This window comes from Streptomyces sp. NPDC046727, assembly GCF_040645635.1.
In the GTDB taxonomy this organism is placed as follows: domain Bacteria; phylum Actinomycetota; class Actinomycetes; order Streptomycetales; family Streptomycetaceae; genus Streptomyces.
Window position 1 is genome coordinate 1 of the sequence record NZ_JBEYYR010000014.1, and the last position, 56,733, is coordinate 56,733.

Annotated in this window: 48 protein-coding genes and 8 pseudogenes (1 of these 56 only partly in view); 26 read left to right on the forward strand and 30 right to left on the reverse strand. The window is 69.3% G+C overall.

What is annotated here, in order from left to right; genetic code table 11:
- Positions 1–388: 388 nt before the first annotated feature.
- From ABZ937_RS19085 to ABZ937_RS19100, 4 genes are all read right to left on the reverse strand, one after another.
- Positions 389–1,225: a GNAT family N-acetyltransferase gene (locus ABZ937_RS19085; protein WP_361693232.1), complete on the reverse strand. Its 837-nt coding sequence runs from the start codon at positions 1,223–1,225 to the stop codon at positions 389–391.
- A gap of 79 nt (positions 1,226–1,304) precedes the next feature.
- Entirely contained in the window at positions 1,305–2,336 is a 1,032-nt protein-coding gene (locus ABZ937_RS19090) for an NUDIX domain-containing protein (RefSeq protein WP_361693527.1), read from the reverse strand.
- Positions 2,337–2,500: 164 nt separating this feature from the next.
- Positions 2,501–4,405, reverse strand: coding sequence for a methyltransferase, FxLD system (gene fxlM / locus ABZ937_RS19095; protein WP_361693234.1), 1,905 nt, complete (start codon positions 4,403–4,405; stop codon positions 2,501–2,503).
- Positions 4,406–4,424: 19 nt separating this feature from the next.
- Positions 4,425–6,383: an ABC transporter ATP-binding protein gene (locus ABZ937_RS19100; protein ID WP_361693529.1), complete on the reverse strand. Its 1,959-nt coding sequence runs from the start codon at positions 6,381–6,383 to the stop codon at positions 4,425–4,427.
- A gap of 685 nt (positions 6,384–7,068) precedes the next feature.
- Here ABZ937_RS19100 and ABZ937_RS19105 point away from each other — a divergent pair.
- A pseudogene (locus tag ABZ937_RS19105) lies at positions 7,069–7,293 on the forward strand (IS5/IS1182 family transposase); the annotation flags it as partial.
- 342 nt (positions 7,294–7,635) lie between these two features.
- Here the strand turns inward: ABZ937_RS19105 and ABZ937_RS19110 are convergent.
- Complete coding sequence (locus ABZ937_RS19110; protein WP_361693236.1) at positions 7,636–7,938, reverse strand: hypothetical protein; 303 nt, start codon at positions 7,936–7,938, stop codon at positions 7,636–7,638.
- A gap of 90 nt (positions 7,939–8,028) precedes the next feature.
- Here ABZ937_RS19110 and ABZ937_RS19115 point away from each other — a divergent pair, with 90 nt between their 5' ends.
- Complete coding sequence (locus ABZ937_RS19115) at positions 8,029–11,163, forward strand: hypothetical protein (protein WP_361693238.1); 3,135 nt, start codon at positions 8,029–8,031, stop codon at positions 11,161–11,163.
- 687 nt (positions 11,164–11,850) lie between these two features.
- Here the strand turns inward: ABZ937_RS19115 and ABZ937_RS19120 are convergent.
- The 6 genes from ABZ937_RS19120 to ABZ937_RS19145 form a co-directional block, all read right to left on the reverse strand.
- Positions 11,851–12,555 carry a hypothetical protein gene (locus tag ABZ937_RS19120; protein ID WP_361693240.1) on the reverse strand — a complete coding sequence of 235 codons (705 nt, stop codon included), beginning with the start codon at positions 12,553–12,555 and terminating at the stop codon, positions 11,851–11,853.
- Between the two features lie 71 nt (positions 12,556–12,626).
- Entirely contained in the window at positions 12,627–12,974 is a 348-nt protein-coding gene (locus ABZ937_RS19125; protein WP_361693242.1) for a DoxX family protein, read from the reverse strand.
- Entirely contained in the window at positions 12,971–14,992 is a 2,022-nt protein-coding gene (locus tag ABZ937_RS19130; protein WP_361693244.1) for an acetoacetate--CoA ligase, read from the reverse strand. Before ABZ937_RS19130 ends, ABZ937_RS19125 begins: the two co-directional genes overlap by 4 nt.
- The gene (locus tag ABZ937_RS19135; RefSeq protein WP_361693246.1) at positions 14,989–16,611 is read right to left on the reverse strand and encodes a bifunctional 3-(3-hydroxy-phenyl)propionate/3-hydroxycinnamic acid hydroxylase; all 1,623 of its coding nucleotides are present in this window, start codon (positions 16,609–16,611) and stop codon (positions 14,989–14,991) included. Before ABZ937_RS19135 ends, ABZ937_RS19130 begins: the two co-directional genes overlap by 4 nt.
- On the reverse strand, positions 16,608–17,546 hold the full coding sequence (locus ABZ937_RS19140; protein WP_361693248.1) for a fumarylacetoacetate hydrolase family protein: 939 nt from the start codon (positions 17,544–17,546) through the stop codon (positions 16,608–16,610). The genes ABZ937_RS19135 and ABZ937_RS19140 overlap by 4 nt, the downstream gene beginning before the upstream one ends.
- On the reverse strand, positions 17,543–18,691 hold the full coding sequence (locus tag ABZ937_RS19145) for a VOC family protein (RefSeq protein ID WP_361693250.1): 1,149 nt from the start codon (positions 18,689–18,691) through the stop codon (positions 17,543–17,545). Before ABZ937_RS19145 ends, ABZ937_RS19140 begins: the two co-directional genes overlap by 4 nt.
- Positions 18,692–18,829: 138 nt before the next feature.
- Between ABZ937_RS19145 and ABZ937_RS19150 the strand changes: the two genes are divergently transcribed.
- Complete coding sequence (locus tag ABZ937_RS19150) at positions 18,830–19,465, forward strand: TetR/AcrR family transcriptional regulator (RefSeq protein WP_361693252.1); 636 nt, start codon at positions 18,830–18,832, stop codon at positions 19,463–19,465.
- Here the strand turns inward: ABZ937_RS19150 and ABZ937_RS19155 are convergent.
- From ABZ937_RS19155 to ABZ937_RS19165, 3 genes are all read right to left on the reverse strand, one after another.
- On the reverse strand, positions 19,434–20,084 hold the full coding sequence (locus ABZ937_RS19155; protein ID WP_361693254.1) for a TetR/AcrR family transcriptional regulator: 651 nt from the start codon (positions 20,082–20,084) through the stop codon (positions 19,434–19,436). The genes ABZ937_RS19150 and ABZ937_RS19155 overlap by 32 nt on opposite strands.
- Positions 20,085–20,192: 108 nt before the next feature.
- Positions 20,193–21,239 carry a zinc-binding dehydrogenase gene (locus ABZ937_RS19160; protein WP_361693256.1) on the reverse strand — a complete coding sequence of 349 codons (1,047 nt, stop codon included), beginning with the start codon at positions 21,237–21,239 and terminating at the stop codon, positions 20,193–20,195.
- A 159-nt stretch (positions 21,240–21,398) separates the two neighbouring features.
- Positions 21,399–24,620: a cytochrome P450 gene (locus tag ABZ937_RS19165; RefSeq protein WP_361693258.1), complete on the reverse strand. Its 3,222-nt coding sequence runs from the start codon at positions 24,618–24,620 to the stop codon at positions 21,399–21,401.
- Positions 24,621–24,861: 241 nt separating this feature from the next.
- Here ABZ937_RS19165 and ABZ937_RS19170 point away from each other — a divergent pair, with 241 nt between their 5' ends.
- The 3 genes from ABZ937_RS19170 (at position 24,862) to ABZ937_RS19180 (ending at position 26,410) form a co-directional block, all read left to right on the forward strand.
- Positions 24,862–25,518, forward strand: coding sequence for a TetR family transcriptional regulator (locus tag ABZ937_RS19170; protein WP_361693260.1), 657 nt, complete (start codon positions 24,862–24,864; stop codon positions 25,516–25,518).
- A 351-nt stretch (positions 25,519–25,869) separates the two neighbouring features.
- Positions 25,870–26,097 (forward strand): hypothetical protein, encoded by a 228-nt coding sequence (locus tag ABZ937_RS19175; RefSeq protein ID WP_361693262.1) that lies wholly within the window; start codon positions 25,870–25,872, stop codon positions 26,095–26,097.
- A gap of 94 nt (positions 26,098–26,191) precedes the next feature.
- A complete protein-coding gene (locus ABZ937_RS19180; RefSeq protein ID WP_361693531.1) occupies positions 26,192–26,410 on the forward strand; it encodes a SpoIIE family protein phosphatase in 219 nt (72 codons plus the stop codon).
- A 233-nt stretch (positions 26,411–26,643) separates the two neighbouring features.
- Here the strand turns inward: ABZ937_RS19180 and ABZ937_RS19185 are convergent, their stop codons facing one another.
- The 3 genes from ABZ937_RS19185 to ABZ937_RS19195 form a co-directional block, all read right to left on the reverse strand.
- Positions 26,644–26,973, reverse strand: coding sequence for an NIPSNAP family protein (locus ABZ937_RS19185; RefSeq protein ID WP_361693264.1), 330 nt, complete (start codon positions 26,971–26,973; stop codon positions 26,644–26,646).
- Positions 26,974–27,014: 41 nt separating this feature from the next.
- Positions 27,015–27,416, reverse strand: a complete 402-nt coding sequence (locus ABZ937_RS19190) for an SsgA family sporulation/cell division regulator (protein ID WP_361693533.1) — start codon at positions 27,414–27,416, stop codon at positions 27,015–27,017.
- A gap of 273 nt (positions 27,417–27,689) precedes the next feature.
- On the reverse strand, positions 27,690–28,103 hold the full coding sequence (locus tag ABZ937_RS19195; RefSeq protein ID WP_361693266.1) for a hypothetical protein: 414 nt from the start codon (positions 28,101–28,103) through the stop codon (positions 27,690–27,692).
- 165 nt (positions 28,104–28,268) lie between these two features.
- Between ABZ937_RS19195 and ABZ937_RS19200 the strand changes: the two genes are divergently transcribed.
- The 9 genes and pseudogenes from ABZ937_RS19200 to ABZ937_RS19240 all read left to right on the forward strand — a co-directional run bounded on the left by ABZ937_RS19200 (position 28,269) and on the right by ABZ937_RS19240 (position 38,630).
- Entirely contained in the window at positions 28,269–28,466 is a 198-nt protein-coding gene (locus ABZ937_RS19200; protein ID WP_361693268.1) for a hypothetical protein, read from the forward strand.
- Positions 28,467–28,763: 297 nt separating this feature from the next.
- Positions 28,764–28,982 carry a ferredoxin gene (locus tag ABZ937_RS19205; protein WP_361693270.1) on the forward strand — a complete coding sequence of 73 codons (219 nt, stop codon included), beginning with the start codon at positions 28,764–28,766 and terminating at the stop codon, positions 28,980–28,982.
- Positions 28,979–30,382, forward strand: coding sequence for an FAD-dependent oxidoreductase (locus ABZ937_RS19210; RefSeq protein ID WP_361693272.1), 1,404 nt, complete (start codon positions 28,979–28,981; stop codon positions 30,380–30,382). The genes ABZ937_RS19205 and ABZ937_RS19210 overlap by 4 nt, the downstream gene beginning before the upstream one ends.
- Positions 30,383–30,441: 59 nt before the next feature.
- A complete protein-coding gene (locus tag ABZ937_RS19215) occupies positions 30,442–31,710 on the forward strand; it encodes a cytochrome P450 (protein ID WP_361693274.1) in 1,269 nt (422 codons plus the stop codon).
- Positions 31,711–31,724: 14 nt separating this feature from the next.
- Positions 31,725–31,892, forward strand: a pseudogene (locus tag ABZ937_RS19220) (alcohol dehydrogenase catalytic domain-containing protein); the annotation flags it as partial.
- A gap of 97 nt (positions 31,893–31,989) precedes the next feature.
- Positions 31,990–32,667: an HdeD family acid-resistance protein gene (locus tag ABZ937_RS19225; protein WP_361693276.1), complete on the forward strand. Its 678-nt coding sequence runs from the start codon at positions 31,990–31,992 to the stop codon at positions 32,665–32,667.
- A 284-nt stretch (positions 32,668–32,951) separates the two neighbouring features.
- A pseudogene (locus ABZ937_RS19230) lies at positions 32,952–33,212 on the forward strand (transposase); the annotation flags it as partial.
- 457 nt (positions 33,213–33,669) lie between these two features.
- A complete protein-coding gene (locus tag ABZ937_RS19235) occupies positions 33,670–36,129 on the forward strand; it encodes a SpoIIE family protein phosphatase (RefSeq protein ID WP_361693278.1) in 2,460 nt (819 codons plus the stop codon).
- A 68-nt stretch (positions 36,130–36,197) separates the two neighbouring features.
- The gene (locus tag ABZ937_RS19240; protein ID WP_361693280.1) at positions 36,198–38,630 is read left to right on the forward strand and encodes a SpoIIE family protein phosphatase; all 2,433 of its coding nucleotides are present in this window, start codon (positions 36,198–36,200) and stop codon (positions 38,628–38,630) included.
- 163 nt (positions 38,631–38,793) lie between these two features.
- On the opposite strand, the gene ABZ937_RS19245 is transcribed toward ABZ937_RS19240, so the two are convergent.
- A complete protein-coding gene (locus tag ABZ937_RS19245) occupies positions 38,794–40,137 on the reverse strand; it encodes an endonuclease domain-containing protein (protein ID WP_361693282.1) in 1,344 nt (447 codons plus the stop codon).
- 114 nt (positions 40,138–40,251) lie between these two features.
- Here ABZ937_RS19245 and ABZ937_RS19250 point away from each other — a divergent pair, with 114 nt between their 5' ends.
- Together ABZ937_RS19250 and ABZ937_RS19255 are read left to right on the forward strand one after the other, a co-directional pair.
- Positions 40,252–40,611 carry a hypothetical protein gene (locus ABZ937_RS19250; RefSeq protein WP_361693284.1) on the forward strand — a complete coding sequence of 120 codons (360 nt, stop codon included), beginning with the start codon at positions 40,252–40,254 and terminating at the stop codon, positions 40,609–40,611.
- Positions 40,604–40,867, forward strand: coding sequence for a three-helix bundle dimerization domain-containing protein (locus ABZ937_RS19255; RefSeq protein ID WP_361693286.1), 264 nt, complete (start codon positions 40,604–40,606; stop codon positions 40,865–40,867). Before ABZ937_RS19250 ends, ABZ937_RS19255 begins: the two co-directional genes overlap by 8 nt.
- A gap of 196 nt (positions 40,868–41,063) precedes the next feature.
- Here ABZ937_RS19255 and ABZ937_RS19260 read toward each other — a convergent pair whose 3' ends face one another.
- A complete protein-coding gene (locus ABZ937_RS19260) occupies positions 41,064–42,056 on the reverse strand; it encodes a 4,5-dihydroxyphthalate decarboxylase (RefSeq protein WP_361693288.1) in 993 nt (330 codons plus the stop codon).
- Positions 42,057–42,181: 125 nt separating this feature from the next.
- Between ABZ937_RS19260 and ABZ937_RS19265 the strand changes: the two genes are divergently transcribed.
- On the forward strand, positions 42,182–42,799 hold the full coding sequence (locus ABZ937_RS19265) for a helix-turn-helix domain-containing protein (RefSeq protein WP_361693290.1): 618 nt from the start codon (positions 42,182–42,184) through the stop codon (positions 42,797–42,799).
- A 240-nt stretch (positions 42,800–43,039) separates the two neighbouring features.
- Here ABZ937_RS19265 and ABZ937_RS19270 read toward each other — a convergent pair.
- Together ABZ937_RS19270 and ABZ937_RS19275 are read right to left on the reverse strand one after the other, a co-directional pair.
- A pseudogene (locus tag ABZ937_RS19270) lies at positions 43,040–43,518 on the reverse strand (enoyl-CoA hydratase-related protein); the annotation flags it as partial.
- A gap of 36 nt (positions 43,519–43,554) precedes the next feature.
- Positions 43,555–43,875: a hypothetical protein gene (locus ABZ937_RS19275; RefSeq protein ID WP_361693292.1), complete on the reverse strand. Its 321-nt coding sequence runs from the start codon at positions 43,873–43,875 to the stop codon at positions 43,555–43,557.
- A gap of 40 nt (positions 43,876–43,915) precedes the next feature.
- Here ABZ937_RS19275 and ABZ937_RS19280 point away from each other — a divergent pair, with 40 nt between their 5' ends.
- Complete coding sequence (locus ABZ937_RS19280; protein WP_361693294.1) at positions 43,916–44,845, forward strand: NAD(P)H-binding protein; 930 nt, start codon at positions 43,916–43,918, stop codon at positions 44,843–44,845.
- A gap of 73 nt (positions 44,846–44,918) precedes the next feature.
- Here ABZ937_RS19280 and ABZ937_RS19285 read toward each other — a convergent pair whose 3' ends face one another.
- Positions 44,919–46,004: a zinc-dependent alcohol dehydrogenase family protein gene (locus ABZ937_RS19285; RefSeq protein ID WP_361693296.1), complete on the reverse strand. Its 1,086-nt coding sequence runs from the start codon at positions 46,002–46,004 to the stop codon at positions 44,919–44,921.
- A gap of 311 nt (positions 46,005–46,315) precedes the next feature.
- Between ABZ937_RS19285 and ABZ937_RS19290 the strand changes: the two are divergent.
- Both ABZ937_RS19290 and ABZ937_RS19295 read left to right on the forward strand, forming a co-directional pair.
- Positions 46,316–46,574 (forward strand): annotated as a pseudogene (locus ABZ937_RS19290) (hypothetical protein); the annotation flags it as partial.
- A gap of 6 nt (positions 46,575–46,580) precedes the next feature.
- Positions 46,581–46,810: pseudogene (locus ABZ937_RS19295) on the forward strand (GTP-binding protein); the annotation flags it as partial.
- A gap of 81 nt (positions 46,811–46,891) precedes the next feature.
- Here the strand turns inward: ABZ937_RS19295 and infA are convergent.
- From infA to ABZ937_RS19320, 5 genes and pseudogenes are all read right to left on the reverse strand, one after another.
- Entirely contained in the window at positions 46,892–47,116 is a 225-nt protein-coding gene (gene infA, locus ABZ937_RS19300; protein ID WP_161297572.1) for a translation initiation factor IF-1, read from the reverse strand.
- A 73-nt stretch (positions 47,117–47,189) separates the two neighbouring features.
- Positions 47,190–47,987 carry a GNAT family N-acetyltransferase gene (locus ABZ937_RS19305; protein ID WP_361693298.1) on the reverse strand — a complete coding sequence of 266 codons (798 nt, stop codon included), beginning with the start codon at positions 47,985–47,987 and terminating at the stop codon, positions 47,190–47,192.
- Positions 47,988–48,236: 249 nt separating this feature from the next.
- Positions 48,237–49,418, reverse strand: coding sequence for a GTP-binding protein (locus tag ABZ937_RS19310; RefSeq protein WP_361693300.1), 1,182 nt, complete (start codon positions 49,416–49,418; stop codon positions 48,237–48,239).
- A gap of 6 nt (positions 49,419–49,424) precedes the next feature.
- The gene (gene rpmF, locus ABZ937_RS19315; protein ID WP_361693302.1) at positions 49,425–49,595 is read right to left on the reverse strand and encodes a 50S ribosomal protein L32; all 171 of its coding nucleotides are present in this window, start codon (positions 49,593–49,595) and stop codon (positions 49,425–49,427) included.
- A gap of 68 nt (positions 49,596–49,663) precedes the next feature.
- Positions 49,664–49,936: pseudogene (locus ABZ937_RS19320) on the reverse strand (metal ABC transporter permease); the annotation flags it as partial.
- 13 nt (positions 49,937–49,949) lie between these two features.
- On the opposite strand from ABZ937_RS19320, the pseudogene ABZ937_RS19325 reads away from it, so the two are divergent.
- Together ABZ937_RS19325 and ABZ937_RS19330 are read left to right on the forward strand one after the other, a co-directional pair.
- Positions 49,950–50,288: pseudogene (locus tag ABZ937_RS19325) on the forward strand (hypothetical protein); the annotation flags it as partial.
- Between the two features lie 386 nt (positions 50,289–50,674).
- The gene (locus tag ABZ937_RS19330) at positions 50,675–52,249 is read left to right on the forward strand and encodes a S8 family peptidase (protein WP_361693304.1); all 1,575 of its coding nucleotides are present in this window, start codon (positions 50,675–50,677) and stop codon (positions 52,247–52,249) included.
- On the opposite strand, the gene ABZ937_RS19335 is transcribed toward ABZ937_RS19330, so the two are convergent.
- Positions 52,191–52,763, reverse strand: coding sequence for an Lrp/AsnC family transcriptional regulator (locus tag ABZ937_RS19335; protein WP_361693306.1), 573 nt, complete (start codon positions 52,761–52,763; stop codon positions 52,191–52,193). The genes ABZ937_RS19330 and ABZ937_RS19335 overlap by 59 nt on opposite strands.
- Before the next feature lie 169 nt (positions 52,764–52,932).
- On the opposite strand from ABZ937_RS19335, the gene ABZ937_RS19340 reads away from it, so the two are divergent.
- Positions 52,933–53,094: a hypothetical protein gene (locus ABZ937_RS19340; protein WP_361693308.1), complete on the forward strand. Its 162-nt coding sequence runs from the start codon at positions 52,933–52,935 to the stop codon at positions 53,092–53,094.
- On the forward strand, positions 53,081–53,737 hold the full coding sequence (locus tag ABZ937_RS19345; protein WP_361693310.1) for a hypothetical protein: 657 nt from the start codon (positions 53,081–53,083) through the stop codon (positions 53,735–53,737). The genes ABZ937_RS19340 and ABZ937_RS19345 overlap by 14 nt, the downstream gene beginning before the upstream one ends.
- Before the next feature lie 258 nt (positions 53,738–53,995).
- Here the strand turns inward: ABZ937_RS19345 and ABZ937_RS19350 are convergent, their stop codons facing one another.
- Positions 53,996–54,316 (reverse strand): helix-turn-helix domain-containing protein, encoded by a 321-nt coding sequence (locus ABZ937_RS19350; protein ID WP_361693312.1) that lies wholly within the window; start codon positions 54,314–54,316, stop codon positions 53,996–53,998.
- 10 nt (positions 54,317–54,326) lie between these two features.
- On the opposite strand from ABZ937_RS19350, the gene ABZ937_RS19355 reads away from it, so the two are divergent.
- Positions 54,327–55,148, forward strand: a complete 822-nt coding sequence (locus ABZ937_RS19355) for an NAD(P)H-binding protein (protein WP_361693314.1) — start codon at positions 54,327–54,329, stop codon at positions 55,146–55,148.
- A gap of 280 nt (positions 55,149–55,428) precedes the next feature.
- On the opposite strand, the gene ABZ937_RS19360 is transcribed toward ABZ937_RS19355, so the two are convergent.
- A protein-coding gene (locus tag ABZ937_RS19360; protein ID WP_361693316.1) for an alpha-L-fucosidase crosses the window boundary here: on the reverse strand, positions 55,429–56,733 show its 3' portion. The gene runs 927 nt beyond the window's last position; only the last 1,305 of its 2,232 coding nucleotides appear in the window; the start codon falls outside the window, past its right edge — the gene reads right to left on this strand; its stop codon occupies positions 55,429–55,431.

A 56,733-nucleotide genomic window follows, 5' to 3' on the forward strand; every position in this document is an offset into this window, starting at 1 on the left:
CCACCAGCTTCGGCCCCGGCTCGGGCAGCAACGGCTCGATGAGCGACCACAGTTCGTCCGACACGATCCACGGCCGCGACTGACGCTTCCCCACGCCCCGACCAACGAGCAGACAAGCCGATGGTTACTTGATCAACAACTTCTGTTAGGACCTCTAAGAGCTGCCCGCCGACTGCATCAGCGGCCCCCATGCCATCTGCCCCCCACACACCGAGCTGGACTTCCTCGCGCGCTACACCGAGTCCTGAACCACTGCGCTGTCTCTGCATGCATGCAGACCCCGGCTGACGGCGTCCAGCCGGGGCCCATGCGTCTCTGGCCGCATGTGTCACTGCCGGGAGAGGCGGTTGATCGTGTCGAGGGGCGGGAGCACGTTGGCGGGGCTGCGTCAGCGAGGCAGCTCGTCGCCGGAATCCTGTGACGGAAGGAACTTCACGGCTTTTCGGGCCAGGACGGCAGTGAAGTATTCACGTGCGTCGGGACGCAGTCGGGCCAGGGCGACCATGCCGGTGATGACAGCGTCGGCCACCTCGTCCTGTACGTCTGTCCACGTGTGGCTGTGCCCTTTTCGCGGATTGGTGCCCCGGGCTCCGATGACGGCCTGCGCAGCCTCGCCTACCTCTTCGGCGAGCTTGAGCACTTGCAGCGTCCATTGCTCCTCTGGTGCGAGTCCGTTCTCGGCATCGAGGCGGCTGAACGTGTCGGCCAGACGCTGGATCGTGTCCCAGTCGTCGGTGAGAGCGCCGCGCCTGTGCTGACCGCGGGATTGCGGAGGTAGTGCGGTTCTGCGCATGAGTGCTGGATCGCTGACGAATCCGAGCCCCTCGTACAGAGACCTGGATTCGCCACTGGCGTGCAGTTCGAAAAGGGTGATCTCTTCCTGCTCCAGGTCGTTGAGGAGCGCGGTGAGGGCGGCCTTGGCGTAGCCACGGCGTCGGTACCCGGGCTGGGTGGCCACGGCTTGGATGCGTGCGGCCAGTCCGTGGGGGTACCGGGGTGCGGGCAGTACGGGGCTGACGAGAGCCAGGGCGCAGGTGACGAGTCCTCCCTCAGGTGCGTCGACGACGTAGGCCCGGGCATCGCCATGAGCCTGCAGCCGTTCGGCCAGTTGGTCTCGGCAAAGGGCTAGCCAGTCCGGGGCGAGCGGTTGGGAGAGGATCAGCTCGGATCGCAGGCGGGTGATGCCTTCGGCATCGGCGGGCGTGGCACGGCGTGGATGGGTCACGGGATCGGTCCTGTTGATTCAGCGATGGGTGAGGCGGTAGGGGGTTCACCGGGCGGGTCCTGCCCAGTCAGGGCTGGTATCACGCGCAGGCGGTCGTGTGCGGGTCGGTGATGGGCGAGAAGCGGGCGGGGGCGTGGTCGATCGGGAGATCCGGGCGCCAGGCTGTGAGGATCTGCGCACTGCACTCGAACAGGTCCGGCGGCAGGGCATCCAGCGGCCACCAGCGCCAGTCTCCGACACTCTCGCCAGGCTGGTCGGCCGGCTCGCCCTGCCAGTGGGTGACGAGCGCGCCGAAGGTGATGCGGACGACGTCGCCAACCTGGTCGAGGAACATGCCGAGAAGACGGACGTCGGCCGGCTCGGTGCACAGACCGGTCTCCTCGGCGAGTTCGCGCACGACTGTCTCTTGCAGTGACTCGCCCGGCTCCACGGTCCCGCCGGGCAGCTCCCGTGTGCCCAGCCGGTGTCGGCCAAGGAGGAGGCCCTGGGGTCCGAGCAGTACGGCCCCGACGCCGACGGCCGCGTGGGCGACGGGTGGCTTCGCGGTGCGGGGACGGGCGGTGATCCGGGCCGGCCGGTGGACCTGGAACAGTCGGTAGGAGGCGTGGTTGTTCTTCTCCGGCGCGTCGAGGACGGTGATGCCCTGCACGCGGAACCCGTAGTGCACGAGCAGGTCTTCCCACAACTCGGGTGTGAGCACCCACATGTGCACGGTGAGATCGTCGCCGCCGGCCAGGCGCAGGATCTCTGGGCGTGGGGTGACGGTCGAGGTGGGGCCGTCGCCATCGGAGTTGGTGTGCAGCACGGTGAAGCACAGCCGTCCGCCCGGTTTGACGGCGGTGGCCAGGGCGGGCAGGAGCCGGTGCGGGTCGAGGAAGTGGAAGGTGCTGAGGGAGTAGATCACGTCGTACGGGGCTGTCGTGCCCAGGTACTCGACAGCGTCGGCGTGCACCAGCCGCAGGTCCGGTACATCGGGGTAGCGGGCACGCGCTCGCTCGATCTGGCTGAGGGAAGCATCGACGCCGTCCACCTGCGCTCCGTAGGTGCGGGCCAGGTGGGCGGCGTGCCGACCAGTGCCGCAGCCGATGTCCAGGACCCGCAGGCCCCCGATGTCCCCGAGGAGGGCGTCCCCCCGGCCCGTTTACTGCAGGGCCCCAGCAGATCTGATCCACTTCCGGCAGGGGAGTAGCGCGCTCCAGATGGTGCTTTCCATACGTGTCCCAGGCGAGGCGGGTCTGATGCTCGTTGTCCAACACGTCGACCTCCGTGCTCAGTTCAGGGGCGGAGTGCATAGCAGCGCAGCACGTCGAGATCGGCGGTGCGTACTACGGACCAGCCCGCGGTGAGGATTTCGGCCTCGGCGGGTGTGATCCCGAGGTGCCTGTATGGATCGTTCTCCTCGCGGCGGCCGGCGAGTTCGGTGACGACCCAGAAGGTCCCGCCGGGCGCCAGGACCTGTCGGACGCGGTCGAGGAAGGTCGCCTTGTCGTCGATCCACCGATAAACCAGGCGGCAGGTGACGACCGCATACGCGGCATCCGGTAGGGCGCTGAGGTCATCGGAGACGAAGTCCATCAGGTACCAGACCGGCCCGTCGCCCTGCTGAGTGTTGCGGGCTGCGGCGATGGCGCTGGGCGCGAAATCGATGCCGATGGTGCGGTAACCGAGCTGGTGAAGGTGGTGGGCGAGAGAACCCTCGCCGGTGCCGATGTCGAGAGCCGGTCGTCCGCGGCCCGGTCCGACGTGGTCGGCCAGCAGCGCGGCCTCGGTGCTGGTGACCTCACGATACCGGCGTCCGCCGGCCCAGAGCGGCTCCCAGTAGTCGGCGGTGGCCGGCGCGGTCGCCCCTCGGCTGCTTTGCGAGCGGGCAAGACAGCAGGGATTTTGGTCCTGGGTATTGGCAAGGGCTGCAGGCGCTGTTTCGCCGGGAACGATGGGCCAGTCGATCTTGATTCGAGTGTGCTTCTTATGGAACACGTGCGGGCCGTCGGTGCCAGCGCTTGTCGGTCTGGTGGCCTTCTTGGGTTGGACCGTGATGTGCGGGCAGGGCGCGGCGCGGTGGTTGCGCTGCCACTGCCGGACGCTCTCGGCCATCTCTGTGGCCGCCAAGTGACCGGCTGGTCCGTAGCCATGGATGACGAACTCGTAGAGAGCCTCGCCGCTTTCGCCGTCTCCGATCCGCTCGTGTGCCAGACGGGCGAGTGACGTCCCACGCACGATGGCCGCGCCGGGCCAGTGCGGGGGTGGGGGGCTGATGAGGCCGGTGTGGCGGTCCGGGTCGACGGACAGGCGGCAGAAGCCGGGGAGCGCGCCGGCCAGAAACAGGGTGAGGGAGTCGAAGGGTTCCTCACCCCCGACGGTGACGTGAGTGCGGACCGTGGAGGGCGCCATGTCGAAGGCTGGAGCCAGCTGGTCGACGGGCGTTGGCGATCCGTCCTCGAAGGCAAGGCGGATGCCGCAGCCTGGGATGGTGCGTAGATCCGGTGCCCATGCGCCGGCGCCCTGCATGGGGACGAAGCCGCACACGGTGAGCGGCTCCTCACTGACGAGCGCACCGTCGCGTTTGGTGAAACCGATGGACCACACGTACTGGTGGAGGCGCAGCGGGGCGACGAGGCGTCCGCCCTCCGCAACCGTGGTGATCCACGGCAGATCCCAGGTGTCGACCGTGACGATCACCGCATCGAAGCCGCCCTCGGGGATGGCCTCGGGGGGTAGATGCTCGGCGTCCGCCGTCAGGACACGGACACGGTCGTATCCGGTGGCGCGGAGGAAGCGGGTGGCGCGGTCGGTGACGTCAGGGTCGATGTCGACGGTGGTGACCTGGCCGGTCCGGCCGACCAGTTCGGCGATCAAAGCGGCGTTGTAACCGCCTGAGCCGACCTCCAGGACATGGTGGCCAGACCGGAGGCGGGCCGATTCGAGCATGACGGCCTGCAGCCACGGTGCGCTGACGGAGCTGCTGATGCGGCCGTCGGGCGTGTGGCGTGTGGGGATGATGTCATCGGCGTACGCGGTCTGCACGGCCACTTCCGGTGCGAAAGCATGGCGGGGAACCCTGCGCAGGGCGGCCTCGACAGTGGCGGTGCGTACGTGGCCGGCCGCGAGGAGCTGATCGACGAGCCGGTGCCGCAGTGCACTGGGATCGTGTTCCTGCGCGGTAGCAGGGGGAGTCGTCACGCTGGGCCTTTCGAGCGGGTCATGCGGGATCTACGACGGTGGGGGAGCCGGGGCGGGGGATGGCGGCGGGGGCGTACTGGGCGGCTTGCGCGTCGAACATCGAGGCGTAGCGCCCTTGGGAGGCCATGAGTTCGTCGTGGCTGCCGTGCTCGACGAGCCGTCCGTGGTGCAGGACGTAGATGCGGTCGGCGTGGCGGACGCCGGACATGCGGTGGGTGACCAGGACGACGGCCCGGTTCGGGGCGGCGAGTCGACGGATGCGGTCGAAGGCGGCGATCTCCGCTTCCGGGTCGAGGGCGGAGGTGGGCTCGTCCACGATGAGCACACCGTCGGCATCCGAGGTGAAGCTGCGCCAGTGGGTCCGGGCGAGCCCGATCTTCTGCCACTCGCCGCCCGACAGTTCGCTCGCGCCGCGGAACATCCGGGCCAGCAGGGTGCGCAGCCCGTCGGGAAGTTTTGCGATGACCGGTCCGGCACCCGCGTAGTCCACGGAAGGTTGCAGGTGCTCGGGGTCGGCCGGCCGGGCGGGACGGCCGATCCGGATGTTCAACGCCGCTGTCACGGGCCAGCGTTGGAAGTCCTGGGTGAGCAGTGAGACGCGGTCGAAGACCTCGGAGCGGTCCAGGGAGGCGATGTCGGCCTCACCCCACAACACCGTCCCGCTCTGCGGCAGCAACAGGCCCGAGACCACCTTCATCAGAGTGCTCTTGCCGGAGCCGTTCTCGCCGACCACGGCGCTGACCGAGCCCATGGGCAGCGTGAGGGAGACCTCGTCCAGGGCGGGGGCTTCCCGGTCCGGGTAGCGGTAGCTCACTTTCTCCAAGACGACCTGCCTCACCCGTGCCGGGACGGGGTCGCCCCCGCTGGGGATGGTGCGCCGTGCCGCCTCGTCCAGGAAGCGAGCGTGGTCGCGGACGTAGAGCGACTCCTCGTGCAGTTGGTTGACGTTCATCACCAGCGCGCCCAGGCTCGCCGAGCCGGACCGGACGGCGATGACGGCGGTCCCGGCCACGGCCAGACTCATGTGCCCGCTCATGATCAGCCAGAACATGGCCGCGTACGTCGCCGCCATGGCGAGTCCGGACAGCGCGGCGGCCACCCATTCGGTGACGGCTTTGCCGGTGGCCAGGCGCTCCTGCTCGGCCTCGGCGCTCTCGGCCATCCGCTCGTAGCGGCTGAGCAGGAACGGGCCGACGGCGTGGATGCGCACCTCTTGGGCGGCGGTGCGCTCGGTGAGCAGGTTGCCGATGAGGCGGCTGGCCCGCACATGCTCGACCCAGCTCATCACCGACACGTACCGTTCCTGCGCCACCCGCATCGCGCCCCAGCCGCGCGGCGCCGCGATCAGGATCAGCATCGGCAGGAGGACCGGGTGGAGGATGGTGAGCACACCGGCCGTGGAGATCAGGGAGATGGTCCCGTTCAGCGCGGCGACGCAGGCGCTGATCATGCGGCGGGCGGATCCGGCGCCGTACTGGGCGACATCGATCAACCGCCGGAACTCCGGGTCCTCGATGGCCTCCAGTTCGACCGACGCGGCGGCGGCGAGGTACTGGGTCGTGGCGATCCGCTCGACCAGCGGCTCCAGCCGGCCCGCCCGCGAGGTGGACCATCCGGCCAGGCCGGAGTTGACCACGGCTGCTCCGGCGGCGGCGAGCAGCCCGGGCAGAATTGCGTGCAGCCGCTGCCCGGGGGTGCCGGAGCCGAGCAGCGCGTGCATGACGGCGTTGACCGCGAGCAGCCCGATGGCTGCGGCGAGACCCTGTCCGATCTCGCTGATCGCGACCGTGAGCAGCGCGCGGCGGTCTGCCTGCCACGCCATCCGCAAGGTCGCCCCGACCAGCCTGGGCATGGAGCGCAGAGCCGACGTCATCGTCAAGTCCAGCCGGGCCCGCTCGTGTTCCGACCAGCCCAAGTCGTAGCGCAAAGGACCGCCGAAGAGCTCCTCCTCGGCGTCGGAGACCTCCGGCTCCGCCATCCGCACCCGTCCGAAGAACCTCTTCACAGCGCGCCTCCTGACCCGGGCCGGCTCAGCGCCTGGAAAGCCGGCGTGGGCAGCCACCGCGTCATGGTGAGCGTGATCCGCACAGAGGCCCCGCGGCTGGACTCGTCTCGGTACGAGCACTCTTCACTCCGGGCCACGTTATGGGGGGTCGCAAGTGCTGGTGTTCTAGCCGAAGTCACAAGGTCCCCCTTGATGGTTGTGTGGCTGCTCCTGCGGCTCAACGAGCCGGTCGCAATTTCGAACACATGTGTTTCGGTCGTGTTGGTAACCCTGGGATTTAGCGCGCGCCGGAGCTTGCGGGTTGCATCGACCCTTGCGGTACAAGGGCCGGGGGCTGGAGCGGCAGTGGCCAAAACGCTGAGTGTGCCGCTGTTCCGGCGCCCGGAGACGGGCGCGATCGAGTTGGACCGTGTGAGCAGAGCGCCGGACCGCGGGGAGCGGCGGTCGACCGCGGTCACCAGGGGAAGCGGGCGATCGCAGGCCCGGTGTGAATCCGCAACAAGGTGGTGGCCCTCAAGAGGTCCTCGGGAGTGTCGACCGCCAACCCATCGTCCGCGACGCCGAGCATCCGTACGCGGTGGCCATGTTCGATGAAGCGCAGCATCTCCACGCCTTCGGTACGTTCCAGCGACCCTTGCAGCCCGATAACCAGCGGCTCCGCCGCAAGCGCCGGGGACGAGCCGGTGGCCGGCCACCGGCCTTCGACAAGGTCCAGTACCGCCGTGGCAACGCGGTCGAGCGGTGCGTGAACAAGTGGAAGCAATTTCGCTCGGTGGCCACCCGGTATGACAAGCGCGACTACATCTTCAACGGCACCCTGACCGTCACCGCGACCGTCATCCGACTCCGCGACACCGTCCAAGAGCCATCAGAAACGGCCTAGTCATCACCGTCGACTTCCGGTGCTGGTTCCGTGCTGACTTCCGTGGCCAGAATTGCAGAAAACCGCAGGTCCTAGCCCCGATCGAATGAGTGCTGTTCACGGTGGGGATGACGGCCGTGTCACCCGACGGGGCGTGCGCCCATAAATCTTGTGTCGTCCTGTGGTGGCGGAAACCATGGGATTTACACGTCGGATCGCGCCTGACTTCACATGATGTCAATTGTGGGCGCCCGTACCGTGCTGGTTTGTCGACGACGCATGGCATGAGGTCGCTCAGGGCGGTGTCGTGCAGTCGGTGGGGATCGCGGCTGGGCGCTTTCACACCTCGTCCGACTCCGTGGCTCAGGCATCGTCGGGTTCCAGCTCGTAGTCCTGCCCGGAAGGCGCCGGTGGCCTCGCATCCACGGTCTGCGCCCGCGTCAGCGGTGTGCGACGCATCTGTGCGGCTTCTCGTGCTCGAAGCCTTCCGGCCTCCACGCGGTGCCGGAGCAGGAGAGCAAGGACGTCGCGAGCCGCCCGGCGGCGCGCGGAGCCGGGCGCAAGCATCGCGACCAGGGCGCTCAGGACGACGGTCGCGCTGTAGAGCAGGGCCGCCGCTTCGATGGCCGGCCCGGCGTGATGCAGCAATGTGAGGAGATGAGTCATGGAGGTACCCCCCTCGGGATAGGTTGGGCTGCCATGGCACCTTCGCAGCCTCATGCCCCGTCACGCGATGTGCGACCGCCGTGGAATGGGGTGGATTCGCAGCTCACAGCCGGTGGGGACGGCGTAGCGGGATCGTCTGGTGCACCGGACGACCACGGGACGGCCCAAGAAGATCCGGCTGCGTTCTTCGGGAGGAAGCTCAGGGCTCTGATAAAGGCCAGGAGGCTCTCGCTCGCCCAGATCGCCGACGGAGCCCCGGAGGAACTCGCGCTGTCGAAACAGAAGCTGAGTCGGTGGCAGCGCGGCGAGAACGTTCCGGACTGGAGATCCCTGCGCAGGCTTCTGTCGTCGGTGCTGCTGCCAGATGGTGGATTCGACCGCAGCACGGAACGGACCTGGTATGCCTGGCACGATGCCGCTTACCGTTACCGGCAGGACAACCGGGGCGGACGGCGGATGGCGGCTCCGACCGAGAAGGCGCCGAGGACGGCCGCAGGAGCCTGCGGCGTCCGATTCGATGACGGTGAGCTGGAAGCCCACTGGAGTCCCAGGGCGCGTGGCGTGGAACAGGGCCGGGCCGGTTGGTGCTTCACCGGCCGCACGTTCGCCCTGCGGCAGCTCGTCGCCTGGCTGGATGCCGAGGCTCCCGACGGGCAGGTGCACGTCGTCACGGGTGGCCCAGGGTCGGGCAAGTCCGCCGTACTGGCGCGGATCGTCACGCTGGCACACCCCACGACGCGTGCGCTGACCCCACTGGATGACGCACCCGACGGTACGGTTCCGAAGATCGGCTGTGTGAGCCTGGCGATCCTGGCGCGCGGACGGTCACTCACTGACGTGCTGGCCCGCATCGCTGCGGTGACAGGGGCTGAACTGGCTGCCACGCTGCCCGACCGGCAGCTGGACCTCCTCGTGAGGCACCTGCAATCCCAGCCCTCGCCCCTGACTGTGGTCGTGGATGCGCTGGACGAGGCGGCCGAGCCGGACGCCATCGCGCGTGCCCTGCGGCGGGTCGCCGGTGACGCCGAACAAGCTGGGGTACGCATCCTGGTCGGCACGCGGCCCGGCCACCAGAGAACACTGCTGAGAGCCTGCGGCCACGACGCGCGGGTCATCGACCTCGACAGCGAGCCGTGGCTGCACCGCGACGATCTGGTCGACTACGTGCGCCGGAGGCTCCTGTCCGCGGAGGATCCACACTTGAGGAGCCCGTACCGGAACCGTCCGGAGCTGGCCGAACGGGTGGCGGACGCGGTCGCCGACCGCGCGTTCCCGACCTTCTTGATCGCGCAACTTGTCAGTCGGACACTGACAAGCAGCGACACCGTCTTCGATCCGGACATCGACGACTCGCTGCGCCTGCCAGGGACGGTCGCCGACGCCTTCGACGACTACTTGGTCCGCCTCGGGCCGGATCGGGTCCGGGCGCGGGATCTCCTGATGCCGCTCGCCTACGTTCATGGCAAGGGACTGGCGCGGGACGTGGTGTGGGTGACACTGGCAGGCACCCTTGCCCCAGGCGGTTACACATTGGCCGACGTGGACTGGTTGCTTGCCTCGGCGGCCGACTTCCTCGTCGAGCAGATCGTCGACGACGGCACCGCCTCTTACCGCCTGTACCACCAGGCGCTGGTGGAAGCCCTGCGACTGAGCAGGAGCGAAGACGTGGCCCAACGCCAGATCACCAGGGCCCTGACCGAGCTGGCGCCGATCGTCGGCGCGCGCCGGGACTGGGACAGCGCACCAGCCTACGTACGCCGCTATCTGGCCCTCCACGCCGCGGCCGCCCAACAGCTGGAGCCTCTGCTCAAGGACGCCGCCTTCGTCCTCGCGGCCGAACATGAGGTCCTGACGACGGCACTCGAAGAGTGGACCGATGACGCCGAACCGGAGGAAAGCCGTAGCCGAGCGCAGTTTTTCCGCCTCGTCCCCGACCCGGGAGACGACCGGCTCCGGCGAGCCGCGGAGCTGGAACAGGGCGCGCGCCACCTCGGCCTCGACCACCTCGCCGAGCAGGTGGAGCGCATCGCCCCACACCGACCGTGGACGACATCGTGGGCCCACCTGGGCTGGGGCGACCGTGTCGACGCACACGGCTGCTACCACGGCAACGTCCATGCGGTTGCGATGGTCGAGTCAGACGGGGAGCCGACCCTGGTACTCAGCGGGTGCGGGCGCCTTATCGCACGTCGCCTGTCCGACGGCCAGTTCCTCGCGGAGCTGGGGTCCGGCCGGCCTTACGCCGGCGTGGAGGACTTCGGGGACGACTGGTTCGCGCACCTCGCCTGGGCGTACGGTAACGGCGACGGGGCCCCTGATCCCTTCGATCCGGGCGTGTTGATCTACACGATCGCGAGCGGTCAGGTCGGCGACCAGACCTATCTGGTGACGGGCGCACATGACGGCGCTGTGCGGCTGTGGCACCTGGGGTCGGCCACCACGTGCCCAGCTCACGAAAAGACCCGCACCGCTGCGGTTGCCGCATGGCGTACCGAACGATTCTACGGCCCATTCTGGCTCAAAGGAGCGGGATTCGTGGGCGGCGACCACCCGCTGGTGGTGGCCGCCGAGCTGAACGGTGACGTTCACTTTCTTGATCTGGAGTCCGGATCGCCGGCGCATCCCACCGCAAGGCATCCCGGTGATTGGCTGTGGGCCGTCACCTGCGCGCAGGTGGCCGGGCGCCCCGTGGTGTTGACCGCCGGCACCTTCAGCGGCGACAAGTCCACACGCGGCTGTGTGCAGATGTGGGACCCGGCCACCGGCATGGCCGTGGGGGAGCCGATGCTGCACGACTCCGAGGTGCGGGCTGTCACCGTCACCACCCTGCGCAACCTGACGGTCGCGATCACCCGCACGACCTTCGGTGACCTCAGTATCTGGGACCTCGCCACGCGCCGACTGGTACGGCGAACGAGTACTCATCTCTTCTCGACCCACTCCAACATGGATGTGATGGAGATAGCGGGCCGACAAGTGCTCGTGCTCGGCGCTGAGCCATCCACTCGGACCTGTAAAACCGACTGGTCCACAACAAGCGTCAAAAGAAGCCGAGTTGACCTCGTCGACCTCGTCTCGCTGGAGCATCTCGGTACGATTCGGATCGACGACGAAGTGCTCACCGTACTGGGCATCGGCCGACACCTCGTTGTTGGCTGCATGACAGGAGCAGTGGCCCTGCGGCTGGACGACACGCTGGTGTGGCGAGGGCCTGAAAGACACTGAAGTTCTTGGTCGTCCTTGCCAATCGCGGCCCCCGAGCACACGGGTAGAGCGATCTTGGCGAAGTCGGTCTTGCTCGGCCGGTCGGCGAAGTTCCCTGGCATGGCTCGGCACCGTACGGGCGCAGATATGGCCGCACGCGAGTGCGCATGGGCCCTCGCATTGCCTCGGCAGGGCGGGCGCGATCGCCGGTCCGCCTGGCAGGCCAGGAGGGCGAAGCCACCGTGTCGTGAGGTACCTCGCCTGCTTCAGTGATCGCATGGCGGTGTCCCTCTTCGGGCGGTTGGCTCGTCCCTCTCGGCTCAGGCTTTCGGTGACACTGAGTAAGCATGTGCGTATGCCGTCGGGGGCAATGGAGCGCGCTGCGACGCAGGTCGGCCAGCACCGAAACAGCGTGCCACAAGCCCCGTGCTGGTTCCGTGCTGACTTTGAGGGCCGGAATCATAGAAATCCGCAGGTCCTAGCCGCGGTCGAATGAGTTGTCGTACCACTCGATGGTGGTGCCGATGAGGCTGGCGGCGACGATGCGGGGAAGGCTGGACGGGGCTGGTGGAGCGCCTGCGGGCGACGACATCGGCACCACTTCCTGGCGTTCGACGGGGACGTTTGCGTGTCGCCACACCGTAGGAACGTACAGGTCAGAGGCGTATGTGGAGGGGCGCCATGTCCTCAGGTTGAGCGGACCCGCAGTCAGCGACTCGTACCGGCGTCGTCATCGTCGTTCGAAGAATTCCGCTGTCTCCCGCTGCCTGGAGAGGAGTCGTCCCCTTGCTGTACCAGTAGTTCCACGAGCGCGGCATCCGCTCTTTTCTGGTCTTCCTTCGTCAGCCCGAGCGGTGCGTTGTTGTAAACGGTGTAGCGATCTGGATCGATGATGTTGGCGGCCCTCAAACTGAACGTCAGCAAGGGGCGCCAACCCTTGCGGTGGCCGACCCGCACTTGTAGCTGGGCCTTGTAGTCACGGGGCTCCGGGAGGAATCCGGAAAACGGTGCTTCGAACTCGATGAAGAGTTGTTGCGCTTCTCTGCCGGGCACGACGAATCCGGCGGGCAGCTTCGCCTCCTCGTCCGGACCCGGTTGGAGCCGGGACGGTGAGGACACCCACAGGAGGGGCAGATGAGAGGCGGGCTCATCAGGGAAGGTAAGGGTGATGTCCTGTACGACGATCGGTTTGGGACCGGTGTTGTGCAGGATGAGCGGCAGTCGTAGGCGTGCCGTGGAACCGTGGACGATCGCCGCGAAGGCATGAGGTTCCCACGCCTTCAGGCGTCCCTGTCGGGCGTTGAGCCACCAGAACGACGCGACGGTGAAGAGCAGTGCGCAGGCTGAGACCACACTGGCGCCGGTAAGCGATGAGGACGCGATCTGATCCGCCGCGACCATCAGCGGAACCACAGATTCAGTCTGCCAGCCCCGCCGTGGGCTCGCTAACAGGACGAGTGGAGGCTGACAGTCCCCCGGAACGGTCAGAGGCCGGGAAGGAGTACGAGATACCAGGCGACCAGGGCCGCGCATGTCACCGCGGGGAGGAGTTTCGCCGGCCCGTCGCCCTTGCGTACGTGCGTGGTCACGGCACCGGCGAGCAGCATCAGCAGCCCGATGCCGGCCAGGTCGCCGCACAGCGGAACGACCGGGCCGAGGGCCATGCCGATGGCGCCCGCCAGCTCCAGCGTGCCGATGACCCGGTAGGCCGCGGTGGTGAAGCCGGCGTGGGCGGCCAGCTCGGGCACAGGCCCCAGGGCCAGGATCTTGGCCGCGCCAAGCAGGGCGAAGATCAGCGCGAGGAGACAGGTCAGCGAGGCGGAGAGGATCACGAGGCGCCTTCGGGGGTGTGCGGGCGGCGGGCCTGGCGGCGTTCGGCGCCCAGGCCGGCGAAGTAGGCGATCAGGTCGGGGTTGTCGACCGCGGAGGGGTTGAGGACCTGGTCGGCGCGGGCGCCCTGGAGGAGACGCTTGACGGGGACCTCGAGCTTCTTGCCGGTCTTCGTGTGCGGGATGGCCGGCACGGGGAGGATCTCGTCGGGGACGTGGCGGGGTGAGGCGCCGGTGCGGATCGCGTCGCGGATCTTCTCGCACAGGGACTCGTCCAGACCGACCCCGTCGGCGAGGACCACGAAGAGCGGCATCCAGTAGCCGCCGTCGGGTTCCTCCGCGCCGATGACGAGGGCCTCGGCGATCTCCGGGAGGCGTTCGACGATGTCGTGGATGTCGGCGCTGCCCAGGCGTACGCCGTTGCGGTTGAGGGTGGCGTCGGAACGGCCGTGGACGATCACCGAGCCGTGGGAGGTGAGGGTGATCCAGTCGCCGTGCCGCCACACGCCCGGGTAGGCGGAGAAATAGGCGTCGCGGTAGCGGCTGCCGTCGGGGTCGTTCCAGAAGTACAGCGGCATGGACGGCATCGGGCGGGTGACGACCAGTTCGCCGACCAGGTCGACGACCGGCCGTCCCGCGCCGTCGTACGCCGCGAGCGCCACGCCGAGGTTGGGGGCCGACAGCTCACCCGCCCAGACCGGGGTGGTGGGGGCGCTGCCGGCGAAGGCGGAGACGACGTCGGTGCCGCCGCTGGTGGAGGCCAGCTGGATGCCCGCGCCCACGTGGTCGCGGACCCAGGGGTAGGCGGAGGCGGGCAGGGTGGAGCCGGTGCTGCCGATGGCGCGGACGGCCGACAGGTCGTGCACGGAGGGTTCGATGCCCAGCTTGGCCATGGCCAGCAGGTACTGGGGGCTGGTGCCGAAGACGGTGATCTTGTGGCGGGCCGCCAGCTCCCACAGGACGTCCGGGCGCGCCGCCGGCGCGGGGCTGCCGTCGTAGGTGCAGGTGGTGGCGCCGGTGAGCAGGGTGGAGACGACCAGGTTCCACATCATCCAGTGGGTGGTGGTGTACCACAGCAGGCGGTCACCGATGCCCAGGTCGCAGTGCAGGGCGAGGATCTTGAGGTGTTCGAGCAGGACGCCTCCGTGGCCGTGGACGATGCCTTTGGGCAGGCCGGTGGTGCCGGAGGAGAAGACGATCCACAGCGGGTGGTCGAACGGAACCGGGGCGATGGTGAGGTACTCGACACGGGTGGTCGCGTCCTCCCAGGGAACCGTCAGCACCGAGTGTCCGCCCTCAGGCCACGCGAGGCCCACGTGGTCCACGAGCACCGTGGCCTTCAGCGTCGGCAGGGCGGCGGCCAGCTCGAGCGAGGCGGTACGACGGTCGTGCGTGGTCCCGTTGAAGAGGTAGCCGTCCGCCGTGATGAGCACGGTGGGTTCGAGCTGGGCGAAGCGGTCGGCTGCGGCCTTGGGGGAGTAGTCCTGGCCGCACACCGACCACACCGCGCCCAGGCTGGCCGTGGCGAGGAAGGCGATGACGGCGTGGGGGGTGTTGGGCAGGTAGCCCACCACCCGGTCGCCCGGTCCGACGCCCAGGTCGCGCAGGGTGGCGGCGACCGAGGCGACCTGAGCGCGCAGTTGCCGGCCCGTGATCTCGTAGGCGGCTCCGGTCTCGTCCAGTGCGGTGATCGCGGGGGCGTCCGGGTGCAGGTTGCGCAGCGCGTGGTGCGCGTAGTTGAGGGTGGCGCCGGGGAACCAGCGGGCGCCGGGCATGGTCTCCTCGGTCAGCACCCGCTCGTACGGGGTTGTGGCGTCGATGTCGAAGTACTTCCACACCGCCGCCCAGAATCCTTCCAGGTCGGTGACGGACCAGTGGTGCAGGGCCTGGTAGTCGGTGGGGTCCTGGAGCCCTTCGACGCCCTGGTGTCGGACGGCCCAGCGGGCGAAGTCCGCGATGCGGCTGCCGACGGCCGTCTTCGGGTCGGGCGGCAGGAACGGTTCCGGATGCGGGGTGGTCACGGTGTGGTGCTCCTCGGCAGGGGGACGGGCCGGGCATCGGTGGTACGGCGGGCCGTGTGCAGCAGGGAGGCCCACGCGGTGGGGTCCGGGAAGTGGCCGGCCCCGGCGGGGACGGTGTCCATCACGACGCGGTCGGGGCGTAGCAGGGCGGCGTCGGCTCGGCCGCGGGCCAGCCAGGCCGCCAGCGTGCCGTCGTCGTTCAGGTCGTCGACGTGGATCGTGGGTGCGTCCAGCGCCGTGGCCACGGCCGTCATCTGCGGGGTGGGCGGCACAGCGGTCAGGAGGGCGAAGGAGTCTCCGAGGACGTCGTCCAGGCGCGTTCGCCTGCCGTCGACGGTCACCCAGGGCTGCGGGCAGAAGGTGCCGGTCAGCCCGCGTCCGATGAACCCGGGGCGGCGCCGTACGAGCGGGCCGGCGGTCAGTGCGGGGCTGAGGTCGCGGCTCACCGTCTTGGTTACGCCGGGGACGCGGCATGCCGCGCCGACGACGGCCCGGCGGAGTGCCGCGCCGCGGTCCTGTCCACCCGTCATGGCCCAGCCGATGGCCACCGCGAGCCGGATCACGTAGCGGGCGTGCGGTTTGCGCTCGCGCTCGTAGGTGTCCAACAGCCCGTCGTCCGCGCCCTGTCGGAGAACGCGGGCGAGCTTCCAGGTGAGGTTTCGGGCGTCGCGCAGGCCCGCGCACAGGCCCTGTCCGATGAAGGGCGGGGTGAGGTGGGCCGCATCGCCCAGCAGGAAGACGCGTCCCCGGCGCCAGCGGTCGGCGAGGCGGGCCCGGAAGGTGTACTGCGCCTGCCGGATCACCTCGAAGTCGTCGCTCCAGGCGGCGGCGGACGGGAGGTCCACCCAGGGGGCGACCAGCTCGCGCAGCCGTTCCCGGCCGTCCGGGCCGTCCAGGTCTACGTCGGCGGGCAGCCGGAACTCCCAGCGGTAGCGGTCCTCGCCGAGGCGCATGAAGGTGGCGGGCCGGGTGGGGCAGCAGATCTGGTCGACGCCCTCCCAGGTCCGCACCGGGCGGCTGGTGCGGACGTCGATGACCCGCCAGCTCTCCTCGAAGTGGAGGTCCTCCCATACGGCGCCGATGGCGTCGCGGGTGAGGCTGCCGGCGCCGTCGCAGCCGAGGACCGCATCGGCCCACACGTGCTCGTCCTCGTCGCTGCCTTCGCGGCGGAAGGTGACCAGGACCGGAGCCGTCCCGTCGGTGTCCTGACTGACGGACACGACCTCCACCCCGTCCCACAACTCACACTCCGGGCTGCGCGCCAGGGCGGCGCGCAGCAGGCGCTCGAGGTCGGGCTGGTCGAACATACTGGTCTGGGGGTAGCCATGATGGCCGTGCCGGGATCGTGTGAATTCGGCTATCACGCGGTGCCGGGCGTCCAGCAGCCGCAGCCCGCGCGCCGGCCGGGCCAGGGCGGCGAACTCCTCCTGGACGCCGACGCTGTGCAGGATCCGGCGCACCTCGTCGTCCACGACGACGGCACGCGGCAGGGGGTAGACGTCCCGGTGGCGTTCGAGGAGCAGGCTGGGCACTCCGTGCCGGGCGAGCAGGAGCGCGGCCGTGACTCCCACGGGTCCCGCGCCGACGATGACCACCGGTCTCCGGGCCGTGGCGCTCACCTCGCGTCCGCCACAGCGGTCCGCTGCTCGCCCAGGTCGATGTGCCCGTCGGGGGTGGCGATGGTGGCGGTGACGAGGTCGCCGTCGCGCAGGTATCGGGGGTTCTTGGCCTGACCGTTGAAGAACGCCTTCCACTTCAGCGCGGGCGGCAGCAGCGCGGCGATCTTCTCGACCGGCTTGGGCGGGGCCTTCAGGGCGGTGCCGCCGGGTGTGCCGGTCAACAGCAGGTCGCCCGGGTCGAGGGTCTGGAAGCGGGCGAGCAGGGTGAGCGCCTGCGCCGGTCGTACGATCATGTCGGCCAGGGTGCGGTCCTGGCGCGGTACGCCGTTGACCGACAGCCGCAGCCGCAGGTCGATCAGCCGGGCGAAGTCCTCGGGCTCCAGCAGGGCCAGGTACGGACCCGTCGGTGTGAAGGTCGGGTAGGACTTGCTCTCGTAGAACTGCGTCTTGGTCAGCTGCACGTCGCGGGCGCTGACGTCGTTGGTGAGGACGAGCCCGGCGACATACGAGGGAAGGTCCTGCTCCTCCACAACTGTGCCCACCGGGAGCGTCGCGCCCATGACGAGGCCGAGTTCGACTTCGTAGTCGAGGAAGTTCACGTGTGCCGGGCGGACGATCGTGTCGTGCGGGCCGCTGACCGAGCCGGATGCCTTGCGGAAGAAGGTGGGCGGTATGTCGCCGGTGAAGCCCGAGTCCTTGGCGTGGCTGCGGTAGTTGACCATCTGGGCGACCACCCGGCAGGGGGTGGTGACCGGGGGCAGCGCCACCAGGTCGGCGACGGGTGTGCCGCTCTCGCCGGAGGCGGCGGCATCCCGCACGGCGGCCCGGTCGGCGAGCAGTTCGGCGGTGGTGACGGCCTTGGTCTCGATGCGGACGGCGCGCTCGTTTCGGACGGCCCACCAGCCGTCGGGGGTGCGCAGAACGTTGGTGCTCATGAGCTCATCGCTTTCATCAGGCCCAGCAGGCGTGCGGGGTCGAGTTCGTTGTCGTCGCGCAGGGCCGTCATGACCTCGCGGAGCTTGACGGGGGAGGGGCTGGTGCCGAGGAAGTCGCGGGTGACGGGCGGGCCCCACTGGGCCAGTCCGCTCGCCGACATCGGTGCCCATCCGGGTTCGAGGTCGCAGGAGAACAGGTCGCCGTCGGCGAAGTGCTCCAGCATGAAGCGGTCGGGGTCGCGCCAGTAGTCGAAGAGCTGGCTGCCCTGGATGTGTCGGCCGATGCCCCAGCTGCGCTGGTAGCCGCGCTCGGCCAGGTACTCGCCGCCGGCGGCGATCGCGTCGAGGTCGGTGACCTGGTAGGCGGAGTGGACGTAACCGGTACCGGGCCCCAGGTGCAGGGCGAGGGTGTGGTGGTCCACGGGCGTGCTGCCCTGGTCGCAGCGGATGAACGCCATGGTCGGCCCGCGGTCGCGCTGCCCGTCCAGGAACAGGAAGTCGGACACGATCATCCCGAGGGTGTCCAGGTACCAGTCCAGGGTGCGGGTGAACGACCGCGTCTCCAGCACCACGTGACCGAGGCGCTGGATGCGGGACGGCTCACGGGGCGGGCGCTGGATGGTGTTCGTACGACGGCCTTCGATGCCGGTGTTGAGGATCAGCGGCTGCTGCCCGGGCAGCTCGGGAAGCGGTTCGGCGCAGTGCACCACCCGGACCGGGAGTCCCGAGGGATCGAACAGGGCGACCGACCGGCCGCCGCCGGGGACGTCGATGTCCCGGACGGTGTGGCCGACGGCGGCGGCCAGCCGGTCCACATCGGTCCGTTCGGCCGCGCGGAACGCGGGCCCGAGGAAACGGGAGGCGTGGCCGCGCCGGATGACCATGCAGGGCGAGCCCGCGAACGTGCCGCGCAGCCACAGCTCGTGCTCGGTGCGGGCGGCGATCGCGAAGCCGAAGTCGCGGGCGAACACCTCGGCCCGGTCCAGGTCCGGCTTCTCGAACTCCAGCCAGGCCAGGTCCGCCACTTTGATCACGGGATTCCGGGCCCGTCCGGGGTGTTCACCGCGCAGGGCGCCCTGCTCACTGTGAAGGTCCTGGTGGGGCGTCAGAGGACCGCCGCCCTTGTTAACGGGGATGTGGGACATGGTGTCCTCCAAGCAACACTGCCGTAATGAGGAAATCATCAACTCTGCTGTTTCTCGTCGTCAATAGGCGTAGCCCAAATAATTGAGGATCTCATCAGTAATGGCAGGGTCATCGTTGCGGCGGTTACACTGGGCCGTATGCCGACGTCAGCCCCACCCAAGAACCGCTTCGAGCGACGCCGTGCCGAGACCCGCCAGGCGCTCGTCCGCGCGGCCCGGCAGATCCTCGCGGAAACCGGGGACACGAGCGCGAGCATCCAGGCCATCGCCGAGCGCGCCGATGTCGGCTTCGGGTCCTTCTACAACCACTTCGAGTCGAAGACGGAGCTGTTCGACGCGGCGGTGACGGACGCCCTGGAGGAGTTCGGGCAGGTCATCGACGAGCGCGTGGAAGGCATCGACGACCCGGCCGAGCTGGTCGCGGTCGGCTTCCGGCTCACCGCCCGGATGGCCGACTCCCACCCGGAACTCCTGCGGATCCTGCGCGACCGCGGCCTGGCCCACATCCACGCCGACAGCGGCCTCGCCCCACGCGCCCTGCGCGACCTGGAGATCGGCATCGCCTCAGGCCGCTTCACCTGCGGCAACGCGACCACCGCCCTGTCCGCCCTGGGGGGCACCCTGCTGTCCCTCGTGGCTCTTCGGCTGGACCGCCCGGACCTCGACGGCGACGAGGCCGCCTCCGACCTGGCCGAGATGGTCCTGCGCATGCTCGGCGTCCCCCCGGACGACGCCCATGAGGTCACCCGGCGCCCGCTTCCCGACCCTGCCTGACAACGTCCTGCACCTGGAGCGCAGCCGCCTGTGGTGCCACGCCGACGGCTATGAGGAACGCGGTTGCCGCGGCCTCACCCGTGGGGTCGGCCCATGTGCACGCGGCGTTCTCCTCGGCGAGGGCCAGCATCAGTGCCTCCAGCGCTTGGGCGAGGACAGGTGCGGGAAGGTGGTCCGCGAAGACGCCTTCGCGCTGACCACGTCGTAGGGTCGCGACGGCTTCTGCGCGGGCCGGTGCCAGAGTGGTACGGATCGCGTCCTCTCCCAGATGGCGGCGTCCCAAGGCGATGAGCATGCGGTACTGGTCGCCCACCGGCCATGCCGCCAGCACCATCCGTGTCATCGTTTCCATCGGGTCGGCATCCGTGGTCCGCGCCGCGGCGAACGCCTGCCGGAGCTCGTGGCTCGCTTCCCGCGCCAGGTCGGCGATCAGCGCATGCCGGCTGGGGAAGTGTCCGTAGAGGGTGCGCCGGGCGACGCCGGCCGCCTGAGAGATGCTGTCGAGACTCGCGTCCGGGTCCACCCGCAGTATCCGTCGGGCGGTCGCGAGGATGCGTCGGCGGTTGGAGTGAGCATCCCTGCGCTGCACAGTACGGCCCGGGGTGTCGGTCGTCTGCATGGTTCTTTCTCTCCACGGTTGCCGGAAAGCCGTGGGCGCCGGTGCTCCCTCACGCACCGGCGCCCACTCACCCCTGCCCAGGGTGGCTTGTCGTCCGGCTGACGGGCGTCAGGGGACGAGGACGAGGCGGATCGGGTCGCCGATCTTGTTCTCCAGTCGGTGGATGGCGTCGGCGGCCTCGACGAGCGGGATGTGGTCGGTGATGGAGGGGGCCAGGTCGAGGCGGCCGGCCGCGGTCAGCTGTACCAGCTCGGAGACGGACTCGGGGAAGCCGCCGTAGTGGCCGCGCACCTGCTTCTGCAGGTAGTTGAAGGTCAGGCCCTCGGTGATGGTGAGCGGCTTGGGCGTGATGCCCACCAGGATCAGGGAGCCGCCCAGGCCGAGCACGGAGGCGGCCTGGTCGCGGACGGCGGGGACGCCGGCGCAGTCGAAGGCGAAGTCGAGGCCGCGTCCGCCGGTGGCTGCGCGGACCTGGTCGGCGAAGTCGGGGGCTGCCGGGTCGAGCGCGTGGTCCGCGCCGAAGGCGAGGGCGCGCTCGCGGGCGCTGGGCAGCGGGTCGACGGCGATGATCGGGGCGGCGCCGACCAGGCGGGCGAGGCGTACGTTGTGCGCACCGACTCCGCCCACGCCCCAGACGCCGACGGACTGGGCGGCACGGACGCCCGCGGTGGCGACGACGGCGGCGTAGGGGGTGGAGACCGCGTCGGGGATGATCGCGGCCTGGTCGAAAGGGAGGCTGTCGGGGATGGGGATGAGGGTGTCCTCGCGGGCGATGACGTACTCGGCCCAGCCGCCGTCGTAGTCGATGCCGGCGGTGAGCATCTGGGTGCAGGGGCGGTGGCGCACGCATCCGGCGCACGTGCCGCAGGTCTTGCCGGCCTCCAGGGTGACGCGGGTGCCGACGGCCAGGCCGCGCTTGAGGTCGGAGCCGAGCGTGTGGATCACGCCGGAGACCTCGTGGCCGACGGTGATGGTGTCGGAGGTGGCGAACAGCGGGACGAGGGAGCCGTCGAGGAGGTGGACGTCGGAGAGGCAGACGCCGGCGGCCTTGACCTCGATGAGGACCTCGCCCGGGCCCGGCACGGGGATCGGGACCTCTTCCACGGCGAACTTCTTGCTGTCCAGGTGGAAGCGTCCGGCGAGCATGGTGTCCATGGTGATCTGCTTTCTGTGAGCGGCACGGCCCGGTGGTTCGGGCCATGGGTGCCATGGAGTGTCTGAATGGCTGGTGGGGCCGGGAGACGTGCGGGGAGGCAGGACGCCCGCACGCCTCCCGGCGGCTGGGGGTCGGCGCGCCTTGACGGCGTGCGACGGTCAGGCGAAGACGTCCTGCTGGTAGCGCTCGTCCGCTTCGAGCTGGGCGAGCCACTGCTGGGCGGTCTCGTCGTCGCTGCCGGTCCGCTCGCGGTGGATGGCGGCGAGTGCCTCGCGGACGGCGGGTGCCATACGGCGGCCGTCACCGCAGACGTAGATATACGCGCCGTCCTCGATGGCCTGCCACACCGTGTCGGCGGCGTGGGCGATGGCGTTCTGCACGAACCGGGCCGGGTGGCCGGTCACCGCGGAGAAGGCGGCGTGCACCTGCGCGATGCCGGCCTGCTCCCAGTCCTGCATCTCCTGGCGGTAGAAGTAATCGTGTTCCGGGTGGCGGCAGCCGACGAACACCTGCGACACGCCCACCTGGGAGCCGTTCGCGTGCTGTGTCGCCCGCTCCTCCAGGAAGCCGCGCAGCGGCGCGATGCCGGTGCCGGGGCCGATGAGGATCAGCGGCGTGGCGGGGTCGGCGGGCGGGGCGAACGTCGGGGAGGGCACGCGGACGTAGCCGTACACGACGTCCCCGGGCTCGAGGCCGGCGATGTAGGCGGAGCAGGTGCCGCGGTACTGGCCGTCGCCGGACAGGGCCGGGCCTTCCAGCAGGCCGACGGTCAGGCGCACATGGCGCGGGTTGGCCGACGGGGCGGAGGAGATGGAGTAGAAGCGCGGGCGGATGGGGCCCATCATCTCCAGGAACACCGCGAGCGGCAGTTCGACGGCCGGGAAGCGCTCCAGCAGGCCCAGCACCGAGATGCGCTTGCCGAGGATTTCCTTCTGGTAGCGCTCCTCGGCCTCCTCCGTTTCGGCGGTGTACGCCTGGAGCTGCGGCCGGGTCCACGGGCACTGGGTGTACTCGGCGAGCGTCTGGATCTGGGACCGGGTGGCCACGTCCTGCAGCTCCAGGAACTCGGTGAGCAGGATGCCGGCGGTGACCGGGGTGCCGACCGGCAGATGCGTGCGGCCACCGGCCGGCTGGTCGAGCCGGAGCACCTGGTCGTAGTCGACGCCGAGCCGCCTCAGGGCGCGCTCCACCAGGGCGAGTTCGTTCTTGGCGAAGACGGCCAGGTGGTTGCCGGTGGCGTAGGTGACGCCCTCGGGCAGCTCGAAGGTGATGGACTTCGCGGACGGGCGCGGCGGCTCGATCTGGAAGTCCCACAGGCCGGTCGCGTCGGCCACCAGTTCCTCGTTGGCGACCACGGTGAGCGGGTACGCCTGCTCGGAGACGATGGCGGGGCGCACGTCGGACTCGGTGAGCAGCTGGACCTGGTAACGGGGGCCGCTCGCCTGGGAGGTGTCGGCGGCGTACTCCTCGGCAAGGGTGGCCCACAGGGTGTCCATCCACCGCGTGGCCATGCCGTCGAAGTCACCGGCGGCGTCCGCGATACCGCGCTCGACGACGGGGGTGGCGCCGGCGGCCAGCAGACCTTCCTCGATCCGCTTGGGGAAGGCCTGGTAGGTGGCCACCCACTGGGTGTTGCCGGCGCCCAGCAGCGCGAACCGCACGTCCTTCAGCGAGCCCTCGGGCAGGCCGGCGGCGAGCAGGTCGTCGAAGCGCTGGGCGTTGTCGGGCGCCTTGCCGTTGTAGCTGGCGGCGACGACGGCAAGGAGGCCCTCGGTGGGCAGGTTGTCGCCCAGCTCGTCCAGGCTCACCAGCGTGGTGCCGAAGCCGGAGCGCTCGCCGCGGTCGGCGATGGTGCGGGCCAGGTCCTCGCACGAACCCAGGCTGGAGCCGTACGCCACCGTCAGGTTCACACCCACACCGCTGACCGCGGCCTGGGCCTGGGTGTCGTCCGTCTTCAGGTCCACGGCACCGAAGACGTTCCGCTCGTGCTCCTTGCGGCGGCGCACGACCAGTTCGAAGTCGCCGGGCTTGCGCGTCAGCGCCTCCTTGACGTCCATCTTGTAGTCGGCCGTGTCGGAGAACTTGAACTTCTGCAGCACCAGCGCCAGGACCAGGCGGGCCTCGGTGAGCGCGAACTGCCGGCCGATGCAGGCACGCACGCCGTTGCCGAACGGCTTGTAGGCGTGCGGGTGCTGCTTGGCGCGGTTCTCCGGCAGCCAACGGTCGATGTCGAACTCGTCGGGACGGTCCCATGCCTTGGGGTGGGTGTGCAGCGGTTCTTCGAGGATGTTGACCCGCGTGCCCTTCTTGAGCTGGTAGCGGCCGCCGATGACGGTGTCCTCAAGCGGGGCCTTGCCGATCAAAGGGATGGGGGCCCACAGGCGCAGGGTCTCGTCCAGGATCCGCGGGATGACGTCCATCTGCATGATCGTGTCGTAGCCCGGGACGGTGTCGCCGGGCATCAGCCGGTCCACCTCGGCGTAGGCCTGGGCCAGGATGTGCGGGTTGCGCATCAGCGAGTAGGTGGCGAACGACAGCAGGCCGCTGGTGGTCTCGTGGCCGGCGATCAGGAACGTCAGCACCTGGTCGCGGACGTTGTCGTCGGTCAGCGGCTTGCCGGTCTCCGGGTCGGTGGCCTCAAGCATCAGACCCAGCAGGTCCTCATCACCGCCGCCCTTCCCCTCGCGGCGCTCCTTGATCACGCTCTCGACCAGGTCCTGCATCAGCCGGATGTTCGCGCGGTACTTCCGGTCGTCCGCCTTGCGCAGCTTGGTCATCATCGGCAGCTCCTGCGAGCGCCGCAGCGACTCGATCAGCGCCTCCAGCAGCGCGTTCAGGAACGGGTGCAGCTCCTCCTCGTCGAAGGACTTGAACCGGTAGCCGAACCCCGACAGGGCGATGGTGTCCAGCGTCAGCCGGGTGTAGTCGTCGGTGATCTTGACCGGCTTCCCCTCCCTGGCCTCCCACTTGCCCGCCAGGTTCTGGGCGATCTCCAGCATCTGCCCGAAGTAGCCCCTCATGGCCCGCTGGCTGAAGGCCGGCAGCAGGATCCGGTGCGCCCTGCCCCATTCCTCTTCGTGCTGGTGCGCGGTGAACAGGCCCGCGTGCAAGTAGTCCCGGACATGGGCCAGCGGCGTCTTGTCGATCTGCTTGAAGAACCGCGTCTCGTCGCTGACCTCGGCCACCAGGTCCGGGTCATAGACGAAGACCTGCTCGATACCGGCGATGTCCATGCCGTAGATGCCCTCGGGGAACTGCTTGGACAGTTCGGCGAAGTACCCGAACGGGTTGGTGTCGGGGATCTGCGGCGTGTGGCCGAGCAGCGGGATCCCACGCGGGGACCGGATGGGACGAAGGTCGTTCGCGGAATGCGTGGTCATGGCTTGCTCCTGTGCGTGAAGGGGGGATGGGCAAGGGCGCGCTGGTCGGTGCCGCGCTGCATCACGGAAACATACGCCGTATGGAACTAGTACCGTACGGCGTATGGAAACCCCACGCAAGCCCGGGTCGTGCGGAGGGTGCTGTGATCGAGTTCATTTCCGTACGGCGTATGAAACTGGTACCGTACGTGGTATGGAAAAGAAGGTGAGGCGTCCCCCGCGGGGAACGAGGAAGAGGGACGTGCCTCTGACCGAGGCCGGGATCTATGCCGCCGCCCTGCGGCTCATCGACGAGGACGGCGTCGAGGCGCTCACCATGCGCAAACTCGCCACCGTGCTCGACGCGAATCCGATGTCGCTGTACCACCACGTGCCGAACAAGGAAGCCGTGCTGCGCGGCGTGGCGAGAATGGTCGGCGCCCAGTTCCGCACCGTGACACTGGAGGACGCTCCCTGGCAGGAGCGCATCCGCCTGCTCGCCATGGACTTTCGGACCCTGGCGCACCGTCACCCCGAGCTGATGGCCTACTCGTTCAGCCACCAGCCGGACTTCATCCAACCCGACGACCCGTTCTGGACCGCGCTCACCGCGATCGTGGCCGCTGCCGGGGTGTCCCCGTCGGAGGTCCCGGAGATCGCCGCTCTCATGGTCTCCGTCGTCGTCGGTGTCCTCAGCAGTGAACTCAACGGCTCGCTCCGGCAGTGGGCGAGCCTCAAGCCCCCCGGCCCTGATGTCGGCGACGGCGGGCCCACGGATGCTGGCCCTGGTCTCAGGGAAGCAGGTCCTGAAGGCCCTGATCCGGACCGCATGTTCCGTCTGGTGATGGACACGCTGATCGCGGGCCTGGAAAGCCGGCTCACCGCCGGTCGTGACGGCCAGGACGTCGACCCCCGTTGAGGCCGTGGCCCCGAATCGCTACGGCCTGGGGCTCGTCCGTGGCCGGCGAGCTCAGGTTGCTGCGCGCAGGAGGTCATGGGGCACCCCATCTCCGGAGAAGGCCGCTTCCGTGCGGGGAGGGGGCGGGATGGGCGGGTCAGACCTTACGCAGGTGCCGGAAGAGATCGTTTCCCGCGACGCCGGTCCGACTTTCCTGCGCTCCGGGCTCGGTCGGAGGCGGCCGGCAGGCTCGCTCGTTTCGGGCGGCGCGAGGAGAGCGACGCCGCTGCCGGCCAGTCCGCGAGCCGTGGCGACCCCGACAGCGCATCGCGCGCGGAGCACGCACGGCCAACGACGGCATAAAAAGGGCGTATGGGTGCGCGAGGGATATCGGATGATCGCGTCCTGGAGCAGCGCGCCGGGCGCGGGCTGCTGCTGATCGCGCTCGCACTGATCGTGGTCATCACCGTGACGGACATCGGCATAGGCGCCAGTGTTCATCTGGGCCCGCTGCTGGTCATCGCGCCGACTCCGACCGCCTCCTTCGCCGGTCCCCGGCTGACCGCTCCGGTCGGGCTCCGGCACAGGCAGCCCTGGTGATCATCTCGGTCTTCCACGGCGGGCTGACCACGACCAACCACGTGGCGCGGCTCATCGCCCTGGCCGTGCTGTCGGCTCTGGTGGTCTGCATTACCTGTGTACGGGAGCGACGTGCCCGCCCGAGCTCGTCACCGCCGTCGAAGAGAGCGTCTGCCGGAACCTGGAGGAGGCCGCTGATACCGTGCACGACGCCGGCGAGCACTTCATCACCGCCGTCCTCGTCGACATCCCCGATCAGGGCCCGCAGGCTGAGATGCTCGACTGCGGCCATCCGCCGCCCCGGCTGATCCGTGGAGAGCAGGTGACCATCTGAACTCCCGGCGCCCCGCACCCCCGTTGAGCCTGTGCTTCCTCTGCGTACGCAACGACCGCACCGACCCGGCGCGGTGCGCTGCGGCTGGGCGGGCGCCCGATCTCATGGCCATCGTGATCGCTGTCCGTCGAGCCGTTCACCGCGCCCGAGAGCGCTCTGGCTGCAGTGACCACATCCCGCGCGGCCGCCACTCGGGATACGGACCGGCCGCATCAGTCGTCGCAGGCCGACCGTCAGCGCAAGGGTGACTCCACGGTGGGCGTCAGCAGGGTCTCGTCGAGGCCGACGATCTGGCTGATGTCGAAGCCCTCCATGTCCGCGCGGAATTCAGGACTCGCCAGGTACGCCTCCAGCCGCTCCCGCACGTCGTCGGCGTCCTTGTAGGAAACGAGGGCATAGAGCCGGAAAGTCTCGCTTCCGGGCGCCGCGGGCACCGTCCAGACGCCGTGTGTGGTGATCCGGTGCTTGGCCATACCGGGAATGTGCCGGCCCCAGATCTTCTCGTAGGCGGTGAGCGCGTCGGGGCTGCGCAGGGTGTAGACACGGAGCTGGTACTGGGGCATGGACACTCGTTCCTCTTCTTCAGGGTGTGGACGGTCGGCGGTCAGTCTTGCGAGCGCAGGTGCGCCAGTTCGGCGTCCCAGTCGATGTATCCGGACTCGGTACCCCGTGGCACCAGAGCCTCCGTGTCCTGAAGGAAGGACGTGATGTCCCGGACGGGGACCTCGAGCAAGGCGGTGCCCGCGGAAGACACGAGGGCGATGTACATCCACCGGTCACCACGCCCGACGGCCGACCAGATCCGGACGTCCGCGCAGCCTGCGGAACCCGTCAGGCCATCAGCCAGAAGATCCCGCCCCAGAACCCATTCGACCGGCTCGTCACAGTCGACGAAGAAGACGGCACGGACGACATAGGGATCGGTGGGCTCATACCGCAGACGTACGCACAGGGGCACCGAGTAGTCCCGCGAGGCGACCAGCTGCACGGCGACCCGCCGTTCCACAGTCTTCAAAGACTTCTTCATCGATTTCCGCTCCCGTGCGTGGCTCGGCGGCGCCTCACGCCCGGCCCTGTGGCAAAGAGGCAGCGCGGGCGGAGGCGGTACGGCAGGACGCGGGCGCCGGACGGCACCGGCGTACCGCGCGATGAGTGGCGCGGCACTCACTCAGCCGGTGGTCGAGGACGCCGGCCCCCGACCGCCGGGCGTGTCTGTGCCGTCGGCAGGGATCGGACCGAGGGGAACGGCCCGGTCCCACGGCCTCGGCCGGTACCCCTCTCACCGGTCGTCGCGGCTCAGGTAGTGGTGTTCCCTGCCCCGGCCGTCGTGCTCGAGGCGGTTGTCGTCGTGGCGGTACGACCTGTCCGACTTCCAGCCGCGTCCCTCGCCCTCCCAGCGGTAGAAGTGACCATCGCGGTAGGTGAGACCGTCGCAGTCGTGCCGGGACGAGCCGGTGTGGTGGTGGTCCTGGTGCCAGCCGCGGATCTCGTCACAGGAGTAGCCCTGCTCGAGCAGGTAGCCGACACCGTGGTCCCAGCTGTGGTCAGCGGCCACGCCCCCTCCGGTCGGGCGCTGGACGTGCGTGGACGCAAGGGGCGCGGCCGAAGCGGTGCCCCCGGCACCGAGGACGGCGACCCCGGCGACCGCCACGGAGGAGACAGTGAGGGCGATGCGCTTCGTGAGCTTCTTCATGATCTTTTCCTTCCGGTTGGCGTGATCTGCGCCGACAGCGGTTCAGCCAGGCGATGTGTGGCACCTGACGTGGTCCGAGCGAGCAGTTCCATACGATGTATGGAATCGCCCTTCCATTGTTACCATACGCCGTATGGAAAAGTCGAAGTGACGAAGGTGACCGGGGTGACTGACGCGCACGCGCGAGGAGGTGGTCGCGCCGGCCTGGACGAAGAGGAGATCGCCGCCGAAGGCGCGCATGCTCAGCGCGAGTCCGTCGACCTGGATGAGGGGCAGGCCGAGCGCGCCGGTGACGAGGAGCAGCCTCGCCCAGGGCCCGGCCAGGCGAGGAAAGGTGTCATGAGCAGGGCCATCGACCAGTAGACCATCGCCTCGGCGCTGGTGATGCGGCCTTCGAAGACCTTCCGCAACGGCGGGTTTGCGATCGTCCAAGGGCAGGACGACCATTTTTCTAGGGCGGAACGGCCGGGGCAGACCTTGATGCCGACGCCATCTGACGTGTCCGAGACCTTCGGACGGTGACGGTCCCCGTGAGCGAGCGTCACCGCGAAAGCAGCACCGCGTCGAAGAAGATCGAAAATGCGGCTGCTCAGCCGGTGGCGTCGGCCGGGGGCGACGGGTGAGTTCCAGCTGGGCCGGCAGAACGGAAGGAGTCTGCCCATGCGGATCGTCGTGGACCTGAATCGGTGCCAGGGATACGCACAGTGCGTGTATCTGGCGCACGAGGTCTTCAGGTTGAACGGTCAGGAGGCGCTCACCTATGAGCCGAACCCCGATGACGAGCGGCGCCTGCAGGTCGAGCGAGCGGCTGCGGCGTGCCCGGTGCGGGCGATCGCGATCGACCGCGTGGACGGCGCCGAGGGGAGTGCGGCGTCATGACCCTGCGGGCAACGGTCGCGGAGCTGGTGCGCGAGTTCCGGGCCAGCGGCCGGATCGTCATCGTGGGTGCCTCTCTGGCCGGGCTGCGGGCTGCGGAGACCCTGCGGGAAGAGGGCTTCACCGGTTCTTTGACCATCATCGGGGATGAGCCGTACGAGCCCTACGATCGTCCGCCGCTCTCCAAGCAGGTGCTCAAGGGCTGGGTGCCGGCCGATCACACCAAGCTGCCCCGCATGCGAGAAGTGGATGCGGACTGGCGGCTCGGGGTGGCCGCCACCGGCCTGGACCGGGCCACCAAGCAGGTGCGCCTGGCCGACGGTGAGCAGGTCCCGTACGACCGGTTGCTGATCGCCACGGGTACCCGGGCGCGGCAGTGGCCGAACCCGGAGGAGGCGGCCTTGGACGGCGTCCACACGATTCGCTCGCGCGATGACGCCGCCCAGCTGCAGAAGGCGCTGGCCGAGCCGCCGTCGCGGGTTCTGGTCATCGGCGCCGGGTTCATCGGCTCGGAAGTGGCCTCTGTCTGCCGAGAGCTCGACGTCCCGGTGACCGTCGTCGAGCGGGGTTCGGCGCCGTTGGTCGGTGCGCTGGGCGGGGTGATCGGGGAGATCGCCGCGCAGATGCAGCGTGATCACGGCGTGGACCTGCGCTGTGGGCTGGGCGTGTCGTCATTGGAGGGCGACTCCGGCGGGCACGTGCGGCGTGCGCATCTGTCGGACGGAGCCACCGTCGACGCCGATGTGGTGGTGGCGTCGCTGGGGTCGATCCGCAACGTGGAATGGCTGGAGGGCTCGGGGCTGGCTGCCGGTTTCTGGGGTGTCGGGTGCGATGCCGGTGGTCGTGCCTTCGACATCAACGGTGTGGTCACCGACAGCATCTACGTGGCGGGGGACGTGGCTCGTGCGCCGCATGTGCTGTACGAGTACCAGTTTCTGGCGATGGAGCATTGGGACAACGCTGTTTTCGGCGCCGAGGTTGCGGCGCACAACATGGTGAACCTCGAGCCCAACTATCGGCCGCATCTGCTGCTGCCCGGCTTCTGGTCCGGTCAGTTCGGCGTGAACATCAAGTCCGTCGGGGTGCCGCCTTTCGGTGACGAGATCGTCTTCACCCAGGGGTCCGTCGAGGAGCGCCGTTTCGCCGCCGCCTACGGTCACCGAGGCCGCATCGTCGCCGCCGTCACCTTCGATCACGGCAAGTGGCTGGAGTACTACGGGAAGTTGATCGAGCAGTCAGGTCCGTTCCCGCCTCCGCCGCCGGGCTGGGACCAGCCGCCCGACACGAAGCCCATACCGGCCGAGTTCCCGGACCCACGGGTCCCGACGGCGGTCCCCGACGTCGTCCTGACCGGACACGCCCCAAGCGAGCGGACGGCCGAGTTCCGGCCGCGCCACCACTGACGCGCGTCGGGCCAAGTCTGTAGGCGGACATCATCGACAGGAATAAGGAGGGGAGCCTCGTGGTCGAGGAAACCCCCTGGCAGCAGGCCCTCCGCTACACCAACCGTGCCAACCCGTACCCGTTCTACGAGGAACTGCGCAAGACACCGGTGGCGCGGCAGCCGGACGGAACCTATGTCGTCAGCACCTACCGTGAGATCGTCGCGCTGCTGCATGACCCCCGGGTCAGTTCGGATCCACGGAAGTGTCCCGTCCCGGCCGCGGCCCAGGCGGAAGGCTCGGCGGAGCCGGCGGCCGAGCCGATCAGAGAGGTGCTGACCGAGCCGAACATCATCACCAGCGATCCGCCCGAGCACGATCGGGATCGACGGATGATGATGCCGCACTTCGTCGGGCCGCCCCATGCGCCCCATCTGATCTCCGACCTGGAGCCCGAGATCCGCCGCATCGTCGGCGGCCTCCTGGACGACATGAAGGGCAAGACGCGGATCGATGCCGTCGATGACTTCGCCTACCCCCTGCCGGTGACGGTGATCTGCAATGTCCTGGGCGTGCCGCTGGAGGACGAGCCACGCTTCCACCACTGGATAGAGACCGCCCTGGACGCTTTGGACTTCGGACCCGAGGCCACCTCCGAAGAGATCCGAAGCCGGCAGGCCGGGGGTCAACAGGCCGTGCGAGACTTCGGGCAGTTCGCAGCCGAGCTGCTCGACCGGTACGCCCGGCAGCCCGGCCCGGGCATGCTCTCGGCACTGGTGAACGAGGACGGCCCGGAGGGACGGATGTCCAAGGGCGTGCTCGCGAGCAACGCCCTGCTCCTGATCTTCGCGGGACACGAAACCACGGTCAATCTCATCGCCCACAGCGTCCTCACCCTGCTGCGCCACCCCGACGCGCTCGAGAAGCTGCGGCGCCGGCCCGAGCTGATCGTTCCCGGGGTGGAGGAGTTGTTGCGCTTCGAGTCGTCGGTGCAGTTCTGGCACACCCGCTCCGCCGTGGAAGACATCGACATCGCCGGCACCACGATCCCGAAGGGGGCTCCGATCTTCCTGGCGTACGGCTCGGCGAACCGCGACGCGGAACGGTTTACCGACCCCGACGAACTCGACCTCGAGCGCCCCGACAACCAGCACCTCGGATTCAGTCAGGGCATCCACTTCTGCTTCGGCGCTCCGCTCGCGCGGCTCGAGGTCCAGGTCGCGGTCGGCGAGTTCGTCCGCCGGGTGCAGAACCCCCGGCTCGTCGAGGACCCGCCGCCGTACCGGCACAACCAGATCTTCCGCGGTCCGCGACACGTCCTGGTCGACATCGACGGCATCCGCGACTGAAGCACCCGCACCGCTACCCGGCTTCACGAAATCTGCCCTTCCCGCTCGGCCATGAGAACGCGGGACGGGTGCAACGGCTGGGGGCGGGTGTCACCGGGTTCGCGCCCGGAGACCCTGTGATCGTGTACGGCTCCTGGGGCTGCGGAACGTGCGCCGACTGCAGACAGGGCCGGGAGAACCACGGACCCCGGCTCTCTCCACCGAGCAACATGAGGCTGATCGGGTGACGATGGACATGTACGGACGTGACCACGCTGCGCCCAGAAGGAGGCCGGCGCCATGGCATCTCCCTCCGATTCCCCCAGCCCCGTTGCCCCACGCGGCACCGAACCACAAGAGGGTCGCCTGACCGAAGGCATGGCCGCCCTGGCGAACATGGGCTGGCAGATCCTGCTCACCATGGGCCTCGCCACCATCGCCCTGGGCGTCATCGCCCTGGTCTGGCCGGGCGAGACCCTCCGCGTCGTCGGCGTGCTCTTCGGCGTCTACCTGCTGGCCACCGGTGTCTTCCAGCTCGCCGCCGCCTTCGGCACCCACGTCCCCCGGCATCTCCGCGTGCTGCACTTCGTCACCGGCGCGGCCTCCGTCCTGCTGGGACTGATCTGCTTCCGGGGCCCCCTCGAGTCGCTCTTTCTGCTCGCCCTGTGGATCGGCTTCAGCTGGCTGATGCGAGGCACCCTGGAGACGGTCGCGGCGGCCTCCGATCAGACCATGCCGGCGCGTGGCTGGCACGTGGCCTTCGGCATCATCGGCACCATGGCCGGCATCGTGATGATCGTCATGCCGTTCGCCTCGATCTCGACACTCACCCTGGTAGTGGGCGTCATGGCCATCGTTGTCGGCCTGACCGAGGTGGTCCGCGCTATCAGGACACGCGTCGAGATCGGACATCTGGCCGCCGGCGCGCCCACCGAGCGGCGCCCCCTGTTCCACGCACGTCCGCACGTCCAGCACTGATCGGCGAAGCCGGACCGACCGCAGCGAGCGCCGACTTCGCACACTTGGCGCTGCCGCGGCGGTGATCCCGGCGTTACGCGGCGCGCGCAACGCACCGGCCGGGGCGATCTCGGACATTCGCTGCAGCGGAGTGACCACCACGGTGGCGGTCTCGGCACCGGCAATCAGGCATGGAGGCGGTGGCTGCCGGTGTGATCGCTGGTGCGGGCCGGTGGCGGTCGGGGCAGTCAGCAGTGGTCGCGGTGGCGGCAGCTCTGCCACCACCGGTGGCGTGGGGGCACACCTTCGCCGACCGTGGCTACGACTACGACAAGTACCGTCGGCTCCTCCGCGCTCGCGGCATCACACCGAAGATCGCCTGCAAAGGCACCGCCCACGGATCCGGCCTGGGCAGGACCAGGTGGGTCGTCGAGCGCACCTTCGCCTGGCTCCACCAGTTCAAACGCCTGCGGATCCGCTATGAGATACGAGCCGATCTCCACCTCGGACTGCTCCAACTCGCCTGCAGCATCATCTGCTTGAGGCGACTCCGAACCTCATTCTGAAATGATCAGTAAGTGGATGACTGGTCTGAGCCTCGGGCGAGCTGTTCCTGGCTGCCGCGCCGAATGAGCCCACCAATCGGCGCCCATCCCGCCGACCGGCATCGCCGGGCTCGACCGGTTCACCAACTTCGTCATCCGCTCGGCAGCGGCATGGACCCACCGCCGTACTCGGCAGAACGCCGTGCTCCGCGGACCCCGCCACCTGCCCGTTCACCTGTAAAGCCGCGTGGCGCCATGAGCTGCAACCCACATTTCTGATTGTTCGATCATGTTTGAGGGCCTTGACGTCCAAGCGGTTACATCTGACTATTTAATCAGAACTGGACATATGCTCCACTAGGCCACATGCCGCACCGTGTGCCGCTTACTGGGACATCGCCGTTCGCCGCGGCTGCACACAGGGCCGCCGGGCCACAGTGCCGACGCTCCTACTTCCGCACCGATGGGACGGACCGCGATGACCAACACCGACCACACCCTCCTCGCCGAGCCGGTGAACCTTCCTGAGTCGCCCGATGCCGCGATAGCGATGATCGATGCCGAGGGCATCGTCGTGGGGTGGACTTACGCCGCTCAGCAACTCGTCGGCTATGCGGCCGGGGAGGTGGTGGGCCGGTCCGCCGCGCACGTGCTGCCGCCTCCCGAGGACGCCCGGCGGGCTTCGGCGTTCGCCGAGCAGTGCCGTGCGCGAGGTGGCTGGTCCGGCACCGCGGCGATACGCCACCGCGACGGGCACACACTCAGGATGACGTTGCGGGTCTCGCTGCTGCAGGGGCAGGCCGGCATCCAGTGGCTGGTGTCCGTGACGGACATCGGTTCCCTGCCCTCGGGCGCGACCGGGGGACCGGTGCGGGAATCGCTCCTTGCCCGCGCCCCGATCGGCATCGTCGTTTATGACCCGCAGCTGCGCTGTGTCTGGGTGAACGACGCCATGGAGCGGCACGACGGCGTTCCTCGTCACCGACGCTTCGGACGCGGTCTGAAGGACTCACTGCCCGCCGTCGAGGCCGAAGCACTCGAGGTCGTGATGCGGCAGGTGCTGGAGAGCGGCACGACCACGGTGCACGAGTACCGTGCGTGGCCGCCGGCGGACCGGCCCCGTGAGCACGCGTTCTCCGCCTCGTTCTTTTGTCTCCAGGGTGCGGACGGCACGCCACTGGGCGTGTGCTCCATGATCGTGGACGTCACCGGAAACCGGCGGGCGCGCGAGCGCCTCGCCATCCTCAGCGAGGCCGGCACGCACATCGGGAGCACCCTCGATGTGATGCAGACCGCGCAGGAACTGGCAGAACTCACCGTGCCCTTGCTGGCCGACCACGCCCTTGTCGATCTCGTGGACTCTGTTCCGTTCGGCGTCGAGCCGTCGGCGCGGACCGGCACGACGAGTGGCCGCCCGCCGCTGCTGCGCCGTGCCGGTCTGGCCTCTATCGACCCGAATATCCCGGAATTGCCGTGGGTGCGCGAAGAAGTGGTCCACCCCCACCCGGACTCGTCGTTCGCCGCCGCCATGCGCACGGGCCGGTCGCACCTGGAACCGGTGCTGGACGCCTGTGCCGGCCCCTGGGTCGAGCACGACCCGGTGCGGACGCAGAAGGTACGCGACAGCGGAATCCACTCGCTCATGGTCGTACCCATCCGTGCGCGGCGCTGCGTGCTGGGACTGGCACTGTTCGGCCGCTCCGAGGAACAGACGCCGTTCCAGGAGGACGACCTGCTCCTCGCCGAGGAGCTGGTCACCCGGGCCGCGCTCTGCCTGGACAACGCGCTCCAGTACGCGCGCGAGCGCGCCGCCGCCCTCACCCTGCAACGCGACCTGCTCCCGCACCGGGTGCAGGGCGGTGCTGCTGTCGAGGTCGCCTCGCGCTATGTACCGGCAGACATGGACCACGGCGTGGGGGGCGACTGGTTCGACGTGATCGAGCTGTCCGGCGCCCGGGTGGCACTTGTCGTCGGCGATGTGATGGGCCACGGCATCAATGCCGCGGCGACCATGGGCAGGCTGCGCACGGCCGTGCGCACGCTCGCGGACCTCGACCTGCCCCCGGACGAGTTGCTGGCGCACCTCGACGACACGGTCCGGCGACTGAACGACGAGGACGCCGACGTCTCCGATCCGGTCCCCGCGGTAGTGGGCGCCACCTGTCTGTACGCCGTCTACGACCCGACCACCCGACGCTGCACGCTGGCGCGGGCCGGGCATCCACCACCCCTGATCGTCGACGCACAGGGCAGGGTCACCATCCCCGATCTGCCCGCCGGGGCCCCACTCGGCCTGGGTTTCGGTCTGGTGCCTTTCGAGTCCGTGGAACTGGAACTGCCCGAAGGGACTGTGCTCGCCTTCTACTCCGACGGCCTGGTTGAAACCCGCAGCGAGGACATCGACGTCGGCCTGCAGCGCCTGGGCACCGCCCTGGCGCAACCCGGTGCCTCGCTGGAGGACTTGTGCTCGCGGGCGATGGAGACGTTGCTGGCGCAGGCACCGGCCGATGACGTCACCTTGCTTCTTGCACGGACGCGCGCACTGCAACCCGCCCAGGTCGCCTCGTGGGACCTGTCGAACGAACTCGTCACCGTCCCGACGGCCCGGCACCTGGTGGCCCGTCAGCTCAGGCAATGGGCTCTGGAGGCGCTGGTAACACCCGTGGAGTCGATCGTCAGTGAACTGGTCACCAACGCGATCCGTCACGGTGACGGCCCGAGTCGCCTGAGGCTCATCCAGCACCGGGTCCTCACGTGCGAGGTCTCCGACACCAGCACCGGTCGGCCTCGCACCCGCCATCCGCGCCCTCTCGACGAGCATGGCCGCGGCCTATATGTGGTCGCCCGGCTGTCGCGCAGGTGGGGTTCCCGCTCAGCAGCAGACGGCAAGGTCGTCTGGGCCGAACAGGACCTGCCATCCACGGCAGGCGCCCTCTGAGCGCCGACAGTGGCCACAGGACCCCCCTTCTCCTGTGGCTGCGGATCCTCGTAATGGAAGCCAGATACATGGACGCATCGAATGTTGAAAACGCCGACCCGGCAGGCGCCTCCCGAGGTGCGACGAGCGGCGCCGGCCCCGGCGGCCGGCCGCCTGCCTTCGACGGCCTGGCCGCGGCCGTGCTCGACGATCGGGGCACGGTGGTGGCGTGGACCGGCACAGCACAGGACCTGACCGGGTTCCGCGCCGACGAGGTCCACGGCCGCCCCGTGCATGAGTTGATGGCCGACCGCCCGCACGACCCGCGCAGGGCCGCACCATTGCCGGCGACCGGCCGGGTACGACTGCGTCACCAGTGCGGCAACACGATCGACGTCACATTCCGGACCACACGGGTGAGCGGCTCGGCGGACTTCCTCGTGCTCGCGGCCCCCACTCCTCACGTCGCCGACCACCGGCACGGCGCAGCGCTCCTGCGCGCGCTGTCCGCACAGAACCGGATCACGATCGCCCTGCACGCCACGGATCTCACCACCGTGCAGACGAACGCGATGCCGGACACTCCCGACGGCCGTCCCGTACAGCCCGGCGCCCGACTGGGCGACGTGCTGTGCGCCGAGGACGCCGAGAGCATCGAGGCGGTACTGCGGCAGGTGCTCGATACGGGCGTCCCGGTGATCCACAGGAACCAGCGAGTGACCTGGCGGCACCATCCGGCGCGGAGGCACGCGCTGTCGCTGTCCGCCTTCCCTCTGGAGGACACACAAGGACGCCCCGCAGGGGTCGCAGCCCTGTACATAGACGACACCGACCAACTACGTGCCCGCCGACAGCTGGATCTGGCCCGTGAGGTCGCCGAGCGCGTGGGAGGCTCCCTGGATGTCGCGCGGACCGCGCACGATCTCGCGGACGTCCTCGTACCGGCCTTCGGTGATCTCGCCGCAGTCGACCTTGCGCAAGCCGTCCTGGACGGTGACGAACCCATCGAGCGGCTGGGCGGAGGAGAGCCGCATCTGCGTAACGCGGCCTTGGCGCCGGCCACCGCAGCGTGGCCGCCCGGCATCCAGCGCGGCAACCTCGTCCCACCCCTGTCCGACCACCCCCTCCTGCGCCGCTTCCAGCACGGCGAGACGGTCGTCTACAGCCGGGACGACTTCATCGCGCTGGTCGGCGGCCGGCAGTTGGTGGAGCAGTTCCTCCCGCACGACACCCAGGCGGTGATGGTGGCACCGCTGCACGCGCGCGGCCTCACCCTCGGCGCGATCGTGGTCTGGCGCACCGGTCCGTCCGAACCGTTCACCGAGGACGAGGTGGATCTCATGAGGCAGATCGCCTCACGGGGAGCACTCGCCATCGACAACGCCCGCCGCTACACGCGCGAGCACAGAGCCGCCATGGCCCTGCAGCAAAGACTCCTTCCCCCGGCCACGACCGACACCCCGGCAGCCGAGACCGCCGCCGTCTATCTGCCCACAGGCCGTGGAGCGGGCACAAGCGGCGACTGGTACGACGCCATTGCCCTGCCCTCTCTCCGGCTGGCCCTCGTCGCAGGAGACGTGATCGGCCATGGCATACCCGCGAGCGCCACCATGGGCCGTCTGCGCGCCGCCCTCCAGACACTCGCCGATCTGGAACTGGAGCCGGACGAGGTGCTCACCCGCATCGCCGACCTGGTCCAGCGCCTCGCGGCGGAAGCACCCCCTGGCGACCACGACGCCGTGGGCGCCACCTGCCTGTACGCGGTCTACGACCCAGTCACCCGACGCTGCGCCATGGCCAGTGCCGGGCACCCGCCGCCCGTGCTCGTGCGGCCCGACGGGAGTGCGGAAGCCGTCGACATTCTGCCGGGGCCACCCCTCGCCGTCTGCGGCATGCCGTACGAGACAACCACGATCGACGTCGAACCGGGCAGTGTCCTCGCGCTCTACACCGACGGCCTGGTCCACCGGGGCGCGCACGACATCGACGACGGGCTCCGGCGGCTGACCGACGCGCTCGCCGCCTCCTGCCGAGCGGACCGCGCCCTGGACGAGACCGGCAGGGCCCTCCTCGACGACCTGGTGGACGAAGCACCGCGTGACGACGCGACCCTGCTGCTGGCACGTACCCGCACCGTACCGGCCGAGGACACCGCTCACTGGCAGATACCGGCCGATCCCGCTGCCGTCTCCGAGGCCCGGGAATGGGCGACCCGCCAACTCACCGCATGGGGGTTGGACGACCTCCTCCTCACCACCGTACTCATCGTCAGTGAACTGGTCACCAACGCGATCCGCTACGGTCGTCCGCCGGCCGAGCTGCGACTGATCCGCCACCACGTTCTGGTCTGTGAGGTCACCGACTCCAACAGCGCCCAACCCCGTCTGCGTCGCGCTCGCACCACCGACGAGGGCGGACGCGGCCTGTTCCTCGTCGCACAACTCGCCGAGCGCTGGGGCTGCCGCCATGGCCAGAACCACAAGACCATCTGGTCCGAACAGCCCATCGCGAGCGCTCACTGATCACGCCCTGTGGACGTCACACTCAGCTGAAGCCACGTATGCGGCTTCGGCTGTCGTCACGCGGCCGCCCGCGTGCGGGAGGCGAACCGGGGGTGCGGGGTGACCGTGTCGGGGGCCGGTAGCTGCGAGGTGACGTTGGGGTGTCAGGCCTTCCGGTGCTCGCTCAGAACAGTGCGGTGTCCTCGCCGCTGGTGTCCGCGATGACTGGCCGGGACCGGGCGGGGAGGTCGTCCAAGCGGTCAGGACCGGCCGCGGCGGCCACGGCGGGGGCCGTCTCGGCCAGCCAGACACGAAACCGCTCGACGGCTTCGCGGTAGGCGACTTGCGCCAGGACACGGTGCTCGCCGGAGGGGCAGAAGTCGACTGCGACAGTGAGCAGGCAGGATCGGGGCGCGTTCTGACTGCCCGTCCAGGACACGCGCAGCACACCGCAGGGCTTGCGCCCGCGGGAGGCGCGGTGGGTCGGGCGCAGCGACCGGCAGGCTATGTGGGCGGTCCATGCGGCGAGGTGCGGCAGGGGCAGGGTGGTCCGTGCGCGGCATCCGGGGCAGCGGTGCCAGTGGCGAAGCCAGTGGTCGGTGTCGGTGTGGAAGAGGCGTGTGTAGCGGTTCGCCACGCGAATGTCGTTGCTGTACAGGTGGTCGGGGCGTTCTAGTGTGTTGCAGGACTGGCAGACGGGGGCGCGGACGTAGCCGTGTTCGTGGCAGTGGTCGAGCACGGTGGCGGGCGCGGTGCCGCAGACGGCGCACATCCACCCGGCCATCCTGCGGGAGGTACCGGGCTTCCGGCTGAGCGCCGAGTACAGCTGGCCCTCCAACTCCCCGTTGTACGGGCGCAGTGAGGCGGTGGGGTTCTCGGGGCTCGTCGTCTGCCGGCCGTCGGCGTCTCGGGCCTGCCTGGGGAGGGAGGGCGGTTCGGTGACGGCAGCGCTTGGCCGGCGAGTCCGCGCGGCGTGCACCCATTGCGTTTCGGCGTGCTCGGCCGCGTCCAGCAGCCTGACCACGGCGCGCGGCAGCCACCACGTCCGCTGCGTCCCGTCGCGGGTCTGCTCCACGAGCATCTGCCGCCAGTCGATCCCCGCCAGATGGTAGGGCCGACCGTCCTCACGTCGTGCCGTGCGCTGGGGGCCGCCCGGTTCCTGCAGTTCCCGCGTGATGCGCTGGCGCCAACGCAGCGGCGTTTCCTCGTGGTACTCCTGCCTCAGCGCCCCACGGAACGGACCGATGCGGACCAGGTCGTGGCGGTTCATCCGCACCGCGTTCAGTTCCGCGGCTGCCCGGCGCACCTCACCCTCCCGAACACTCCACTGACCGCCGCTCGCCCGCACCGTCGCCACCAGACGGCTGCCGAGCAGGACGTACCCCGCCCGGGCATGGGCAGGAGAGCAGGTGAGTGCCCCAGAAGCCGTCGGCACAGCACTGTTGGCCGTCGAATCGACCCACAGAGCGTCCGCGGCGCCCAGGGTGATCAGGCCGTCCGTGCGACCGAGCATGACACGCTCTGACATACCGACAGGCTAACGGCCTACAACGAGGCAACGGGCACTCCAAACGCCTCGATCGGCCGCGCTGGCCGGGGACGGTGCGCAAGGCGACGCGCCATCGGACCGGAAGGCTCGGGCATGTCCAACTCGACCATGTCCTGTACGCCGCCTGCTCGGCAGACCCGTCGTCGTCGCCCTGCGGGGGAGGTGGTGCTGGGAGTGGATACGCACCGGGATGCCCATGTGGCTGCGGTGCTCTCCGTGATGGGGACGGTGCTTGCCACCGGCGAGTTCCCGGCCACGGCGGCGGGATACCGCCATCTGCTGGAGTGGGCCCAGGAAGTGGGGAGCCGTGAGGCGGGCCGGGTGGAGGGGGCCGGTTCCTACGGGGCGTCCCTGTCCCGCGCCCGCACCCAGGCCATCAACCAGCTCAAGTCCGTTCTCATTACCGCTGACCCCGCCTTGCGGGAAGAACGGACCGGACTGGGCAATGCCTAACTCTGCCGTCGAGCGCCTGAAGACCGCCTGCGGCGAGACGCACAGCCCTGACGAGATCACGGCGGTCGTGGCGGGGGCCTATGCCACGTTCAGGAACCGGCCTGTACGTGGCTTCATTCCGATCCTGGTCGAGCGCGGGGCGCGGCGGATCCTGGACGGGGCTTCCCATGAGGTAGCCGTGTACTCGACGCCGAACCGGCGGCGCACGATCTCGGCGATCCGGGCCGGCGTCCAGCACTGGTCGGCCCAGCCGTAGGCGGCCGGGTCGGCATCCAGCACCGTCTCCAGTACGCGCAGTTCTTCCGAGTCGAGCTTGCAACGGGCACTGCTGGGGCCCCTGGAGGCCAACGCCTGCCGCCGGCGGTTCGCCGGCATCCGGGTCACCCTGGCCGTGACGACGGCCAGTCTCGCCTTCTCGGATCGACAAGCCCGAGACGCCGTTGCCGCTCGACTCAGGTGTCGAGGAGTTCCGGCACGAAGATGTCCTCGCACGTCAGCCTTCGCTTCGACAGGCCCTGCTCGTGGTGGTAGCGCAGGAAGGTGTCGATGGCCTTGCGGTTCGCGGCGACGCCGTAGGGCCACCAGTCGTCGCCGAGCAGCCGACGGTTCTCCTCGAACAGCGTGCTGAACCACGGCGTGATGACGCTCATGTGCTGCTTCGTGGCGTCGTCGAGGTACTTGCGCTGAGCGAGTTCCTTGGCTTGCGTGAAGGCGTCGTACACAGCCCGTGCGAGGCCCGGCCGATGTGCCAGTTCCCTGCGGATCGCGATGATGTGCATCGGGGGAAAGATCCCGGTGCGGCGGTAGTAGTCGCGCTCCACGGCCTCGTAGTCGGGGAACAGGCGGGCGACCTTCGGGGAGCCGTCCAGCACCGCCTGCGGCACGTCGACGGAGACCAGTGCGTCGATCTCGCCGGATTCGAGCATGGCTCCCAGGGCCTGGCCTTCCTCCGCGTGGCGCACGTCGACGCCGTCCGGGACGGGCTGCGGGATCCAGTCGAAGGCGGGGATGGGGTGGTTGGTGCCGCCGATGACCCAGCGGCACTGGTCGGGGGTCACGCCGTACTCGTCGGCCAGGATGCCCTTCGGCCAGACCCCGGCGTCGTGGCCGTAGAGAGCGAACTCGCCGACGGTCCTGCCGGCCAGGTCCTGCGGCTTCACGATCCCGCAGGCGGTGTTCACGAAGATCGCCGAGTGGCGGAAGTTGCGGGTCGGCAGGATCGGCAGCGCCAGGAACGGCGCGTCGTCGAGGTCGAAGGTGCGCAGGAAGTAGGTGAGACCGAACTCGGCGAGGTCGAAGCGTCCCTCGACGGCGCGGCGGAAGATGTCCGACACGAGCGGTGCCGTCTCGAACGTCGCGTCCACCCCGTCGACCGTGACCCGGCCGTCGAACAGTGCCTCGGTGTGCTCGTAGGCGTAGACGCCGATGCTCAGCTCGGTGCTCATCAGTGGATCTCCTCTCCGGGAGTCCGTGAAGTGGCCCGCTTCCGTAAATGACCGTTCACTTTAGGGTGGTCCCGGAACAGTGGAGCTGTCAAGATGAATGTTCATTCACGATGAAGGAGGCGGCCATGCCGCGCATCACAGCCGAGCGCCGCGAGGCGAAGCGTGCGGAGATCGTCGCCGCGGCCCGTCGTTGCTTCGCCCGCGACGGGTTCCACCAGACCTCCATGCCGGACATCGCCGCGGAGGCAGGCGTCTCGGCCGGCGCGCCTTACCGCTACTTCACCAGCAAGGAGGAGATCATCCTCGCTATCGCGGGCGACGCGTTCCGGCTGATCTTCGAGCCGGTTGAGCGGCTGGCCGAGAGCGCGGAGGCCCCGTCCGTCGCGGAACTGGTGGCCGCCGCGCTCGGCACCATCAGCGGCGAGACGGTGCAGGACGCGGCGGGGCACGAGGTCGCAGTGGAGGAACTGCTGCGCTGCGTCGTGCAGACGTGGGCGGAGGTGCTGCGCAACGACGAGGTACGCGGCCCGGCCGCGGAGGGCTTCGAAAAGGTCCGCGCCACTGTCGCCGACGCTCTGCGCCGCGGCCGGGCCGCGGGCACGGTGCCCGCCGCCATGGACCCGGACCGCGCAGCCCGCGTGGTGATGGGGCTGCTGCACGGATTCCTGCTCCAGCGCGTGGCCTTCGGACTCACGGACACGGCCGACTTCGCAGACGACCTGCACGGCGGGCTGATCTTGTGACGGGCTATGACTGCGCCAGGCGGCGCGACACCGGCATCACGACTGCGGGTCGGCGCGCAGGTTGCGCATACCGGTGCAGTCAGCCTCACGAGCGGGGGCCAGCCCCTCGCTGACGGAACTCGGGGTGCCACGGAGTTGGCTGCCTTGCCGCGGCGCATCCGCACGGTGGCGATCACCGGCCGGGTGGTGGGCGTGCAGTTTTCGTGCCCCGCCCGGGTCGGCGACCGCCTCGGCATGGCGTCAGCCCAGGGGGTGGGTCGTGTCGCGGAGCGTGGTGAGGACGTCGGCGTACATGCGCGTCTTGATGGTTCCGAGGGTGTCGCCGGCCTTGCTCGCGTGGGCCTGGGCGAGTTCGAGGACGGCGGTGCGCAGGGCGCCCTCGTCCAGGGCCTGGTCGACGATTCCGGCGGCGGCGGCTTCCTGGCCGCCGAAACGACGGGCGGAGACCATGGCGTGGCGGACATGCCGGGAGTGAAGGGGATGTTGATGTCTGCCTCGGGCAGGCACCAGAAGCCCCGGTCGGCGCACATGAGGCGGAAGTCGTGGGTCAGAGAGAGCATCGCTCCGGCGGCGAACGTGTGTCCCTGCAGCGCGGCTACGGTGATCAGCTGGAGGGACAGGAACCTTGCGAACAGACCGTGGACGGAGTTGACGTAGTCGAGGCGCGCGTCGCTGTACGCGGCGAGCCATTCGAGATCGAGACCGTTGGAGTAGAACTCGGGGTCCGCTGGGTTGCATACCGGGGCTGCGGGCTGTCACTTTCCGGTCAGCCGGACCGGTGGGCGCTCGTGGGCGGCGGTCCAGGCGATTCCGCCGGTGGCCGGTGGGATGGTCAGGACGGTGAGGGCCGGGTGGGCGGGCCCGGGCAGGGGGCCACCGGTGACGAGGCTGCCGAGGATGACGGTGCCGAAGGCGAGCCAGTACAGCAGCCCCACCGCGAAGGCGGCGTCGGCGACGCCAGGCAGTCCGAGGCTGGAGGCGATGGCGCTGGCGACGAAGGGTGCCGAGGAGACGGGCGGCAGATAGCCCGGGTGCAGAGCGGTGGCCCCTGGGGTGGTCTGGGGGCTGGACGTCACCCCGGTTGCGCCTTGGTCGTGCGGGCCGCAGGCTGCTTCCGTGGACGACAGCGCGGAATCAGGCGTGCGGCCCATTCTGGTGACCGGTGCTGCGGGCAGCGTCGGGGCCGTCGGCAGGACCGTGGTCCAAGGCCTTCGGCGCCGGGGCCTCCAGGTCCGTGCTCTGGTGCGCCGGGACGACGACCGTGCCCAGGCGCTGCGCGCGACGGGCGCCGAAGTCGTGGTGGGAGATCTGACGCGTGCCGGTGATGTCGCCGACGCCCTCGACGGCTGCGGGCGGCTTTATTTCGGCATGGCCGTGTCGGCACAGTATCTGCTGGCCGCCGTGACCACAGCCGCGGTCGCGCGCGCCTACGGAGGGCTGGAGGCGTTCGTGAACATGTCGCAACTGACCGTCTCCGAGATGGACGCCACCAGCGGCTCCGAGTCGCATCAGCATCGTCAGCAGTGGCTGGTCGAGCAGGTCCTCGACTGGTCGGGCCTGCCCGTGGTCCAGGTCAGGCCCACCGTCTTCATGGAGAACCCGCTCTTCCACACCGCGTTTTCCTCGATCGCCAAGGACGGCGCCATCAGGTGGCCCTTCGGCAAGGCGAAAACCTCCCCGATCGCGGCCGGTGACGTTGCCGCGGTCGTCGAGGAGATTCTGGCCGATCCGGCCCGGCACATCGGCCGGATCTATGAGCTGACCGGTCCCAGATCACAGGACATCGCCGCTTTGGCCGCGGAAATTTCCGATGCTTTGCACCGCACGGTCGGCTACACCGACGTCCCGTTGCAGGAATGGCTCGACAACGATCTCGGGGCGTTGGGACTGCCGGACCATGTCTTCCAGCACATCTCCACCATGGCTCGTCTACACGTGGCCGGCCGCTATGACCGCCAGGCAGACGGCATGGCAGAGGTCACCGGGCGGTCCGCTGCAGGAGTGGCCGATTTCGTCCGCAAGAACCCCGAGCTGTTCACTCGCTGATCCGCTTGCCGTCCGGGCCGCCGAGGTCGGCCGGGCAGGGCTGCCGGCGCACATCGGGCACGCTGAGGCGGGTTCACACCCGGGCCACGTCCACGGGCTCCGGCCCACCACCTTCGTCCTGTCCGTCTTCGAAGACGAACAGTGGCTTGGTGCCGTGCGCGGGCGCTTCGGCAAGCGCGACGGCTTCTGCGAAGCGTTCGAGCGGGAACGGCCGGCCCTGGGGAATGCTCAGCACCTCATCGGCGACGAGACCGCGCACCTGGGCCAGCGCGTGCAGCGCGTCCTCGGGTGAGGCGGTGCCGAACCAGCGGTTCAGCCAGAAGCCACGGACTGTTTTGGCCTGGTAGATGACCGAGCGCGCCTGCAGCGGGATCGTCAACGCCGCCGGGTCGGTCTGCCGGTGGGTGGAGAGCGCACCGTAGATCACCAGCTCTCCTCCCGGAGCAAGCGCCTGGGACACCTGGGCACCCACGGGACCCGCGACACAGTCGATGGCCTTTCGCACGCCGGCTGGTCCCGCTGCCTCGGTCACACGCTGCACCAGGTCTTCGTCCTCTGTGCAGATGACCTCATCCCCACCCAGCGCTTTGATCTCCTCGACGGCACCACGTCGCCGCACGACATTCATCGTGCGAATCCCCAGATGCCGGGACAGCTGGATGACGAGCCGGCCGACGGTGGAGCCCGCGGCCGTCTGCAACAGCCATTCGCCCGGCTGTACGTCGAGTTCGCCCGTCACGAGGAGCAGCGCCGTCAACGGGTTGACGGCGAGTTGGCAGGCGCTGGAGTCGCTCAGATGGTCGGGGACCGACAGCAGCCTGCGTGTGTTGGCTACGAGGTATTCCTGCCAGGTGCCGGCCATAGGGGGCCCGGGTACAGCCGGGACCGCGGCGACCACCACGCGCTCACCGAGCTTCAGCCCCTCGGTTTCCGGGCCCAGGGCCGCGATACGCCCCACGCACTCCATCTTGCCTCCGACAGCGGGAAACTCCGGGGAGAAGCCGTAGCGGCCGCGCAGCACGTGCAGATCACTCGCGTGAACCGGGGTCGCCTTCACACGAATCAACGCCTGACCGGCGCCCGGCGTGGGAACCGGCCGGGATTCCAGCCGCAGGACATCGGCGGGCTCGCCGGCCTCTACCGCTACGAGCGCGCGCATGGATCGAGGCATGGGTGGCCTTTCGTCTCTCAGCCCGCGAAAAACCCAGCGGGCGCTCCGGTCAGAGCGACGCTGGGATCAGTGCCCTCGCCGGTGCCGAGGCTGTGATCGGCGTCGGACTCCTCCAGGCCCTCATCAGTCATAAATCCGTCACTTCACGCTACGCCTGATCGTCCGACGGCGCCGAAGCGCAACAGCGTCCGGAGCATTCGGCGGGGGCTTCTGCGCTCGGTGGGTCACGCTGGCGCTTGGTGCGTGTCGTGGGTTCCGCTGTACTCGGGCTCGCCACTGTCGAGGACGCGGAGCAGCGAGCGCTCACCACCGCCTCCAACTCTCGCGGCTGGAGCGAGTCGGTGTGGCACACCAACTCCACCGAGGGCACCGGCTCCGGCTGCTCCAAGCGCACGGAGGCCGACGTCTCCGCGGTCGCCGACCCGGCCACCGGCGTGGCGGTCTACGACACCTACGGCGGCACCAGTGCCAGCTCACCGATCATCGCCTCGGTCTCCGCCCTCGCGGGCACCCCCGGGCGCGAGCGACTACCCGGCGAAGTATCCCTACCAGCACACCGGCCCACCCTTCCATCCGCAGCGCCTGTACGCGGCGCTTGAGGACCTGACCTGCGCTGCCGCGCGCAGCCGGGGGCGGTTCTGACGGCGGACCGCCCCGACGCCCTGCTGTCCTGGGACGCCGTGGGCGGCGCGCTGTGCGTGGAGTCGGCCGGGCCCTGGCTGGCCGCGTTGCCTGACGCCGCCTGGGAGACCGTGGACTGGCACCCGGAACACGGCGACCGCTGCCAGTACCTCACCACGTGACGCGTCAGCAGCAGAACCGCTGCGGCTTCTGATTGTCCTACCGGGTGGTCTCGGAGGCGCCGGCTCCTTCCGCTACGCCCGGTAGCGGTAGCGGATCCGGCCGCGGGTGAGGTCGTAGGGGCTGAGTTCCACGAGCACCCGGTCGTAGGGGAGGATCTTGATGCGGTTCTTCCGGATCTTCCCGCTGATGTGGGCGAGCACCGTGTGCCCGTTCTGGAGCTCCACCTTGAAGGTGGCGTTGCGCAGGCACTCGATGACGGTGCCTTCGGCTTCTACGCCCCCTGCTGTTTTGGTCATGGTCTGTCACTTCTCTCGTTCTGTGACGGCGAAGTCGGTGGGAAACGGTCGCTCGGTTCGATGTGGCGGAGCGTCAGCGGTTGACGAGCTCCAGGGTGCTGGCCGTGCGCCGGGCACCGATGCTCTCGAACAGGGCGGTGGCCGCCGCGTTGGACTCGTTCACCTCGGCCCATGCCGAAGCGGTCCCGGAGTGGTGCAGCGAACCCAGCGCGTGGGCCAGCAGCGTCCGGGCGATGCCGCGGCGGTGACTGTCGGCCCGGACGGCTATCAACCCGATCCGTGGCTGGCGGGTCAGCGGTGCCACCCGGATGAGTCCCACGTACTGGTCCACGTGCCGCGCCACCGCGTACTTCGACGGGGCGAGCAGGGTGGTGCCCGCCGGGCGTGGCAGCACCTCGGCCGGCATCGTCTGCCATCCGACGGTGGCCTCGACCTCGTCGCGGATGAGGCGGTCCAGGGCGCGCAGCGGGCCCTCCTCCGCCTCACCGGCGGGCACGATCGTCACGCCGGACGGGGGCCGCACCGAGCCGAGACCGGTGATGCGCGGGTCGGTGGGCACGAGATAGCCCCACTCGCGGCGTGCGATGGCGAAGCCGGCCCGCTCCCAGGCGGACCTGGAGTCGTGGTCGGTCTCGTCGACGACGGTGTACAGCGGTGTCGGCAGGTCCGCCAGCATCGCGTCGGCGATGCGGTCGAAGACCGCGCCGTGCCACGCGTCGATGCTGACGAAGAGCCGCCCGTCGGGCCGACGTGCAGCGACGCCGCGGCCGACCGTCAGGTCGTCCTCCACGGCGTGCCACTGCGTGTCCGAGACCCGAGTGACCACGACCGGATGGTTGTCCGTGCCCGGAGTGGAATGCACAGAGTTCATAGGTGTTGCCTTTCAGGAGTGCCTTGTTGAGGCGCTCCCGGCGACACCTACGTCAATCGCCCACCGTGACGACATGGGGGAGCACCCACATGGATACAGCCTTCATGGGTCTCACCTCCTCGCGTTCTCTCACGGCTGCCCAGACGCTATCAGCGGGGGCCGGTCAGTCCAACGCATTTATCCGGAGCTCTTGGTGTCATACCGGGCCGGGCGGCGCCGTGGCTGCGTTCGCCGCCCGGCCCGGGGTCTTCAGGCGCCCACCACGAGTTCGGGATGCTCGTGCTCGCAGGTGTCGTCGATGCCGTACGTGTCCCAGGCGGGGAACGGGTCGACGGGCGGCAGGCTCTCGCCGTCGGCCATGAGACAGTCGCTCAGTGCCGCGTGCAGGGCGTCCGCGTGCAGGTGCGTGCCGATGAAGACCAGTTCCTGGCAGTCGGGGCTGTCGGTGTCGCGTGCAGCTGAGGGCTCGAAGCGCGCGACGGAGCCGGCCTGTGACCACAGGCCCGTCACCTGCGGGCGGCTGCCCAGTGTGAAGAAGCCCTTGGAGCGCAGGATCTGTCCGTACGCGCCGCTGTCGAGTTCCTGGGTCACGAACGTCCACAGGCGGCCGGGGTGGAAGGGCTGCTCGGCGCGGAAGACGGTCGAGGAGATCCCGTACTCCTCCGTCTCGGGGACGTGGTCGCCGTTGAGCTCCCGCACCCAGCCGGGGGCCTGTTGGGCGCGTTCCAGGTCGAACAGCCGGGTGCCCAGTACGTCGCTCACCTTCACGCGGCCGTGGACGGCCGGGACGAGACGCGCGGCCGGGTTGAGTCGGGTGAGCGTGGCCCGCAGCCGGTCGGCAGCCTCCTCGTCGACGAGGTCGAGCTTGTTGAGGACGATGACGTCGGCGAACTCGATCTGGTCCATCAGCAGGTCGCTGACGGTGCGTTCGTCGTCCTCGTACTGGTCCAGGCCGCGCTCGACCAGCTCGTCACCGCTCGCCAGTTCTGCCAGGAAGTTCGCCGCATCGACGACGGTGACCATGGTGTCCAGGCGGGCGAGGTCTTCGAGGGTGGCGCCGTCGTCGCGGGCGAAGGCGAAGGTCGCGGCGACCGGCATGGGTTCGGAGATGCCGGACGACTCGATGAGCAGGTAGTCGAAGCGGCCCTCGCGCGCCAGCCGGTCGACCTCCCCGAGCAGGTCGTCGCGCAGGGTGCAGCAGATGCAGCCGTTGGTCATCTCGACCAGGCGTTCCTCGGTGCGCGACAGGGCTGCCTCGCCCCCGCGTACCAGGGCGGCGTCGATGTTGACCTCGCTCATGTCGTTGACGATGACCGCGACGCGCAGGCCCTCGCGGTTGCCGAGGATGTGGTTGAGGAGGGTGGTCTTGCCCGCGCCGAGGAATCCGGACAGGACGGTGACGGGCAGTCGGCCGGAGGGGTCGGAAGGCATGAACGATCAGCCCTCGGGGCGCAGCAGGCCGCGCTCGTACGCCTTCACCAAGCGCTGAGGCACCAGGTACGGAACGCCGTCGACGGTGACCGGCACGAGCGTCGGGGTGGTCGCCTTCCACTGGGCGCGGCGGTGGCGGGTGTTGCTGCGGGACATCTTCCGCTTGGGAACAGCCATGAGGGTCCTCCTGGATGGGTGAGCACGGCAAACGCTACATGGAAATGAATGCCATTACCAATCTGCTGGACCGCGAGGCCGAGCACGATCACGAAGGCCAGGGAGAGGGCGCGCACCGGAACGCCGTGGGCCTCGGCGACATCCGGGTCGGCGCTTGCGGAGGACAGCGGCCGCCACATCACCGCCAGGGCAAGAAGGACCACGGCCGAAGTGCTGAGCAGCCAGGTAATCTGCGGGGTGTCGACAGCGACGATCCGGCCGGCGAGCAGACCGAACTTGTTGGCGGCCCGGCCCTTGTAAAGGGCGAGGAAGAGCATGCCGAGGCCGAGGCCGAACGGCAGCGCTCGCAGATCCGTCAACGACGCGCCCGCGCTGGCCGCCGCCCGCATCGGCGTGGCCATGGGCCGTGCGGGCTCCGACCTCGCCCGGGAGACCGCTGACGCGGTGACCGTCCGGGACGAACTCACCACCGCCCCCACCGTGATCGCCCTCTCCCGCCGGGCCCGAGCACTCGTGCTGCAGAACCTCCTCGTCGCAGGGGCGTTCATCGCCGGCCTCGTGATCTGTGACCTTGTCTGGAGGCTGCCGCTTCCCCTCGGTGCCGCCGGCCATGAGGGCTCGACCGTCATCGCCGGCCTGCGGCTGCTGCGGGACGCGGCATGGCAGCGTGCCGCCTCGCAGCGCAGGCGGTGAGCTGACGGGATCCCAGCCCGGCGCGGCGAAGTGAACTCCTGCTTGGGCGTCGTGCCCATCGTCCGCGACGAGATGCGGCGAAAGAGCCGTCCGCTACGACGCTGACGTGCTGATGGAGGTTCAACGAGTCGCTGTGGCAGGCACTTTCCCCGATGGCAAAGTCGGCGGTCCGTCATGTCGGCGCCGTGGCAGGTTTGTTACGTCCGCCCAGGGCCCTTGTGCAATTCCTTTAGAAGGCCCAATCTTTCGACGGGCGCACGGGAGAGGTACAGGCGAGTCACGTCCTGGCATGTTGACATGAGCATGCCTGTTACCCTCTGCTGTGCTCCATCGGTGTGTCCGAACCATCCCCACCAGCGCACCACCGATTGAGGAGGATCCCTCAGATGGCAGTGATGCGTCATGCCCGGCGAAGACTTGCCGTGATCAGCGCGACGGCCACCGCGGTGCTCGCCGCGGGCCTCGTCTCCGCCCTCCCCGCCGACGCGACTTCGGTCGCTCCCGAAGGCCGCATCCAGTACGAGGGGGCGGCGAACTCCGTCGCCGGCAGCTACCTCGTGACCCTGAAGGCGAACGCGGCGAAGGCCGCCTCCCCCGAGGGCCGGGCCCTGGCCAAGCACTACGGCGCCACGATCGAGCGCACGTACCGCAAGGCCCTGAACGGCTATGCGATCGAGGCCACCAAGGCAGAGGCAAAACGATTCGCCGCCGACCCGGCCGTCGCGTCCGTCGTGCAGAACCGCACCTTCCACATCGACGCCACCCAGACCAACCCGCCCTCCTGGGGCCTGGACCGCATCGACCAGAAGAATCTCCCGCTGGACAGCAAGTACACCTACCCGGACTCGGCCGGGCAGGGCGTGACGGCATACATCATCGACACCGGTGTCCGCATCACGCACAGCGACTTCGGCGGCCGCGCCTCCTACGGCTACGACGCCATCGACAACGACAGCACCGCCCAGGACGGAAACGGCCACGGCACACACGTCGCCGGCACCGTCGCCGGGAACTCCTACGGCGTCGCCAAGAAGGCGAAGATCGTCGCCGTACGCGTCCTGGACAACTCCGGCTCCGGCACCACCGACCAGGTCGTCGCGGGCATCGACTGGGTGGCCCAGAACCACTCGGGCCCGTCCGTCGCCAACATGTCCCTCGGCGGCGGCGCCGACAGCGCTCTCGACACCGCCGTCCGCAACGCCATCGCCTCCGGTGTCACCTTCGCGGTCGCGGCAGGCAACGACGGCGCCAACGCCTCCAACTACTCCCCCGCGCGGGTGAGCGAGGCCATCACCGTCGGCTCGACCACCTCCAGCGACGCCCGCTCCAGCTTCTCCAACTACGGGTCCATCCTGGACATCTTCGCGCCGGGCTCCTCGATCACCTCGTCCTGGAACACCAGCGACACCGCCACCAACACCATCTCCGGTACGTCGATGGCGACCCCGCACGTCACCGGGGCGGCGGCGGTCTACCTGGCCGACCACCCCGGCTCCACACCCGCACAGGTCGCCTCCGGGCTCGTCGCCGCCGCCTCCACCGGCGTCGTCGGCAGCCCCGGCACCGGCTCGCCCAACCGCCTGCTGAACGTCGGCGGCGGCACGACGACCCCGCCCGGCCCCCGCTTCGAGAACACCGCCGACTACACGATCAACGACAACTCGACCGTGGAGTCCCCGGTCACGGTCAGCGGAGTGACGGGCAACGCGCCCGCCGCCCTCGCCGTCGAGGTCCACATCGTCCACACCTACATCGGTGACCTCCAGGTCCAGCTGATCGCCCCCGACGGCACGGCATACACGCTCAAGTCGTACGGCACCGGCGGCAGTTCCGACGACATCAACACCACGTACTCGGTCAACGCCTCCTCCGAGGTGGCCAACGGCACGTGGAAACTGAGGGTCAGCGACAACGCGGCCCTGGACACCGGGAAGATCGACTCCTGGGCGCTCCAGTTCTGACGTCCACCCTGTGAAAACCTCGTCCTCGCGTCGTGGCACCGGCTCCGTGACCCAACCCGACCCGAGGACGAGGCCATCTCCGGGTCCGCAACAGGGGATCGGTGCCGATCCTGGCGTGGCGTGAGAAGTCCCTTCCAGGATGGCCCGTCGCGGGACTGCATGCGGCGTTGCATGTCGCAGGGGAGGAGGGTTCGCACCGCAACATCACAGAGACTGAAGGTCGCGGGTCTGTACCCACGTCCTCGGGGGGCCGGGAAGCGAAGTCCAGGGCTCGTGCGAGCTGGGCGTGCGTGGTGCGCAGCCGGATGACCGCGTGAATGTTCAGGCCGGGGGCTGCCGGGGCGACCACGGCTCGGTAGCCGGTGATGACGCCGTTCTTCTCCAGCCGTTGGATGAGCGCGCCGGCCGCGGGCTGCGAGATTCCGACGCGGCGCCCTACCTCCGCGCCGGTCAACCGGCCGTCGGCCTGGAGCAGGGCGAGGATGTCTCGGTCTGTCCGGTCGAGCGATTCCATTGGAGCCTCGCCATTTTGAAGTCGCAGGTCATCGGGGTGGCGTGATCGTTCGAGAGGGTGCTCGTGCTGGTTGTGGGCGGCAGTCTGCGCTCTTGATCGTCCGGCGGTGGTCAACGCCGGTCTGTCCGTTTCCAGGTCGCGGAGGCGTACGGATTCGTAGGCTCGCGGGATGACGGAGATCAACGAGGTTGCCGAACGCGTCGCAGCCCGCCGGGCGGAGCTTGATGAGGAGGAGAAGGTCCTGGCTGAGCGGCTCGATGCGGTCCGGGACACCGTGTCCGTCACGCACCGTTCATCGCTTGAGAACAGGGAAACTAGTGAGCACATCTGAAGGTTCGTCAACGTCCTCGACCGCCCTGTCCGGGGACCTTGAGCGCCTACTGGTCGGGGCCGATGATCTGGTCCCGGCCGGCCTGGACGACTTCACCGAGTTGGCCTCGCCTTCGTCGGACGAAGACCCGCCGTCGATGACCGGCCCGACCCCGGAAACCACGGCTCTCCTGAACCGGACGTTCACCGACAAGGCCGCGAGGGAGGTCAGGACGTCCTTCGCGAACGCCGACTCCTCGATCGTCGTCGATGAGGGGATTTCGGAGCGGGTGGCGGGGGCCGCCGCGAGCTGGATGGCCGACATGCGACAGGTGTACGCCCAGTGCGCCGCGTGGACCATCAGCCTTGGCGATCAGGAGATAACTGTCGAGGTGGTGGAACCGGCCGATGATCCGAGCAAGCCGCTCGAGGTGGAGCAGAGGTTCGGCGACGAGGCGCTGATGCGCACGATGCTCGCCGGCCCGGTCGGGCAGCAGGCCCAGATCACCACGCTCTTGGTGCGCGACGGTGACAGGGCCCTGGAACTGACGTTCCGTAGCTTGGCGGCCGATGCCAATAGCCCCGAGACGACCCGGTTGTACACCGCGATGTCGAAGTTCCTTCAGGTGGCTCCGGCGAAGTTCCTCGGTCTGCCGGTCGACTAGAAATCCCCGACTGACGCGCGCACCACATGACACAGAGCCCCGGCCAAGGGCATCACTGGGATCCGTCTCGTGCCCTGGTCGGGGCCTTCGCGGTAGGGCGGTGCGCTTGTGCAGACATGCCGGTGATGGCGCGACCCGCCGGCTGTCAAGGGGAGCCCACAAGTATCGCCGTTTTGAAGCCGAGGGTCATCGGGGTGGCCTGAACTCCTGCCGGGCTGCCCGTCGCTGGATTCGCCTTCGAGGCCGACCGCTACCGCACTATCCCGGGCTGCGCGGCGGTAGCCGCTGTGTGATCCGGTTGAACAAGTCCGTCAGCGGCTCGCTGACGTCCTGACCGAACTCGGACAGCCCGTAGGTGACCTGGGGCGGGGTCGTCGGCTCTACCTCCCGCCAGATCAAGCCGTCCTGGACCAGCGCGCGCAGGGTCTGAGCGAGCATCTTCTCGCTGATGCCCTGGATGCTGTCGCGCAGCTCGTGGAACCGAAGGTCGTTGCTCCGCAAGGAGATCAGCACCCAGATACCCCATCTGCTGGTCACATGGTCGACCACGTTTCGCGCGGGGCAGTCGGTGTGAAACACCTCATACCGATTGCCTGTCTCAGCCTGCGTCAGCTGCGCACCTTCCTTGGCCGAGGCGGGCGAGCTGGTGAGGGCGGTGTCGCGGCACGCGGTGCCGATGCCGGACGGAGTCCGGCATGTGACGGCCGACCTGGCCGAGCTGACAAGCCTCACACCCGCCTTGGACGGGGCGAAGGCCCTGTTCCTCCTGCTGTCCGGGGACCTGCACGCCCCCGAAGCCAGGCCGGCCGACATCATCGGCCTGGCCGCAGCCAGTGGGGTCCGCCGGGTCGTCCTGCTGTCTTCGCAGGGCGTGGCGACCAGGCCGCTCGGCCCGTCGCGGGTCGCGATGCGCGCGGTGGAGGACGCGTTGCGGGAGTCCGGCGTGGACTGGGCCGTCCTGCGACCGGGCGGTTTCGCCTCCAACGCTTTGGCCTGGGCGGAGTCCGTCCGCACGCAAGGGACGGTCGCCGCGCCCTTCGGCGACGTAGGGGTGCCGGTCATCGACCCGGCGGACATAGCCGAGGTCGCGGCGGCCTGCCTCCTGGACGACCGGCACACCGGCGGGGTGTACGAGCTGACCGGGCCGGAGGTCATCACGCCGCGTCAGCAGGCGGAGGCGATCGCCTTCGCGCTCGGCTCGCCCGTACGGTTCCACGAACTCACCCGCGACGAGGCCAAGGCCACGATGACCCGGTTCGTGCCGGCGGAACTCGCCGACGACACCCTGGACATCATCTCCGCCCCGACCCCCGCCGAACTGCGGATCGGCCCGGACGTGGAACGAGTCCTCGGCCGCGCCCCGCGCCCCTTCGACGGCTGGGTCGCCCGCAACATCGCCGCTTTCCGCTGAGGCACAACCCAACTGAAGCACCAGGGCAGCCTCGTGCGGCCGCAGCCGCACGAGGCTGCCCACCTCCGAAGTGCCACCGTCGTCGGTCCGCGAGGTACTGGGCCGCGCAGGCGGCCCTCAGGGCAGGCCCTCGTGCCGGCACACGGTAGGAAGACGCAGGTCAGGGGCAGGGAAGAGCGGTTCAGGGGCGCCACATGGGTGATAGGACCGAGAGACCGGGCCCGGTCGCGCCGCTCAGTCCGTGGGGGTGCTGGCATGGCGCTGCGGCGGTCCCGGTGCGTCAGACGGCCGTGAAGGTCCACAGCAGGTTGGAGCTGCTGTCATAGGTCCACTGTTTGGTGACGGAGCCCGAGGCGACATTGCCGCCGCCGTCGAGGACCAGGCCGGTGGTGCGGTTGGCGATCGAGTAGCTGTCGCCGCCCCGGTGGGTGATCTTCCACTGCTGGTTGGTGCCGCCGTTCCAGGGGGCCTGTCGGGCTGGAGAGCCGTTGTCGGTGGCGCCCCAGCCGTCGGCGACCATGCCGTTCGTGCGGTTCACCAGCCGGTAGTAGCCGTCTGGGACTGCTTCCGCGTGCCACTGCAGGTTGGTGCTGCCGTCCCAGGTCCACTGCTTGAGGTCGGCGCCGGAAGCCACATTGCCTCCGCTGTCCAGGGCGAGTCCGTCGGTGACGTTGGTGATCCGGAAGTACGCCGCCGGGTTGAGCTGGACCTTCAGGGAGGTGATCTGGTCGTTGTTGCCGGTGACCCTGAGGTCGGGGTTGTCGGCGGTGAAGGTCCAGGCGGTGCCGGTGAAGTCGTCTCCGGAGTAGCCGATCACCCGGTAGCCGGGGGCCGCCCGGAGGGAGGAGAGGGTGGCCGCGCCCAGTCCGACCGCGTTCAGGTCGGCCGCGGTGTGGTCGCCGACAGGGAGCAGGGCGTAGTCGCCGGTGTAGTTGACGTCCTTGAAGCCGATGGCGCCGGCGAGCGGCCGCAGGCCCGGGATCGTGCCGGAGAAGGCGAGCTTCAGGACGTAGGCGTTCGCACTGTACGGCGCCGAGGAGGGCAGTGTGACCGTGAGCCCGGAGGAGTTCTGGGCCGGCGTGGGCAGGTCGATGTAGGTGCCGGCGGCGGTGCCGAGGAGCTTCACCGACGACAGCGACGAGAGGTTGATCCGGTCCGAGCCGAGGGTCTTGATCGTCAGCGAGCTGCCCGGCCAGCCCAGGACGGTGGCGTACAGGACGTTGTCGGCCTTGTTGCGGGTGAAGCGGATGTCCTGCGGCGTGCCGGCGTGCGGGGTGGTGAACGAGCCGCCGCCCATCTTCGTCGGGCCCTCGCCGTACGCCGTCCAGGCGCGGGTCGCGTACAACGACTCACCGAAGCGCTTCAGATGGTCTCCGATGCCCAGCAGGATGTCCTTCTGCGCCTGCGGAATGGTGCCGTCGGCCATCGGCGCGATGTTCAGCAGCATGTTGCCGTTCTTGCTGACCCGGTCGATGAACGAGTGCAGCATCTGCTGGACGCTGTAGTAGCCGATGCCCTGCGTGTAGCACCAGCTGCTGCTGGAGATGCTGTCGTCGGTCAGCCAGTACGGGGTGGTGATGTCGGC

What these genes read in the sequence shown, in the direction of transcription:
- ABZ937_RS19160 (WP_361693256.1), bottom strand. Translation starts at nt 21,239, where the DNA reads ATGGACACCATGCTCGCCGGACGCTTCCACCTGGACAGCAAGAAGTTC.
- ABZ937_RS19175 (WP_361693262.1), top strand. Translation starts at nt 25,870, where the DNA reads ATGGGTGCGCGAGGGATATCGGATGATCGCGTCCTGGAGCAGCGCGCC.
- ABZ937_RS19150 (WP_361693252.1), top strand. Translation starts at nt 18,830, where the DNA reads ATGCCGACGTCAGCCCCACCCAAGAACCGCTTCGAGCGACGCCGTGCC.
- ABZ937_RS19195 (WP_361693266.1), bottom strand. Translation starts at nt 28,103, where the DNA reads ATGAAGAAGCTCACGAAGCGCATCGCCCTCACTGTCTCCTCCGTGGCG.
- ABZ937_RS19185 (WP_361693264.1), bottom strand. Translation starts at nt 26,973, where the DNA reads ATGCCCCAGTACCAGCTCCGTGTCTACACCCTGCGCAGCCCCGACGCG.
- ABZ937_RS19100 (WP_361693529.1), bottom strand. Translation starts at nt 6,383, where the DNA reads ATGGCGGAGCCGGAGGTCTCCGACGCCGAGGAGGAGCTCTTCGGCGGT.
- ABZ937_RS19145 (WP_361693250.1), bottom strand. Translation starts at nt 18,691, where the DNA reads ATGTCCCACATCCCCGTTAACAAGGGCGGCGGTCCTCTGACGCCCCAC.
- ABZ937_RS19250 (WP_361693284.1), top strand. Translation starts at nt 40,252, where the DNA reads ATGTCCAACTCGACCATGTCCTGTACGCCGCCTGCTCGGCAGACCCGT.
- ABZ937_RS19265 (WP_361693290.1), top strand. Translation starts at nt 42,182, where the DNA reads ATGCCGCGCATCACAGCCGAGCGCCGCGAGGCGAAGCGTGCGGAGATC.
- ABZ937_RS19140 (WP_361693248.1), bottom strand. Translation starts at nt 17,546, where the DNA reads ATGAGCACCAACGTTCTGCGCACCCCCGACGGCTGGTGGGCCGTCCGA.
- ABZ937_RS19110 (WP_361693236.1), bottom strand. Translation starts at nt 7,938, where the DNA reads ATGACTCATCTCCTCACATTGCTGCATCACGCCGGGCCGGCCATCGAA.
- ABZ937_RS19335 (WP_361693306.1), bottom strand. Translation starts at nt 52,763, where the DNA reads ATGGAATCGCTCGACCGGACAGACCGAGACATCCTCGCCCTGCTCCAG.
- ABZ937_RS19330 (WP_361693304.1), top strand. Translation starts at nt 50,675, where the DNA reads ATGGCAGTGATGCGTCATGCCCGGCGAAGACTTGCCGTGATCAGCGCG.
- ABZ937_RS19245 (WP_361693282.1), bottom strand. Translation starts at nt 40,137, where the DNA reads ATGTCAGAGCGTGTCATGCTCGGTCGCACGGACGGCCTGATCACCCTG.
- ABZ937_RS19165 (WP_361693258.1), bottom strand. Translation starts at nt 24,620, where the DNA reads ATGACCACGCATTCCGCGAACGACCTTCGTCCCATCCGGTCCCCGCGT.
- ABZ937_RS19155 (WP_361693254.1), bottom strand. Translation starts at nt 20,084, where the DNA reads ATGCAGACGACCGACACCCCGGGCCGTACTGTGCAGCGCAGGGATGCT.
- ABZ937_RS19235 (WP_361693278.1), top strand. Translation starts at nt 33,670, where the DNA reads ATGACCAACACCGACCACACCCTCCTCGCCGAGCCGGTGAACCTTCCT.
- ABZ937_RS19305 (WP_361693298.1), bottom strand. Translation starts at nt 47,987, where the DNA reads ATGAACTCTGTGCATTCCACTCCGGGCACGGACAACCATCCGGTCGTG.
- ABZ937_RS19210 (WP_361693272.1), top strand. Translation starts at nt 28,979, where the DNA reads ATGACCCTGCGGGCAACGGTCGCGGAGCTGGTGCGCGAGTTCCGGGCC.
- rpmF (WP_361693302.1), bottom strand. Translation starts at nt 49,595, where the DNA reads ATGGCTGTTCCCAAGCGGAAGATGTCCCGCAGCAACACCCGCCACCGC.
- infA (WP_161297572.1), bottom strand. Translation starts at nt 47,116, where the DNA reads ATGACCAAAACAGCAGGGGGCGTAGAAGCCGAAGGCACCGTCATCGAG.
- ABZ937_RS19285 (WP_361693296.1), bottom strand. Translation starts at nt 46,004, where the DNA reads ATGCGCGCGCTCGTAGCGGTAGAGGCCGGCGAGCCCGCCGATGTCCTG.
- ABZ937_RS19205 (WP_361693270.1), top strand. Translation starts at nt 28,764, where the DNA reads ATGCGGATCGTCGTGGACCTGAATCGGTGCCAGGGATACGCACAGTGC.
- ABZ937_RS19340 (WP_361693308.1), top strand. Translation starts at nt 52,933, where the DNA reads ATGACGGAGATCAACGAGGTTGCCGAACGCGTCGCAGCCCGCCGGGCG.
- ABZ937_RS19255 (WP_361693286.1), top strand. Translation starts at nt 40,604, where the DNA reads ATGCCTAACTCTGCCGTCGAGCGCCTGAAGACCGCCTGCGGCGAGACG.
- ABZ937_RS19310 (WP_361693300.1), bottom strand. Translation starts at nt 49,418, where the DNA reads ATGCCTTCCGACCCCTCCGGCCGACTGCCCGTCACCGTCCTGTCCGGA.
- ABZ937_RS19240 (WP_361693280.1), top strand. Translation starts at nt 36,198, where the DNA reads ATGGACGCATCGAATGTTGAAAACGCCGACCCGGCAGGCGCCTCCCGA.
- ABZ937_RS19225 (WP_361693276.1), top strand. Translation starts at nt 31,990, where the DNA reads ATGGCATCTCCCTCCGATTCCCCCAGCCCCGTTGCCCCACGCGGCACC.
- ABZ937_RS19260 (WP_361693288.1), bottom strand. Translation starts at nt 42,056, where the DNA reads ATGAGCACCGAGCTGAGCATCGGCGTCTACGCCTACGAGCACACCGAG.